At 41.7% G+C, this 57,671-nt stretch carries 48 protein-coding genes and 2 tRNA genes (2 of these 50 only partly in view); 23 read left to right on the forward strand and 27 right to left on the reverse strand.

What is annotated here, in order from left to right; genetic code table 11:
• The 3 genes in view from BLS32_RS02060 to BLS32_RS02070 are tightly spaced (at most 15 nt apart) and all read right to left on the reverse strand, a layout consistent with a single transcriptional unit that may run on beyond the window.
• A protein-coding gene (locus BLS32_RS02060) for a S41 family peptidase (RefSeq protein ID WP_091391637.1) crosses the window boundary here: on the reverse strand, nucleotides 1-486 show its beginning. The gene continues 1,086 nt to the left of window position 1, outside the view; only the first 486 of its 1,572 coding nucleotides appear in the window; the start codon lies at nucleotides 484-486; its stop codon lies beyond the left edge, outside the window.
• On the reverse strand, nucleotides 487-915 hold the full coding sequence (locus BLS32_RS02065) for a deoxycytidylate deaminase (RefSeq protein WP_091391638.1): 429 nt from the start codon (nucleotides 913-915) through the stop codon (nucleotides 487-489).
• Nucleotides 916-930: 15 nt separating this feature from the next.
• Complete coding sequence (locus tag BLS32_RS02070; RefSeq protein ID WP_091391639.1) at nucleotides 931-1,506, reverse strand: HupE/UreJ family protein; 576 nt, start codon at nucleotides 1,504-1,506, stop codon at nucleotides 931-933.
• Between the two features lie 167 nt (nucleotides 1,507-1,673).
• Here BLS32_RS02070 and BLS32_RS02075 point away from each other — a divergent pair, with 167 nt between their 5' ends.
• On the forward strand, nucleotides 1,674-2,105 hold the full coding sequence (locus BLS32_RS02075) for a TerB family tellurite resistance protein (protein WP_091391640.1): 432 nt from the start codon (nucleotides 1,674-1,676) through the stop codon (nucleotides 2,103-2,105).
• Nucleotides 2,106-2,185: 80 nt separating this feature from the next.
• On the opposite strand, the gene fbp is transcribed toward BLS32_RS02075, so the two are convergent.
• On the reverse strand, nucleotides 2,186-3,196 hold the full coding sequence (fbp, locus tag BLS32_RS02080; RefSeq protein WP_091391641.1) for a class 1 fructose-bisphosphatase: 1,011 nt from the start codon (nucleotides 3,194-3,196) through the stop codon (nucleotides 2,186-2,188).
• Nucleotides 3,197-3,392: 196 nt separating this feature from the next.
• Between fbp and BLS32_RS02085 the strand changes: the two genes are divergently transcribed.
• The 6 genes from BLS32_RS02085 (at nucleotide 3,393) to BLS32_RS02110 (ending at nucleotide 10,247) form a co-directional block, all read left to right on the forward strand.
• Entirely contained in the window at nucleotides 3,393-3,869 is a 477-nt protein-coding gene (locus tag BLS32_RS02085) for a GNAT family N-acetyltransferase (protein ID WP_091391642.1), read from the forward strand.
• A gap of 41 nt (nucleotides 3,870-3,910) precedes the next feature.
• Entirely contained in the window at nucleotides 3,911-5,167 is a 1,257-nt protein-coding gene (locus tag BLS32_RS02090; RefSeq protein WP_091391643.1) for an aspartate kinase, read from the forward strand.
• A gap of 90 nt (nucleotides 5,168-5,257) precedes the next feature.
• Nucleotides 5,258-5,731: an ORF6N domain-containing protein gene (locus tag BLS32_RS02095; RefSeq protein WP_091391644.1), complete on the forward strand. Its 474-nt coding sequence runs from the start codon at nucleotides 5,258-5,260 to the stop codon at nucleotides 5,729-5,731.
• Nucleotides 5,732-5,821: 90 nt separating this feature from the next.
• A complete protein-coding gene (locus tag BLS32_RS02100; protein WP_091391645.1) occupies nucleotides 5,822-9,247 on the forward strand; it encodes a hypothetical protein in 3,426 nt (1,141 codons plus the stop codon).
• A 60-nt stretch (nucleotides 9,248-9,307) separates the two neighbouring features.
• Nucleotides 9,308-9,619 (forward strand): hypothetical protein, encoded by a 312-nt coding sequence (locus BLS32_RS02105; protein WP_139171671.1) that lies wholly within the window; start codon nucleotides 9,308-9,310, stop codon nucleotides 9,617-9,619.
• Between the two features lie 130 nt (nucleotides 9,620-9,749).
• Nucleotides 9,750-10,247 (forward strand): hypothetical protein, encoded by a 498-nt coding sequence (locus BLS32_RS02110; protein WP_091392369.1) that lies wholly within the window; start codon nucleotides 9,750-9,752, stop codon nucleotides 10,245-10,247.
• 52 nt (nucleotides 10,248-10,299) lie between these two features.
• On the opposite strand, the gene BLS32_RS02115 is transcribed toward BLS32_RS02110, so the two are convergent.
• A tRNA-Ala gene (locus BLS32_RS02115) sits at nucleotides 10,300-10,373 on the reverse strand.
• Between the two features lie 210 nt (nucleotides 10,374-10,583).
• Here BLS32_RS02115 and BLS32_RS02120 point away from each other — a divergent pair.
• Together BLS32_RS02120 and BLS32_RS02125 are read left to right on the forward strand one after the other, a co-directional pair.
• Entirely contained in the window at nucleotides 10,584-11,033 is a 450-nt protein-coding gene (locus BLS32_RS02120) for a 6-pyruvoyl trahydropterin synthase family protein (protein ID WP_091391647.1), read from the forward strand.
• An 18-nt stretch (nucleotides 11,034-11,051) separates the two neighbouring features.
• Entirely contained in the window at nucleotides 11,052-11,810 is a 759-nt protein-coding gene (locus tag BLS32_RS02125; protein WP_091391648.1) for a UDP-2,3-diacylglucosamine diphosphatase, read from the forward strand.
• 56 nt (nucleotides 11,811-11,866) lie between these two features.
• Here the strand turns inward: BLS32_RS02125 and BLS32_RS02130 are convergent, their stop codons facing one another.
• Together BLS32_RS02130 and recJ are read right to left on the reverse strand one after the other, a co-directional pair.
• Complete coding sequence (locus BLS32_RS02130; protein WP_091391649.1) at nucleotides 11,867-12,220, reverse strand: hypothetical protein; 354 nt, start codon at nucleotides 12,218-12,220, stop codon at nucleotides 11,867-11,869.
• A 326-nt stretch (nucleotides 12,221-12,546) separates the two neighbouring features.
• Nucleotides 12,547-14,241 (reverse strand): single-stranded-DNA-specific exonuclease RecJ, encoded by a 1,695-nt coding sequence (recJ, locus tag BLS32_RS02135; protein WP_091392371.1) that lies wholly within the window; start codon nucleotides 14,239-14,241, stop codon nucleotides 12,547-12,549.
• Between the two features lie 92 nt (nucleotides 14,242-14,333).
• On the opposite strand from recJ, the gene ade reads away from it, so the two are divergent.
• The gene (gene ade, locus BLS32_RS02140; RefSeq protein WP_091392373.1) at nucleotides 14,334-15,956 is read left to right on the forward strand and encodes an adenine deaminase; all 1,623 of its coding nucleotides are present in this window, start codon (nucleotides 14,334-14,336) and stop codon (nucleotides 15,954-15,956) included.
• Nucleotides 15,957-16,035: 79 nt separating this feature from the next.
• Here ade and rsmI read toward each other — a convergent pair whose 3' ends face one another.
• Together rsmI and BLS32_RS02150 are read right to left on the reverse strand one after the other, a co-directional pair.
• On the reverse strand, nucleotides 16,036-16,734 hold the full coding sequence (gene rsmI, locus BLS32_RS02145; protein WP_091391650.1) for a 16S rRNA (cytidine(1402)-2'-O)-methyltransferase: 699 nt from the start codon (nucleotides 16,732-16,734) through the stop codon (nucleotides 16,036-16,038).
• A complete protein-coding gene (locus BLS32_RS02150; RefSeq protein ID WP_091391651.1) occupies nucleotides 16,735-17,886 on the reverse strand; it encodes a hypothetical protein in 1,152 nt (383 codons plus the stop codon).
• A gap of 194 nt (nucleotides 17,887-18,080) precedes the next feature.
• Between BLS32_RS02150 and BLS32_RS02155 the strand changes: the two genes are divergently transcribed.
• The 6 genes from BLS32_RS02155 to BLS32_RS02180 all read left to right on the forward strand — a co-directional run bounded on the left by BLS32_RS02155 (nucleotide 18,081) and on the right by BLS32_RS02180 (nucleotide 25,523).
• Nucleotides 18,081-18,707, forward strand: a complete 627-nt coding sequence (locus BLS32_RS02155) for a thymidine kinase (RefSeq protein WP_091391652.1) — start codon at nucleotides 18,081-18,083, stop codon at nucleotides 18,705-18,707.
• A gap of 1 nt (nucleotide 18,708) precedes the next feature.
• On the forward strand, nucleotides 18,709-21,153 hold the full coding sequence (locus BLS32_RS02160) for a bifunctional UDP-N-acetylmuramoyl-tripeptide:D-alanyl-D-alanine ligase/alanine racemase (RefSeq protein WP_091391653.1): 2,445 nt from the start codon (nucleotides 18,709-18,711) through the stop codon (nucleotides 21,151-21,153).
• Nucleotides 21,154-21,226: 73 nt separating this feature from the next.
• On the forward strand, nucleotides 21,227-21,613 hold the full coding sequence (mscL, locus tag BLS32_RS02165; RefSeq protein ID WP_091391654.1) for a large conductance mechanosensitive channel protein MscL: 387 nt from the start codon (nucleotides 21,227-21,229) through the stop codon (nucleotides 21,611-21,613).
• Between the two features lie 139 nt (nucleotides 21,614-21,752).
• Nucleotides 21,753-22,742 (forward strand): aspartate-semialdehyde dehydrogenase, encoded by a 990-nt coding sequence (locus tag BLS32_RS02170; RefSeq protein ID WP_091391655.1) that lies wholly within the window; start codon nucleotides 21,753-21,755, stop codon nucleotides 22,740-22,742.
• Between the two features lie 158 nt (nucleotides 22,743-22,900).
• Nucleotides 22,901-23,251, forward strand: coding sequence for a hypothetical protein (locus tag BLS32_RS02175; protein ID WP_245699304.1), 351 nt, complete (start codon nucleotides 22,901-22,903; stop codon nucleotides 23,249-23,251).
• 67 nt (nucleotides 23,252-23,318) lie between these two features.
• Nucleotides 23,319-25,523 carry a TonB-dependent receptor gene (locus tag BLS32_RS02180; RefSeq protein ID WP_091391656.1) on the forward strand — a complete coding sequence of 735 codons (2,205 nt, stop codon included), beginning with the start codon at nucleotides 23,319-23,321 and terminating at the stop codon, nucleotides 25,521-25,523.
• A gap of 125 nt (nucleotides 25,524-25,648) precedes the next feature.
• Here BLS32_RS02180 and BLS32_RS02185 read toward each other — a convergent pair whose 3' ends face one another.
• Nucleotides 25,649-26,449, reverse strand: coding sequence for a TIGR00266 family protein (locus BLS32_RS02185; protein ID WP_091391657.1), 801 nt, complete (start codon nucleotides 26,447-26,449; stop codon nucleotides 25,649-25,651).
• 183 nt (nucleotides 26,450-26,632) lie between these two features.
• On the opposite strand from BLS32_RS02185, the gene BLS32_RS02190 reads away from it, so the two are divergent.
• Nucleotides 26,633-27,007, forward strand: coding sequence for a DoxX family membrane protein (locus BLS32_RS02190; RefSeq protein ID WP_091391658.1), 375 nt, complete (start codon nucleotides 26,633-26,635; stop codon nucleotides 27,005-27,007).
• Here the strand turns inward: BLS32_RS02190 and BLS32_RS02195 are convergent, their stop codons facing one another.
• Genes BLS32_RS02195 through BLS32_RS02205 form a run of 3 tightly spaced genes read right to left on the reverse strand, consistent with a single transcriptional unit; the run spans nucleotide 27,008 to nucleotide 29,789 of the window.
• Nucleotides 27,008-27,955, reverse strand: a complete 948-nt coding sequence (locus BLS32_RS02195; protein ID WP_091391659.1) for a lipid A deacylase LpxR family protein — start codon at nucleotides 27,953-27,955, stop codon at nucleotides 27,008-27,010. It abuts the gene before it with no gap.
• Between the two features lie 4 nt (nucleotides 27,956-27,959).
• Nucleotides 27,960-28,640: a monofunctional biosynthetic peptidoglycan transglycosylase gene (mtgA, locus tag BLS32_RS02200; RefSeq protein WP_091391660.1), complete on the reverse strand. Its 681-nt coding sequence runs from the start codon at nucleotides 28,638-28,640 to the stop codon at nucleotides 27,960-27,962.
• 30 nt (nucleotides 28,641-28,670) lie between these two features.
• The gene (locus tag BLS32_RS02205; protein WP_091391661.1) at nucleotides 28,671-29,789 is read right to left on the reverse strand and encodes an NAD(P)/FAD-dependent oxidoreductase; all 1,119 of its coding nucleotides are present in this window, start codon (nucleotides 29,787-29,789) and stop codon (nucleotides 28,671-28,673) included.
• Nucleotides 29,790-30,003: 214 nt separating this feature from the next.
• Between BLS32_RS02205 and BLS32_RS02210 the strand changes: the two genes are divergently transcribed.
• Both BLS32_RS02210 and BLS32_RS02215 read left to right on the forward strand, forming a co-directional pair.
• The gene (locus BLS32_RS02210) at nucleotides 30,004-34,191 is read left to right on the forward strand and encodes a fibronectin type III domain-containing protein (RefSeq protein ID WP_091391662.1); all 4,188 of its coding nucleotides are present in this window, start codon (nucleotides 30,004-30,006) and stop codon (nucleotides 34,189-34,191) included.
• A gap of 113 nt (nucleotides 34,192-34,304) precedes the next feature.
• Complete coding sequence (locus tag BLS32_RS02215; RefSeq protein WP_245699305.1) at nucleotides 34,305-36,212, forward strand: S9 family peptidase; 1,908 nt, start codon at nucleotides 34,305-34,307, stop codon at nucleotides 36,210-36,212.
• An 89-nt stretch (nucleotides 36,213-36,301) separates the two neighbouring features.
• Here the strand turns inward: BLS32_RS02215 and accC are convergent, their stop codons facing one another.
• From accC to pdxA, 6 genes are all read right to left on the reverse strand, one after another.
• Nucleotides 36,302-37,648: an acetyl-CoA carboxylase biotin carboxylase subunit gene (gene accC / locus BLS32_RS02220; RefSeq protein WP_091391663.1), complete on the reverse strand. Its 1,347-nt coding sequence runs from the start codon at nucleotides 37,646-37,648 to the stop codon at nucleotides 36,302-36,304.
• A 102-nt stretch (nucleotides 37,649-37,750) separates the two neighbouring features.
• Nucleotides 37,751-38,236, reverse strand: a complete 486-nt coding sequence (gene accB, locus BLS32_RS02225) for an acetyl-CoA carboxylase biotin carboxyl carrier protein (protein ID WP_091391664.1) — start codon at nucleotides 38,234-38,236, stop codon at nucleotides 37,751-37,753.
• 22 nt (nucleotides 38,237-38,258) lie between these two features.
• Complete coding sequence (locus BLS32_RS02230) at nucleotides 38,259-39,257, reverse strand: beta-ketoacyl-ACP synthase III (protein ID WP_091391665.1); 999 nt, start codon at nucleotides 39,255-39,257, stop codon at nucleotides 38,259-38,261.
• A 164-nt stretch (nucleotides 39,258-39,421) separates the two neighbouring features.
• Nucleotides 39,422-39,619, reverse strand: a complete 198-nt coding sequence (rpmF, locus tag BLS32_RS02235) for a 50S ribosomal protein L32 (protein ID WP_091391666.1) — start codon at nucleotides 39,617-39,619, stop codon at nucleotides 39,422-39,424.
• 9 nt (nucleotides 39,620-39,628) lie between these two features.
• Nucleotides 39,629-40,168: a YceD family protein gene (locus BLS32_RS02240; protein WP_091391667.1), complete on the reverse strand. Its 540-nt coding sequence runs from the start codon at nucleotides 40,166-40,168 to the stop codon at nucleotides 39,629-39,631.
• 89 nt (nucleotides 40,169-40,257) lie between these two features.
• Complete coding sequence (gene pdxA, locus BLS32_RS02245) at nucleotides 40,258-41,319, reverse strand: 4-hydroxythreonine-4-phosphate dehydrogenase PdxA (protein WP_091391668.1); 1,062 nt, start codon at nucleotides 41,317-41,319, stop codon at nucleotides 40,258-40,260.
• 60 nt (nucleotides 41,320-41,379) lie between these two features.
• Between pdxA and BLS32_RS02250 the strand changes: the two genes are divergently transcribed.
• Nucleotides 41,380-41,967: a riboflavin synthase gene (locus BLS32_RS02250; RefSeq protein ID WP_091391669.1), complete on the forward strand. Its 588-nt coding sequence runs from the start codon at nucleotides 41,380-41,382 to the stop codon at nucleotides 41,965-41,967.
• A gap of 32 nt (nucleotides 41,968-41,999) precedes the next feature.
• Here the strand turns inward: BLS32_RS02250 and BLS32_RS02255 are convergent, their stop codons facing one another.
• Nucleotides 42,000-42,269: a hypothetical protein gene (locus tag BLS32_RS02255; RefSeq protein ID WP_139171672.1), complete on the reverse strand. Its 270-nt coding sequence runs from the start codon at nucleotides 42,267-42,269 to the stop codon at nucleotides 42,000-42,002.
• Between the two features lie 583 nt (nucleotides 42,270-42,852).
• On the opposite strand from BLS32_RS02255, the gene BLS32_RS02260 reads away from it, so the two are divergent.
• Complete coding sequence (locus tag BLS32_RS02260; protein WP_091391671.1) at nucleotides 42,853-46,068, forward strand: fibronectin type III domain-containing protein; 3,216 nt, start codon at nucleotides 42,853-42,855, stop codon at nucleotides 46,066-46,068.
• 209 nt (nucleotides 46,069-46,277) lie between these two features.
• Here the strand turns inward: BLS32_RS02260 and BLS32_RS02265 are convergent.
• Together BLS32_RS02265 and mce are read right to left on the reverse strand one after the other, a co-directional pair.
• Nucleotides 46,278-46,351, reverse strand: a tRNA-Ile gene (locus BLS32_RS02265).
• 118 nt (nucleotides 46,352-46,469) lie between these two features.
• Complete coding sequence (gene mce, locus BLS32_RS02270) at nucleotides 46,470-46,871, reverse strand: methylmalonyl-CoA epimerase (protein ID WP_091392378.1); 402 nt, start codon at nucleotides 46,869-46,871, stop codon at nucleotides 46,470-46,472.
• Nucleotides 46,872-47,121: 250 nt separating this feature from the next.
• On the opposite strand from mce, the gene rbfA reads away from it, so the two are divergent.
• Nucleotides 47,122-47,514: a 30S ribosome-binding factor RbfA gene (gene rbfA, locus BLS32_RS02275; RefSeq protein WP_091391672.1), complete on the forward strand. Its 393-nt coding sequence runs from the start codon at nucleotides 47,122-47,124 to the stop codon at nucleotides 47,512-47,514.
• A gap of 3 nt (nucleotides 47,515-47,517) precedes the next feature.
• The gene (locus tag BLS32_RS02280; RefSeq protein ID WP_170227505.1) at nucleotides 47,518-48,717 is read left to right on the forward strand and encodes an ABC transporter permease; all 1,200 of its coding nucleotides are present in this window, start codon (nucleotides 47,518-47,520) and stop codon (nucleotides 48,715-48,717) included.
• Between the two features lie 381 nt (nucleotides 48,718-49,098).
• Here BLS32_RS02280 and dusB read toward each other — a convergent pair whose 3' ends face one another.
• The 5 genes from dusB to BLS32_RS02305 all read right to left on the reverse strand — a co-directional run.
• Nucleotides 49,099-50,091, reverse strand: coding sequence for a tRNA dihydrouridine synthase DusB (gene dusB / locus BLS32_RS02285; protein WP_091391673.1), 993 nt, complete (start codon nucleotides 50,089-50,091; stop codon nucleotides 49,099-49,101).
• A 150-nt stretch (nucleotides 50,092-50,241) separates the two neighbouring features.
• Nucleotides 50,242-51,531 (reverse strand): flexirubin biosynthesis putative acyl-CoA ligase FlxY, encoded by a 1,290-nt coding sequence (locus BLS32_RS02290; protein WP_091391674.1) that lies wholly within the window; start codon nucleotides 51,529-51,531, stop codon nucleotides 50,242-50,244.
• Entirely contained in the window at nucleotides 51,528-53,198 is a 1,671-nt protein-coding gene (locus BLS32_RS02295; protein ID WP_091391675.1) for a C45 family autoproteolytic acyltransferase/hydrolase, read from the reverse strand. The genes BLS32_RS02290 and BLS32_RS02295 overlap by 4 nt, the downstream gene beginning before the upstream one ends.
• An 11-nt stretch (nucleotides 53,199-53,209) precedes the next feature.
• Nucleotides 53,210-54,724 carry a phytoene desaturase family protein gene (locus BLS32_RS02300; protein WP_091391676.1) on the reverse strand — a complete coding sequence of 505 codons (1,515 nt, stop codon included), beginning with the start codon at nucleotides 54,722-54,724 and terminating at the stop codon, nucleotides 53,210-53,212.
• Between the two features lie 2 nt (nucleotides 54,725-54,726).
• On the reverse strand, nucleotides 54,727-57,671 hold the 3' portion of the coding sequence (locus tag BLS32_RS02305; protein ID WP_091391677.1) for a 1-acyl-sn-glycerol-3-phosphate acyltransferase. The gene runs 724 nt beyond the window's last position; only the last 2,945 of its 3,669 coding nucleotides appear in the window; the start codon falls outside the window, past its right edge; its stop codon occupies nucleotides 54,727-54,729.

Here is a 57,671-nt window from a genome sequence, read left to right on the forward strand (position 1 = left end):
TCCCGGAATGCCTTTCAATTTCGAGAACAAACTGTCCGATGGCAAATTTCTTCCGTACAATTTGGTTTTTCCGGCAAATAAAATCCGATCGCCCGCTTTGATGCCGGCTTTTTCAGATGGGCCGTTTTCCAACGGTTTAATGACTGCCAAGGAATCTTTATACATGTAAAAATTAATCCCAATGCCCACGAAATCGCCCTTCATGCTTTCGGCAACTTCCGTTTGCTCTGTTGGCGGAATGTAAACCGAATGCGGATCGAGTTTTTCCAGAATGTTGTTCACTGTCAGATCGACAATCGAATCGGTGTTGACATTATCCACATATTCATTGTCGATGAAATCGATCAGCCGGTTTAATTTTGTCTTGTAATTGTTCTTTGAAAACGACGGTTTGTCTACCGGAAAATTCAAAAAACCGCCCAGCAAAACGCCGATTGCCAAAGTGGCAAAAAAGAATATCGGAATGTAAATTTTATTGATTTTCATTTATTCAAAATCTTCTATCTGATCCACGATAACGCCCGCTTTCTCAAGAAAATCAATTCCGGAAGTGTCGCGATAGCCTTTTTGGTAAACCACTCTTTTAATGCCCGACTGATGGATTAATTTGCTGCATTCGCGGCAAGGCGAAAGCGTAATGTATAAGGTGGCACCTTCACAGGATTGGGTTGAACGTGCGACTTTTAAGATCGCATTCGCTTCAGCGTGCAGTACGTACCAATTGGTTAATCCTTCCGAATCTTCGCAGCAATTTTCAAAACCCGAAGGCGTTCCGTTATAACCATCGGAAATGATCATTCGGTCGCGAACGATAATGGCGCCGACTTGTTTTCGTTTGCAATACGACAATTGTCCCCATTCGCGGGCAATCCGAAGATAGGCTTTGTCGTATTTATTTAATTTTTTTATATCCATTTAAAATGTAAAAATTCAATTCCAAATATTGTTTTTGATAATCGACGGAAGCACAACCCCGATCACAAATGCTGAAAAAACCAATGCAAAATCGCGTCTCGAGAACTTCAGGAAATTTTGAAACACAAATGACAACAGCAATACAACAACGGCTGTGATGATTTGTGCGGCGACAATCCCGAGTTCAAATTCTAGCAGCGGCACCAATTTGCTTCCACCCAAAACCGACTTGAAATATTCTGAAAACCGCAATCCATGAATGGCTCCGAAAAACAAAGCCACAAATGCCGTAATATTATCGTTTTTTGCAGATTTTCCGGCCGTAAACAAATTGTAAACCGCTGTAATTAAAATCGTCACCGGAATCAGAAATGCAATCATGCTGGCTTTGATCGTCAAAATATGAAATATTGAAAGCAGCATTGCCAGCAAATGTCCGATCGTGAAAACCGACAGCAATAACAAAATCCGTTTCCAGTCTTTCAAAACAAACGGAACCAACAGCGCAACAAGAAAAACCACATGGCTATACCCTTTGATATCAAGCACATGGCGCAGGCCTGTTTCGGTATACATCCAGAATTCTGACATATTGATTTTATTAAGATTCAGGGTTTGTAAACTTACAATTTATTTTGATTTTAAGCCTTTGCCTTTAACATTTTGGAAACAGCCAATTGCAAAACCAAAAAGTTTGTTATAAAGGAATTTTAATAAAATGAAATTAGCTTTATATTTGCACGATAAAAACAAAAATTATGTCATTTTCAGATTTATTTGATAGCGAATTCAAAAGCAGGAACAAAGGACATTTCTCTGCAATCGTTCGTGTTGCGCTTGCCGACGGAAAAGTAGCTCCGGAAGAAAAAACATTCTTAGACAAACTTGCCGAAAAACTCGAGATTTCGCCTGAAGAATATGATGAAATCCTTGATAATCCAACAAAATATCCAATCAATCCGCCGTATTTATATTCCCAAAGGCTGGAGCGTTTGTATGATTTGGCCAGAATGGTTCACGTAGACCACCACATTGGCGACAAGCAGGATATTTTACTCAGAAGAATCGGATTGGCATTGGGATTTACGCCTGGAAACGTCAATTATATTATAGACAAAGCCATGTCATTGATCGATCAGAAAGTAGATTCTGAGACTTTTATGTACGAGATGGAACATATGAATAAATAGTGCAGCGTTGCATTTATAAATCAAAATCCGGATTTCGCAATTGAAATCCGGATTTTTTATGGAATTTGGTTTGGTTATTTTTAGCTAGTTGCCTTCATCATAAATTCTTCTGCTTTCTCGACCATATTTTTACTTCCGCAGAAAAAAGGCACGCGCTGGTGCAATTCCGTTGGCTCGATTTCCATGATTCTTCCAAAACCATCTGACGCTTTTCCGCCGGCCTGTTCTACGACAAATGCCATTGGGTTGCATTCGTATAACAATCTCAATTTTCCTTTTGCCGCTTTCGAACTTGTCGGATAAATATAAATGCCGCCTTTAATCATGTTTCGGTGGATGTCAGAAACCAAACTTCCGATATAACGTGAAGTATACGGCCGGTCGCCTTCTTCCAATTGGCAATATTTGATATAATCTTTCACGCCCTGCGGAAAATGCACATAATTGCCTTCGTTGATCGAGTAAATATTTCCGTCTTCCTTAAATTGCATGTTTGGATGCGACAGATAAAACGTTCCTATGGCTGGATTTAAGGTAAATCCGTTTACGCCGTGGCCTGTAGTGTAAACGAGCATGGTTGATGTTCCGTAAATGACATAACCTGCAGCAACTTGCGCCGTTCCGGGCTGCAGAAAATCTGCTAAAGTTACCGGCGTACCAATCGGTGTAATTCTTTTATAAACCGAAAAAATCGTCCCGACAGAAACATTCACATCAATATTTGACGAGCCATCAAGCGGATCCATCAACACGACATATTTGTTGTTGTGGCCTTCATCGAGTCCGCGAACGGTGATAAATTCGTCGTTCTCTTCAGACGCGATCCCGCATACAATTTCGCGGTTGATTAACGTTTGGATGAAAACGTCATTCGCATACACATCGAGTTTTTGCTGGTCTTCGCCCTGGATATTTTGTTCACCAGCCGCGCCGACAATGTCAACAAGCCCGGCTTTGTTTACTTTATAATTGACGACTTTTGCAGCCAATCGTATGGAGTTGATGATCTTAGATAATTCTCCCGAGGAATATTGATGGTCTTTTTGCTTTTCAATAATAAATTCCCCGAGCGTTTTGTTGCGTTCTTCCATTGCGAAATCGTTGTAGTTAGTCGTGCAAATATCGGTTACTTTTATGAAAATTGCAGGATTTTTCACAGATAGTTTTGGATTTGTATATTTGTTTTTTGAACAATGCCTAGCCCTGATAGAAGCGGCATCCTTTTATGTAACGCAGTGGAATAAAAGATAGAGCGGATAGCAGGAAACAGCTTCAAATAAAATAAAAATGATCATAAGAAAAGGCGAAAAAGCCGACATGCCCGAAGTTTTAGTGCTCATTACAGAACTCGCCGTTTTTGAAAAAGAACCCGATGCAGTCGTTGTAACAGTTGCCGATCTCGAGTGCGACGGATTTTCTGAAAACCCGTTATTCCAGACTTTCATTGCAGAAATCGACGGTAAAATTATTGGAATGGCACTGTATTATTACCGATATTCGACCTGGAAAGGCAAAACAATCCATCTTGAAGATTTGATCGTAAAGGAAGATTTTCGCGGTTCGGGCGCCGGATTTGCCTTGTATTCGGAAATCATCAAACAAGGTAAGAAAGACAACGTGCGACGGATTGAATGGAATGTGCTCGACTGGAATATTCCGGCGATCCAATTCTATGAAAAGTCAGGTGCGAAAGTCCTAAAAGACTGGCTGGTTGCACAAATGGACGAAAACGGAATCGAACAATTTATCAATAACCCGAAATGAGAGGTCGTTTGACTTTCGACGTTCGACATTAGACTTAAAAAATGAGAATATTCAAATTTGGCGGCGCTTCAATAAAGGACGCAGCCGGAATCAGGAACGTTTTTAGCGTATTGCAGCAAACGGGTTACGAAGATGTTTTATTGGTCGTTTCGGCGATGGGAAAAACGACAAACGCTCTGGAAATCGTCATTAAAGATTATTTCGACAAATCGGCAGCATTAAAATCGTCTGTCCAGGAAGTCAAAAAATACCACAACCAGATTTTGCTCGATCTATTTGACGATGACAAAAATGCCGTTTTCACGGATGTGAATAAGCTTTTCGCTGATCTCGATTATTTCCTGAGCCAGAACAAATCGCCGAATTATAACTTCGTTTACGATCAGGTCGTAAGTTTCGGAGAGTTGATCTCAACAACGATTTTGTCGCATTTCATGAATTTTTCGGGCATCAAAACCAATTGGATCGATGTGCGGAATTTCATCAAAACCGACAACAATTACCGCGATGCAAATGTCAATTGGGAACTGACGCAAAAGAATATTTCGAAAAACGTCAAGAAAAAAGTCCTCAATATTACACAGGGATTTTTAGGTTCGGATGAAAATAATTTTACGACGACTTTGGGCCGTGAAGGTTCTGATTATACAGCGGCTATTTTTGCGTATTGCTTGAATGCCGAAAGTGTCACGATCTGGAAAGATGTTCCCGGCGTGATGAATGCCGATCCGCGCTATTTTGAAAATGCGAGCTTGCTGAACCATATTTCTTATCGCGAAGCAATCGAACTGGCGTTTTACGGCGCGACTGTAATCCATCCGAAAACCTTGCAGCCATTGCAAAGAAAGGAAATTCCATTATTTGTAAAATCGTTTTTAAACCCTACTTTACCCGGAACTTCGGTTTCAAAAGGCACCGATTTAGAACCGGAATTGCCGTGTTTTATCGTGAAGAAAAACCAGCTTTTGATTTCGCTTTCATCGATCGATTTTTCTTTTATCATGGAAGAAAATATCAGCGAGATTTTTGCGCTGTTGCATCAATATAAGATGAAAGTGCATTTGATCCAGAATTCGGCGATTAGTTTTTCGGTTTGTGTTGACGACAAATTTGGGAATTTTACAGCATTAAAAACCATTCTTTCTAAAAAATTCAAAGTGTCATACAATGAAAATGTGTCACTTTATACCATTCGGCATTTTGATGAAAAAGCGTCAAAAATGGTTGAAGACGGAAAATCTGTTTTATTAAAACAGGTCAGCCGCGAAACGATGCAAATCGTGACTAAAGAAACATAATCCAGAATAATTTATAAACCATACAAAAAATGATATGTACCAAACGAAGTAAAACCCATTGTCAATGAGATAATTGTTGACAAAATTTTTATGATCAGGAATGAAAAAGTAATGCTCGATCGTGATTTAGCGCAATTGTATAATGTGGAAACTAAAAGAGTGAAAGAAGCGGTGCAAGGAAACATTTCAGGATTTCCCGAAGATTTTATGTTTGAATTGTCTAAAGCAGAATTTGACAATTGGAGGTCGCAAATTGCGACCTCCAATGCTGATAAACTCGGTTTGCGTTATGCTCCGATGGCTTTCACAGAACACGGCGTACTCATGCTTTCCGGCGTAATCAATAGCGAAAGTGCCATTCAAACGAACATCCAGATCATGCGGATCTTCTCAAAAATCAAGCAGCATTTTTCAGATGTTTCTGATATTCGGACCGACTTGGAGAAAGTGAAACGAAAACTTGAAAATCAAGGCAAAAATATCGAACTCGTTTTTCAGTATATCGATGAACTTTCGGAGAAGAAAGAACTGCCTGAAAGATCTAAAATTGGATACAAGAAATAAACTGCACCTGCCCATTTCCTAATTAACGCATTTTCTAATTGTCCAATTCCCAAAACACACTACTTTTGATGCAATTGCGTTATAGTTGCTATGTTTAAAAAATTACTTTTTTGTTTGACAATGTGCTGGTTTTCCGGAGTTCACGCTCAGGAAATCGTGACGCCTTACAAAAACAGGAAAATAGTAGCCACGCGCGACACCATCCATATCGATTCTGTGAGTGTAAATGCGGCATTTTTTAAATTGCTTGACGCCAATGCCAATCTGGTAGATTCCACTTTTTACAAAATGAATTTTGAAAAAGGAACTTTGGTTTTCAAGGAAAATTATCCTTTTACAGCTGATACGCTGACCGTTCGCTTTTTGAAATTTCCAGAATATCTAACCAAACGATACAGCATTTACGACGATAAGCGCGTGATTTCAAATGAAGGTGCGCTGACGAATTTGTATCGCGTTTCAAATGATCCGACGAAAACTTTCAAGCCTTTCGACGGATTGGACACCTCGGGAAGCATTACGCGCGGCATTACCATTGGAAACAACCAGAATGCCGTTGTCAACTCCAATCTCGATTTACAGATCACCGGAAAAATATCTGATAAAGTCAGCCTTCGCGCGTCTATCCAGGATAGCAACATTCCGCTTCAGGATGGCGGATATTCGCAGAAATTGGACGAATTCGACCAGATTTTCATCGAATTATTCAGCGACAAATGGAACATCCGCGCAGGCGATCTGTTCCTCGAAAACCGAAAATCCCGGTTCCTGAATTTCAATAAAAAAGTCCAGGGTTTGGCCACGAGTTTTAATTTCGGAAAAGAAGGCAACAAAACCAATGTCTTTGCTTCGGCGGCTTTGGTGCGCGGCCAATATGCGAAAAGCACTTTCGTTGGGCAGGAAGGAAATCAGGGTCCGTATAAATTGCGCGGTTCAAATGGCGAGCTTTTTATTCTGGTTGTTTCAGGTTCAGAACGTGTTTATGTGAATGGAATTTTACTCAAGCGCGGCGAAAACAACGATTATACTATCGATTACAACGCCGGGGAAATCATTTTCACATCGCTTTTCCCAATCACTTCTGAAATGCGAATCAACATCGAATACCAATTTTCCGATCGGAATTATACGCGTTTTGTCACTTATTTCGGAGCAACGCACGAACAGGAAAAATGGAGCATTGGCACTTATGTTTATTCAGAAAATGATGTCAAAAACCAACCGTTGCAGCAAAGTTTATCAGAAGAACAGGCAAAAATACTCGTCGAAGCAGGCGATGATCCTAACTTGATGACTGCGCCTTCCGCATACGTAGACACTTATTCGATAAACAAAACTTTGTATAAAAAAACGACAGTTGACGGTGTAGAAATTTTCCAATACTCAAACCTCGAAACCGATGTGTTGTACAATGTCAAATTTACGCTCGTTGGCAACAATCTCGGGAATTACATACTGGCAAACAATGCTGCCGTCGGGCGGATTTATGAATATCTCGCGCCGTTAAATGGCATCAAACAGGGAAATTACGATCCGATTACGCGTTTGGTGGCGCCCACAAAAATCCAGATTGCGACGGTTATGGGGAAATTCAATCCGTCGGAAAAGACCAATGTTGATTTTGAGCTCGGCATCAGCAACAACGACCTCAATTTATTTTCTTCGCTTGACGACAATGACAATCAGGGTTTGGCCGGAAAGATCAATGCAAAACAACGCTTGTTGACCGGAAAATGGGAAGTTGATGCCTTTGCGAATTACCAGTTCGTTCAGAAAGATTTTCGTACCATAGAACGTCTTTTTAATATTGAATTTGACCGCGATTGGAATTTAAACGCCGTTTCGGGAAACCAAAGTTACCTCATTTCAGGTGTGAATTTAAATCTGCCAAAAAAAGGACAATTAACGTATCAGTTTGAAAAACTTGACTTTACCGGAAGTTTTTCGGGAAACCGACATTTGATCAATGCGCTTTTCAAATTTGATGCTTGGAACATTCAGAACAACAGCAGTTTTATGCACAGCGACGGCACATTGGCCACATCCAAATTCCTTAGAAACCAAACACAAGCGCGCTACCATTTTGGGAAAAACTGGGTTGGCGGAACGGTTCGGCTCGAGGACAATCAGGAAAAAATCAAGGAAACAAATTTATTTTCAACCTTGAGCCAGCGCTTTTTTGAATACGGTGCTTTTGCAGGCCGCGGCGACAGTACGAAGGTGTTTATGGAATTGGGCTATTTAAACCGCACAAATGACAGTTTGCAAAACGGCTTGTTGCAGCGCGTGAACAATTCGCATTCGTATTATCTGAAATCAAAATTGATCCAGAATGAAAGAAGCGACCTGTCGGTTTATGTGAATTACCGCACGCTGAAATTCACCGATCCGGTACATCAAAACGAGCCTTCACTAAATTCGCGGATTTTATACAACAGCCGGTTTTTTGACCAATTGGTGCAAACGACAACGGCTTATGAAACCAGTTCGGGAACGATTGCACAACAGGAATTTACGTATCTCGAAGTCGAACCAGGACAAGGCGTTTATACCTGGAACGATTACAACGGCAACGGAATCCAGGAATTGCAGGAGTTTGAAGTCGCTCCATTTCCAGATCAGGCGAAATATGTGCGTGTGTATTTGCCGAACCAGGTTTTCATTAAAACGCATCAGAATAAATTCTCGGAATCGGTGACTTTAAACCCAAACCAATGGCAGAACAATTCCGGGTTTTTGAAAATCCTGTCCTATTTTTACAACCAGACTTCGTATTTGATCGATCGGAAAATTGAACGCAACGGCGACAATTTCGACCTGAATCCGTTTCATACTTCTGATGAAGATCTCGGTCTCAACACGGCTTTCAGGAACAGTTTTTTTTACAACCGCGGCAAGCAAAAGCATTCGGTGACGTATACTTTTTTAAACAACCGCACCAGAAACCTGCTTTCGATCGGATCGCAGGAAAACAAGAACAGCTCCCACCAATTGCAATACACGCATTTGTACCAGAAAACATGGCTGTTTGCGATGGCCGGGCAAACTTCGAAAACCAAAACAACGATTGACGATGATTTGGCTGCCGATTTCAGCTTAACGCGGAATTACCTCATCGACAGTTATAAATTATCTCCGAAGATCTCGTATTTGTTTTCACAGAATGCAAGCTGGGATGTTTTTTATGAATTTCAGAACAAAGACAATAAAATGGGCGGAATGGAAACGCTGAAACAAACGCGCGTCGGAACATCCTTTTCATACAATACCCAGAAAAAACTATCCATGAACGGCGAATTTTCGTTGTATGAGAATAAATTTACGGGAAGCGAGCTCACGCCTGCGGCTTTCCAAATGCTCGAAGGTTTGCAGCCCGGACAAAATATGACTTGGCGTTTGCTCGTTCAGAAAAACCTGACGCAATATCTCGATGTCAACGTGAATTACCAGGGCCGGAAAAGTGAAACCAGCGATACGATCCATACTGGAAGCATTCAATTGCGGGCGTATTTTTAATTTGAGACTTCGGTTTAAATCATTAACTTTAGTTACTATTAATCTTAAACCAAAAATATCATGAAATCAAAATCGTTAAGAATTGTGTTGTTGATGTGTATGCTTCTTGCTTTTTCGGCAAATTTCTATGCACAGGACACGAGAGTTGAAAAGGCAAAAAAAGAAGTCAAACAAACTTCTAAAAAAGTAGCAAATAAAACTGAAAAAGCAGCCAAAGCCACAAAAAAAGAAGTCAAAGAAACCGCTGCCGAAGTGAAAACAGCAACCAAAAAAGATGCAGCCAAAGCCGATGCAAAAGCGACAAAAGCAGCTAAAGAAGTAAAAGCAGAAACGAAAAGCGCAGCGGCAAAAGCCAAGGCAAAGCTTGAGTAAAGCAATACAGATTCATATAAAGCGCAATATTTCAAGATGTTGCGCTTTTTTAACACCTCAACATCAGATAAATCTTTGACAAAAGACTTCAAAAGGTTATATTTGAAAACCTTAATTAAAAATGTTCGAAATGAAAAAATCCCTTTTAAGCTTATTGTTTATTTCCGCTATATTGGTCTTGTCGTGTAAAAAAGAACTGGAACCACAGGAAAGCTCTGGAAATCCGGTTCCGGCCGTACCAGTAGCAGAAGCGACACCGCCAATGCAAGTTCAGGCACCGCCTGCCATGCAGCAAAATGTTCCGGTAGCAACACAAGGACAGCCACAACAGGTAAGCATGCCTGCACCACCGGTTAAAACCGCTCCTGGAATGAATCCGCCACACGGACAACCCAATCATAGATGTGATATTGCTGTTGGCGCACCGCTGAATTCGCCTGTCGCAAAAACCGCACAAACCCCGCAGGTCATTGTTCCGTCACCTAAAATGACCCCTGCCACTGGTGCCCCTGCGATTTTAAATCCAAATACCGCTACTGCCACAACTGCTCCGGGAATGAATCCGCCACACGGACAGGAAGGCCACCGTTGTGATGTTGCCGTTGGCGCTCCGTTACCAAAAGCATAATTCAAAATATACTAGAACAAAAAAGCACTTCGATCTGAAGTGCTTTTTTTTGTGGAGAATATCGGATTCGAACCGACCACCTCTTGCCTGCCAGGCAAGCGCTCTAGCCAAATGAGCTAATCCCCCAAAACGTGTCCGCAAATATACTACTTTCATTCACATACGAAAAACTTTTTCCAAAAACTGTTTGTTTTTTATCAGGAGCTATTTCCGGCTTTCCGCTTGTATCTTTTACCTGCTAAAAAGCCGGCAAAAGGATACCGCTGCAATCCGGGCTAGGGCATTTCGGTTTCACAACAATAAAATTCGTAAATTTGCGGCCAAATCCAACCTGGAATGAGCAACATCAGAATCACCAAACAATTCAGTTTCGAAACCGGCCACGCGCTTTACGGCTATGACGGCAAATGCAAAAACGTACACGGACACAGCTATAAATTGTCGGTTACTGTGATTGGAACGCCCATCACAGACCGCAACAACGTGAAATTCGGAATGGTCATCGATTTCTCCGACCTCAAGAAAATCGTCAAGGAAGAAATCGTCGATTTATTTGACCACGCGACTGTTTTTAATGAAACCACGCCGCATATCGAATTGGCTAACGAACTCAAAAACCGCGGCCATCATGTGATTTTGGTCGATTACCAGCCCACGAGCGAAAACATGGTGACCGATTTTGCCGAAAAAATCAAAAACCGCCTGCCCGACTCGATCAAACTGCACTCGCTGAAATTGCAGGAAACCGAAACGTCATTCGCAGAATGGTATGCTTGCGACAACTAATAATCCCGAATCCTAAAGATGCAATTGCCCGATAACAAAAAAGTGTATTTCGCTTCCGACCAGCATTTTGGCGCACCAACGCCTGAACTCAGTTTTCCGCGTGAACAAAAATTTGTAGCCTGGCTCGACGAAGTCAAAAAAGATGCCGCTGCGATTTTCCTTTTGGGCGATCTTTTTGATTTCTGGTTTGAATATCAAACGGTTGTTCCTAAAGGTTTTGTAAGGGTTTTGGGCAAGCTCGCCGAAATCCGCGACAGCGGCATCCCGGTTTATTTTTTTGTGGGAAACCATGATTTATGGATGTCGGATTATTTTGAGAAGGAACTCAACATTCCCGTTTATCACGACAATAAAGAATTTACTTTTGGAGACAAAACTTTCTTAATTGGCCACGGTGACGGAAAAGGTCCGGGTGACAAAGGTTACAAACGCATGAAAAAAGTGTTTACCAACCCATTTTCAAAATGGATTTTCAGGTGGCTGCATCCTGATTTTGGGGTGAAACTTGCGCAGTATTTGTCTGTAAAAAACAAACTGATTTCGGGGGATTCGGATGTGAAATTTTTGGGTGAAGACAATGAATGGCTGGTTTTGTATGCGAAACGCAAACTTGAAACCCAGCATTTCAATTACTTTATCTTTGGCCACAGGCATTTGCCGATGAAAATTGCTGTTGGGGAACATTCAGAATATGTGAATTTGGGCGACTGGATCGGATATTTTACGTACGGCGTTTTTGATGGGGAAAATTTTGAATTGAAAGAATATAAAAATTAGTTTATTATTTTTCATTTGAACCATAAGAGCATTAAAAAAAACTTCCTGATTTAAAGTCAATTCATCCCAACGCCATAAACATATTCCTGCAGGCTGACTTTAAATAAAGTGCCCTGAACCAAGTCTTTAATTCCGTCGAGTTCTTTCATGGAAACAGCGAGGTCAATTTGGGAAATGGGCGTTTTGAGCAGGAATTTCGCGCAATGGTTTTTCATTTCACAGTGTTTACACGTATTTTTCCTGCAGCTATCTTCGATTAATTTCACAAACGATTTCAGTTCATCAATCGTAAAGTAAAATCCGGTTTCCTTAAAGACCAACTGGATTTTGTCTAGCATTACTGTATTTTGTTCGAGCCAATAAAAAGCCATTCCGAAGTCGTTGAAATAGATCTGTTCAATTTGTTTCATCACCTTAGCGTTTGCAACAAATATAATGTTATTTATATTCTTTCTAAATAATTTCCTGTTAAAGATTGAAGTTTCAGTTGGGTTCGCGTGAAAATTGACCTGAGCGCAGCGAATTGACGAAGTAAATTAAAAGGAATTTGAGATTAAGAGAAGAATGTATGGTAGACATTCGGTTTTATGCTGGTGGCTGTCAGGTATTTTTTCTTGCGTGAAGGATGGTTCCGACGTTTCGGGAGGAAATCCTAAAACCAAATCAGCGCAGCGGTTTTAAAAAGATTGCAGCGTAAAGCCTGACAGCGCGCAACGCAGTGAAGCGGTGGCACGCCCTAATTTTCCTTAAGATCCTTTAACCGCAATTGCATCGAAACGTTGCCGTTCCATTCGTTTTCATCAATACAGTAAGCCGCCTGAAACGATTGCTGGTTTAGCGTAAGGCCTATTTTATTACCCAATCCGAAACCAATCGCCCCAATTCCGCCCGTATTATTTTGTTTTACGTAAAGTCTGAGATGCTCGTTGTCGCTGCCTAAAGTTTTTGCAAAACCTGTGTCCTGAAGGTTTTTTGTCACGAAAACCGGCGTCATGTTCAATGGGCCAAACGGTTCGAATTGCTTTAAGATCCGGGTCATTTTTGGGGTAATTTCATCGAAATCAATTGCGGCATCGACTGAAATTTCCGGGATGCGCATGTCGGGATGAATCGTGGCTTTGACGATTTCCTCGAATGCATTTTTGAACGCCTGGTAATTTTCTTCCTTTAATGTAAGCCCGGCTGCATACATGTGCCCACCGAATTGCTCTAAATATTCCGCACAGCTTTCAAGCGCATTATACACATCAAAACCTTTAACAGAGCGTGCCGAAGCGGCATATTTATCACCGCTTTTTGTGAAAACGAGCGTTGGGCGATAATAGGTTTCGATCAATCGCGACGCGACAATTCCGATCACGCCTTTATGCCAGGTTTCGTGAAAAACGACTGATGTAAAATTTTCGTGTTCGTTGTTATCGATGATTTGCTGAAGCGCTTCTTTGGTAATTTGCTTGTCGAGGTCTTTGCGGTCTGAATTGTATTGTTCAATTTCGGAAGCGAATTGTTGGGCCTGTTCGAAATTGAATTCAGTTAACAATTCTACTGCGTGGTTTCCGTGTTTGATGCGTCCGGCGGCGTTTATTCTGGGTGCAATGATGAAAACCACATCGGTAATATCGAGTGTTTTCTTTTTGATCTGGTGAATTAAGGCTTTGATTCCGGGGCGCGGATTGTCGTTGATGACTTCGAGCCCTAATTTTGCAAGTATGCGGTTTTCGCCTGTCATCGGAACAATATCTGCAGCAATTGCGGTCGCAACCAAATCGAGGTATTGGATTAAATCTTCAGTCGTTTCGCCGCGGTTTTTTCCTAAAGCCTGGAGCAGTTTAAAACCGATGCCGCAGCCGCAGAGCTCATCATAAGGATAAAAACAATCGCTTCTTTTAGGGTCGAGCACCGCAACCGCATCGGGTAAAAATTCACCTGGCCTGTGGTGGTCGCAAATGATGAAATCGATGTTTTTTCTATTGGCGTAAGCCACGTGATCGATCGATTTGATGCCGCAATCCAGCGCAATGATCAGGGAACAGCCGTTGTCGTCTGCGTAATCAATTCCTAAATAAGAAACGCCATAACCCTCATTGTAACGGTCGGGAATATAAGTGGCAATATTGGGATAAAAACTTCTTAAATACGAAGAAACGAGTGAAACTGCAGTTGTTCCGTCAACGTCATAATCGCCGAACACGAGAATATTTTCATTATTCTGAATGGCCTTTTCGATGCGGACAACGGCTTTGTCCATATCTTTCATCAGATACGGATCGTGTAAATCCTGCAATTCAGGGCGGAAAAATTTTCGGGCTTGTTCGAAGGTTTCGATGCCGCGTTGGACTAAAAGTGTAGCAGTAATGTTGTCGATACTTAAAACATGCATCAGATTTTTTACAGTGTCTTGATCGGGTAATGATTTGATTGTCCAGCGCATAATGAAGATTTTGTATGGTGTATAAAGTTTTCCAAATTTAGTAATTTTTGCGATAAAATTTTTTGTTTCTTGCTGCATTAAAATTTCAATTTATGCAAATTTCAGGACAGGTTGTCGACATCACAAAAAAGCGCATTTATTCAGGCGAGATCACGGTTGAAAATGGTAAGATCATTTCCATTACAGAAAAAGAACATTCCGTTAAAAACTATATTCTTCCCGGATTTATTGACGCGCACATCCACATTGAAAGTTCGATGCTCGTTCCTTCCGAATTTGCAAAAATTGCCGTTTTGCACGGAACAGTCGCAACGATTTCCGATCCGCATGAAATTGCAAATGTTTTGGGTGCCGAAGGCGTTTTTTACATGATCGAAAACGGAAAGCAAGTGCCATTAAAATTCCATTTCGGAGCGCCGTCTTGTGTTCCTGCGACTTCCTTTGAAACCGCTGGCGCCGAGATCAATGCTAACGGAATTAAAGATTTGCTCGAATCTCCCGACATTTATTACCTCGCCGAAATGATGAATTACCCCGGTGTTTTATTTGGTGATCCCGAAGTCCTGAAGAAAATCGAATGGGCCAAACATTTCAATAAACCGGTTGACGGACATGCGCCGGGTTTGCGTGGCGCCGATTTAAAAAAATACATTTCAGCCGGAATTACAACCGATCACGAATGCTTTTCGTTTGAAGAAGCTCAGGAAAAATTATCGCTCGGCATGAAAGTCCTGATCCGCGAAGGCAGCGCTGCTAAAAACTTTGAAGCTTTAATCGATTTGCTTCCGGAGCATTATGAAAATATGATGTTTTGTTCGGATGACAAACATCCAGATGATCTGGTTCTTGGCCACATCAATTCGCTTTGCGCGCGCGCCGTGGCAAAAGGAATCGATGTGTTTAAAGTGTTGCAATCGGCTTGCATCAATCCGGTAAATCATTATAAAATGAATGTGGGTTTGCTCAAAGAAAATGATGCCGCCGATTTTATTGTCGTGAAAGATTTAACCAATTTTAAAGTCATCCAAACGTACATCAACGGCGAATTGGTCGCTGAAAATGGACAATCATTCGTTAAACACGTTCCGTTTGAAACGCCGAACAATTTCAACATTTCGAAAAAAGAAGTTTCCGATTTTGCAATTTCAGGTTTACCTGATAAAATACGCGTCATTGAAGCTTTGGAAGGCCAATTGATTACAAACGAGATTCATTTTAAGCCCAAAATCCAAGACGGAAAAATCATTTCAGATCCCGAAAATGACATCTTGAAAATGGCAGTTGTCAACCGATATCAAAACGCTAAACCAGCCATTGCTTTCATCAAAAATTTCGGATTGAAAAAAGGTGCAATTGCGAGTTCTGTCGCTCACGATTGCCATAATATTGTGGTTGTGGGCACTTCTGACGAAGAAATCTGCAAAGCGGTAAATTTAATTATTGAAAATACTGGCGGTATTTGTGCTGTAAACGGCTCCGAAACCAAAATCCTCGGACTTCCCGTTGCCGGAATCATCAGCGACAAAGACGGTTGGGAAACCGGAAAACTATACCAGGAAATCGACGCGATGGCGAAAGGTTTTGGAAGCAATTTAAAAGCGCCGTTCATGACTTTGTCGTTTATGGCTTTGCTTGTGATTCCCGATTTAAAATTGTCTGATAAAGGCTTGTTTAGCGGAAAAGCGTTTCAGTTTGTGGATTTGGAAGTGAAGTAATTTACGATTTCGATATTTGATTTACGTTAGAATTGAGCCATTAAGGCATTAAGATTCATTGAGGCAAAACTTAATTATCTTAATCCCTTAATGGTTTTTCTTTCAGCGTAATTTTCCCACCAACAACAACCACAATTTCCCCTTTCGGAGGTTTGGCTTCAAAATGCGCAAGCACTTCTTTTGCCGTTCCGCGCACGTTTTCTTCGTGCAGTTTCGACAATTCTCGTGACACGCAAATTTGACGGTCTTCGCCGAAATACGTCACAAATTCGGCTAAAGTTTTCACGAGTTTATGCGGAGAAACATACAAGATCATCGTTCTGGTTTCTTCGGCTAAAGCCAGATATCGGGTTTGCCTTCCTTTTTTTTCGGGTAGAAATCCTTCAAAAATAAATTTATCATTCGGCAACCCGCTGTTGACCAATGCAGGAACAAAAGCCGTTGCGCCGGGCAAACATTCAACTTCAATTTTATGCTCCACACAAGCGCGCGTCAGTAAAAATCCAGGATCGGAAATCGCCGGTGTGCCCGCATCAGAAATTAATGCGATCGTTTCCCCGGCTTTGATCCGCGAAATAATATTCTCAACGGTTTTGTGCTCATTATGCATGTGATGGCTGTGCATGTGTGTCGAAATCTCGAAATGTTTCAGCAGTTTTCCGCTTGTACGCGTGTCTTCGGCCAAAATTAAATCGGCTTCTTTTAATACGCGGATCGCACGAAAAGTCATGTCTTCAAGATTTCCTATTGGCGTTGGAACAATAAAAAGCTTGCCCATTTATGAGAATTTTTTCTCGACGATTTCCATAAAGCGCTGCTCGTATTCTTCTTTTCCGGCCCAATTGTTATAATCGGGTTTAACCATCGTATCGATAAAGTTTTTAGCTTCGCGGAAGTTATCAATCGTCATCAATTGCGACAGCACACGGTTGTAATCTTCGCTGCTGTTGTTGAACAAATGGTTCATGAAAGCGATGCGGTCGTTGAGCCCGATAATGATTCCTTTTGCCATGCGGTCGTTCAGCGATTTCGCCGGCGTTTCAGCTGAAGATTGATACGACGTGTAACTTTGCGCCGCCTTTTCTTTCTCTTTTTCTTCTTTCTCTTTCTGCAAATCTTCCGGCGTTACAAAAACCGGATCTACATAATTGTCATGTAAGAAGTCTTCAAGTGACGTTTGCGCAGGCGAATTGAATTTGTCTGTATCCGGGTCTTCTTTTGGGTCGAAAGCGAGTTCGAATGAAGGTTTGAATGACGAATTATCGGATTTTTGAGATTCTCCGGTTTGTTCTTCTTTCGACGTTTCGATTACAGGTTCGGCTGCAGCCAATGTTTCTTCGGCGACTTCTTCCTGTGTGAGGTGTGCGAAAGGTTCAGGCGTTTGTTCCGGTTGTGGTTTTTCTTCGGTTTGCGCTTCTTCAGATGGAGATTCCGAAGTTTCTGAATTTTCAGTTTCAGCTACATTTTCTTCCGAAGATTCAGATGCTGCCGGAATTGCTTCGGCTTGCTCTTCAGATTCAGCTTCTAAAATTTCTGTTCCTTCAGTAGCTTCAAGCGTTTCTTCTTTTTCTGTTTCAGATGCCGTTTCTTCCGGAGTTTCGGTTTCAGTCAGCGCATCTTCATTATTTTCCACTTCAGATTCCGATGCTTGTTCTTCAACCACTTCAACTTTTTCAGTTTCGGATTTAGGATTTTCTTCAGCAGCAGCGCTATTTTCCGAATCAAAAACAGCATCCAGCTTGTCTTCAATCTCTTTGTATCCGATCGTTGGCTTTGCATCTGCAAAATTTTCTTCGACAAATTTCAACACAGAAAGTTTTTCATACAATTTTTGCGCTTCCTGATGCAACTGAATCAAATCAGATTTGTTCTTCAACTTTAAAATCCTGTGCGCAATGCTGATCAATTCGGCTTCCAGCTTCTTTTTCATAAACTTTTAAATTTTTTGAGTCCGTATTCTTGGGAATTGCTTCGTTAAATTGTCAACAATTAAAGTGCGGCGAAATCTTGGTTTGATAAAAATTCTATACTTTTGAAACGATGCAAAAGCAGTTTATCTCCAGATCGCCTGTTTTCATTACAAAGTAAAAAAAACCAATCCTTTTTAAGGCTGAAAATTACAAAATGTTTCTCGAAAATACCGTAAATCATAAAGAACAATTTGGCTGGATCGAAGTAATCTGCGGATCGATGTTTTCGGGAAAGACCGAAGAACTGATTCGCCGGCTCAAACGCGCGCAGTTTGCCAAACAGAAAGTCGAGATTTTCAAGCCTGCGATCGATACGCGCTACCATGATGAAATGGTGGTTTCGCACGATTCGAATGAAATCCGCTCTACGCCTGTTCCCGCTGCTGCCAATATTGCGATCCTGGCTCAGGGCTGCGATGTTGTCGGGATTGATGAAGCGCAGTTTTTTGATGACGAGATCGTGAAAATCTGTAACGATCTGGCCAATTCGGGAATCCGCGTGATTGTCGCCGGACTCGACATGGATTTTAAAGGAAACCCTTTCGGGCCGATGCCTGCGCTGATGGCGACTGCTGAATATGTGACAAAAGTCCATGCCGTGTGCACGCGTACCGGAAATTTAGCCAATTACAGTTTCCGAAAAGCAGACAACGACAATCTGGTCATGTTAGGCGAAACCGAAGAATACGAACCGCTTAGCCGCGCCGCTTATTTCAACGCCATTTGGACACAATCGGCAGAAGAAATCGAAGTCAGGAAAAACCAAAAAAACCAGGACTAAATTGACTTTATCCTTAAAAAATATCATTCCGGTGATTCACGCCAAATGGTTTGGAGAATCCGATGCGATGCCTATTGACCACATTTCAATCGACAGCCGATCGTTGCAAAATGGGCAAAACACCCTATTTTTTGCGCTTTCCGGCCCAAATAATGACGCGCACAATTATATCGAGGAACTCATCGATGCAGGCGTTTTAAATTTTGTCGTGACGCATGTTCCTGATGAAGTACGTGGCCAGGCCAATTTTTTAATCGTAGAAAACACGCTTGAGGCTTTGCAGCAATTTGCCGCTTATTATCGGAATTTATACCATTTTCCGGTTATCGGAATTACAGGCAGCAACGGAAAAACGATTGTAAAAGAATGGCTCAATTTCTTATTGGGTCCGGATTACAACATTATCAGAAGCCCGAAAAGCTACAATTCTCAGGTTGGCGTACCATTATCGGTGATTTCGATCAATGAAAAACACAACCTCGGGATTTTTGAAGCCGGGATTTCTAAGGTCAATGAAATGGAAAAACTCGAAAAAATCATCAAGCCAACCATTGGTTTATTGACGAATATCGGGTCGGCACATGATGAAGGTTTTGCAAACATCGGCGAAAAAATGAAGCAGAAATTAAAGCTTTTTTCTGACGTTGAAGTGCTCATTTTACACAAAAGCAAAACCGTTGAAACCTTTTTAAATCCAAAAATCAAAACCTTTTCATGGAGCTGTAAATATGAAAATGCCGACGTTTTCATTGTAAAGAAAATCATCGTCGACAAAACGGCTTTAAAAGTAAAATACAACAGCGACGATTTTGAAATTAAAATTCCGTTTCTCGATGACGCTTCAGTAGAAAATGCGATTCAGTGCATGATGGTGCTATTGCATTTTGGCTACGATCCGAAAGTGATTGAAAACAGGATGTCGTTGCTTTTTCCGGTCGAAATGCGCCTGAAAGTCAAAAATGGGATCAACAATACAACGCTCATCGACGACAGTTACAGTTCAGATTTTCAGTCGTTAAAGATCGCACTTGATTTCCTCGAAAGCCAGAAACTGTACAAGAAAAAAACACTCATTTTATCGGATATTTTCCAAAGCGGCTTGTCGAATGAAGAATTGTATTCGAATGTTTCGCAGCTCATTATTGCGAATAAAATCAACCGCATTATCGGAATTGGTGAAACCATTTCCCAGTTTAAAAATAAATTCCTGAACTGCGTCACATTTGCTACAACGAACGATTTTATTGCTGCTTTCGACACGTTGTCTTTCGGAAATGAAACCATTTTGATCAAAGGCGCGCGGCATTTTCGTTTTGAGGAAATCGTTGCCTTATTGGAAGAAAAAACACATGAAACCGTTCTTGAAATCAACCTGAACGCGATCAGCCACAATTTGAATTTTTACAAATCCAAACTCAAACCTGAAACCAAATTAATGGTGATGGTGAAAGCGTTCGGTTACGGAAACGGCGGATTTGAAATCGCAAAATTGCTCGAACACCATAAAACCGATTACCTTGGCGTCGCTTTCGCAGATGAGGGAATTGCGCTTAAAAATGCGGGCATTACGCTTCCGATTATGGTTTTGAATCCGGAGAACACGAGTTTTTCGGCAATCATCCAACACGGATTGGAACCTGAAATTTACAGCATCAAAGGACTCAATGCTTTTTTAAAAATTGCCGCGCAGAAAAAACTGGAGCATTATCCGATCCATATCAAACTCGACACCGGAATGCACCGTTTGGGGTTTGAACAAAACAACATCGATGAACTGATCTTTACCTTAAAAGAAAATAAATCGGTCATAGTGCAGAGCATTTTATCGCACATGGCAACCAGCGACGAGCTGACACATAAGGATTTTGCGCTTTCGCAGATTGAATTGTTTGAAAAATTGTCATCCAAATTAATGTCGGAACTTAAGATCAAACCGATCAGACATATTTTAAACACATCGGGTATTTCTAATTTTCCTCAGGCACAATACGACATGGTTCGGCTTGGCATCGGACTTTACGGCGTTTCAAACGATCCGGACGAACAAAAATTCCTTGAAAATGTAGGCACTTTAAAGTCGATCATTTCCCAACTTCGGATGATTCCCATTGGCGACAGCGTGGGTTATGGAAGACGATTCATTGCTGAAAGGCCAACGAAAATCGCAACGATCCCAATTGGTTACGCCGACGGTATTTCACGCCATTGGGGCAACGGCGTCGGTTTTGTCATGATCAACAACAAAAAAGCAAGGATCGTGGGCAGCATTTGCATGGACATGCTGATGGTTGATGTGACTGAAATCAAATGTAAAGAAGGCGATTCTGTGGTAATTTTCGGCGAAAGCCCAACGGTAATTTACATTGCAGAACAGCTCAAAACGATTCCGTATGAAATCCTGACAAGCATTTCGCAAAGGGTCAAACGTGTTTTTTACCGCGAGTAATTTGGCTTTGTTTTAAATTTTTAACTAATTTAGATTTCACAAAAAAATTAATTCTAACTAAAACAAATTCATTATGGGAATGATCTCAGAATTTAAGGCATTTGCCATGAAAGGCAACGTAGTCGATTTGGCCATCGGGGTCATTATTGGTGCGGCTTTTGGAAAAATCGTCACGTCGCTGATTGAAGACGTCATCACACCATTGGTATTAAAACCGGCGCTTGAAGCAGCACATTTGTCAAAAATTGAGGAACTAACTGTTTTCGGATCGGTCAAATACGGCGTTTTCCTGGCTGCGGTCATCAATTTCCTGATCGTTGCTTTTGTATTGTTCCTGATCATCAAAGGAATCAACGCATCCCGCAAAAAAGAAGCCGACGTTCCTGCCGCTCCGCCAGCGCCAACAAACGAGGAAAAATTGCTGATGGAAATCCGCGATGCATTGAAAAGCAGGTCTTAAGAAATTTCCGCTACATTATATATTCTAATTTTAACCGTCCAGACCAGGACGGTTTTTCTTTTTACAGAATTGCCGAAACAACCAAAATTCTGTATACTTTTGCAGCACCAAATGAATTAAGAATCTAAAAAATAAATATATGAAAGTTGCTGTTGTTGGCGCAACCGGAATGGTTGGCGAAGTCATGTTACAGGTTTTGGCTGAAAGGAATTTCCCGTTTACGGAGTTGATTCTCGTTGCCTCTGAAAAATCAGTTGGAAAAGAAATTGAATTTAAAGGAAAAACATATAAGGTCGTTGGTTTACAAACTGCGGTTGATTTAAAACCTGAAATCGCCATTTTTTCTGCCGGAGGCGCAACTTCTTTAGAATGGGCTCCGAAATTCGCAGCAGCAGGAACAACCGTAATCGACAATTCATCGGCCTGGAGAATGGATCCTACTAAAAAACTAGTTGTTCCTGAAATCAATGCTTCTGAACTGACTGCAGCGGACAAAATCATCGCAAACCCAAACTGCTCCACCATACAAATGGTCCTGGCATTGGCACCTTTGCACAAAAAATACAACATCAAAAGAATTGTCGTTTCGACATATCAATCGGTTACCGGCAGCGGACTCAAAGCAGTGCAGCAACTTGAAAATGAATACAATGGCATAAAAGGCGAAATGGCTTATAAATATCCGATTCATCGCAATGCCATTCCGCAAATCGATGTATTTGAAGAAAACGGCTACACCAAAGAAGAAATGAAAATGGTGCGTGAAACACAGAAAATTCTTGGAGATAAAACCATTGCGGTGACTTCTACCACAGTAAGAATTCCGGTGGTTGGCGGACATAGCGAATCAGTAAATGTAGAGTTTTCGAATGATTTTGACGTGAATGACATCCGCAAGATCTTACACGAAACAGATGGCGTAACGGTTCAGGACAACATTGACACGTTTACGTATCCGATGCCAATGTATGCCGAAGGAAAGGACGATGTTTTCGTGGGAAGAATACGCCGCGATGAAAGCCAGCCAAATACCGTAAACATGTGGATTGTTTCTGATAATTTACGAAAAGGCGCAGCAACGAATACAATCCAGATTGCGGAGTATTTGATCGCGAATGAATTGGTTTAAAATTTTAGTCACAAATTTCATAAATCGATTCGTTTAATTGCTTCGCCAGTTTGTTAACACTCAAGTCGTGACAAAAAAAAATAATCTGTTTGCTTTCAAATCTTAAAATTTGTTAAAGCAAACGGATTTCTTTTTTGTCTTCGTTACATTTGCCTCGGATGAAAAAGAAATTTTCCATATTTAACTTTTCCCTGATTGCTGCGGTATTGTTTGCGATATTGTTTCAATCGCTTCATTCCGTAGAACATTTTACGCATGAGCAGGCCGAAAGGAAATGCTACCACAGCCATGAAACGGGCAGCGAACAAATCACGCACCAGCACCATAATTTTGACCATTGTTTCGCATGTGATTTTACTTTCAGCAATTTTGTTACTCCTGAAATTTTTTCGTTTGACTTTGTAGCGCAACACCGCGCGATTCCTTATTTCTTAACGGTTTCCGAAACTTTAATTGCTTTTTCTGGCAGTTCGGTTTTACTTCGCGGGCCGCCGGTTTTTATTGTTTAACTGAATTCTGTTGTTCCGAAACTTTCGGGACTTTTCCTGTATTCCACCAACAATAAAATCATTTCAGATGAAAAAAACTATCATGGCCCTGATTTTGGGCTTTTCGGCAATGCTGCACGCCCAAAATAAACTTTCTGGCACCGTAACCGATACTAAAAATCTTCCGCTGGCAAGCGTTTCAGTATATGCACCCGATCTGCACAAAGGCACGATTACCGATGCCGACGGAAAATACAACCTCAACAATTTACCGGCTGGAAATATTAAAATTATCTTTTCGTATGTTGGGTTTACAACGATGAACCAAACGGTAAATGTCCAAAAAGAAACCATTTTCGATCTTATCCTGGAAGAAAACATACACCAAATGGACGAAGTCATTGTTTCAACGGCTTTCAACAGATTGCAGTCGCAAAACGTGATGAAAGTCGAACATGCAAGCGTCAAATCGCTGCAGCAACAAGGCGTTTCTACTTTAATTGAAGGTTTGTCCACAATTCCCGGCGTTTCGCAGATTTCCACCGGGACTTCAATCGGAAAACCCGTAATCCGCGGATTGAGCGCCAATCGCGTACTTGTATATTCTCAAGGTGTCAGGCTTGAAAACCAGCAGTTTGGCGATGAGCACGGATTGGGTTTAAACGATTCGGGTGTGGAAAGTGTTGAAGTTATCAAAGGCCCGGCATCGTTGCTTTACGGATCGGATGCGCTTGGCGGTGTTTTGTATTTTAATCCCGAAAAATTTGCCGATGCGAATACTTTGAAAGCCGATTTCGGACAGCGTTTGTTCTCGAATACTTTGGGAAGCAGCACGACATTGGGCTTGAAAGGTTCTACAGACAATTGGAAATTCCTCGCACGTGGCAATTATTCGACCCATTCCGATTATAAAATTTCCGATGGCGACCGCGTGACCAATACACGTTACAATGAAACCGATTTAAAGTCGGGAATCGGCTACAGCAATTCGAAATTTTCGAGTGTGCTACGGTACAATTTCAATAAACTCGACCTCGGAATTCCCGAAGACGGCATCGCTTACCAATCGGAAAGCAAGAATACACAATTTCCAAGGCAAGGCGTTTACAACCACATTTTAAGTCTGCACAACAATTTCTTTTTTGGAAATTCAACGCTTGACGCAGATATTGGTTACATCGCAAACGACCGAAGCGAATTTGAAGATAGTAATGAAGCGGCTTTGCACATGAAACTTAAAACGCTGAATTACGATTTGAAATACCATTTCCCGAAATTTGGAAAAGTTGAAATGATCGCCGGAATTCAGGGCATGCACCAAACCAATAAAAATTCAGGTGCCGAATATCTGATTCCCGATGCAACAACAAACGATTTTGGGATTTTCGGAACTGCAAATTACGAATGGAAATCAAGTGCGCTCCAAGCCGGATTGCGTTATGACAACCGAAAAGTCAGCAGCGATACACACGGAATTTTAGGCGAAGAAGGTTATTTTGAAGCGATCGACAAATCATTCGATAGCTTTAATGCTTCTTTAGGATACAAAACCAATCTCGCCCATAATTTTACGATGCGGTTGAATCTTGCGACAGGTTTCCGCGCGCCGAATCTCGCAGAACTGACTTCAAACGGCGTTCACGAAGGCACAAACCGATATGAAATTGGCAACAGCCAACTCAAGACAGAGCAAAATTTCCAAACCGATTTGAACCTCGAATACAAAAACAGTCATTTCGAGTTTTTCGTCAACGGATTTTACAACCACATCAACAATTACATTTACACCACGCCTACCGGTTTGGTTTTAGAGGAAAATGATGTGTTTCATTATGTTCAGGATGATGCGCAATTATTTGGCGGCGAGGCCGGAATTCATTATCATCCGCATCCGCTGGACTGGCTGCATCTCGAAACCAGTTTTGAAACGGTTACCGGAAAAAAGCAAAGTGGTGAGTATTTGCCGTTAATTCCTGCGAACAATTGGAACAATACAATTCGAACCGAATTCAATATCAAAAACTGGCTTTCACAAGGTTATGCAAGGCTGAATTTCTCAAGTACTTTTGCGCAGGAAAACGTCAGCGGATTTGAAACAAAATCTCTAGGCTACACTTTGGTAAATGCCGGAATTGGCGGAAAAATCAAGATCAGCAAATCGGTTTTTGAAGTCGGCCTCAACGGAAACAATTTGTTCGACAAACGGTACATCGCACACTTGTCAAGGCTTAAAACCGACGGAATTCCAAATATTGGAAGAAATGTTGTTTTGGGTATAAATTTTAATATTTAGTTGCAAAGTATCAGAATCTAAATAAAAAGCCCGGCATTGATTTGTCGGGCATTTTTATTTTTTTAAGGCATGTTAAGAAACTAGTAACTTAGCTACTTTCCTACTTTTCAACTCTGCAACTTCTCCTAAAACCGGTTATCGCCATCGAGCAAATTCCCCAATCCGCCGAGCAAGCTGCCTTCTTCGCGGCTGCTTCCGCCCGATCTTGGTGCAGAGGCAATAATCCTGTCGGCCAATCTGCTGAAAGGCAACGATTGTACATAAACCGTTCCCGGACCACGCAGGGTGGCAAAGAACAAGCCTTCGCCTCCGAAAATCGAGTTTTTGATGCCGCCCACAAATTCGATGTCGTAGTCGATATCCTGTGTGAAACCAACGATGCAGCCGGTATCGACTTTTAAAATTTGCCCGGATTGCAATTCTTTTTTGGCCAGTGTGCCGCCTGAATGCACGAACGCCATGCCGTCGCCTTCGAGTTTCTGCATGATGAAACCTTCGCCTCCGAACAATCCACGCCCGAGTTTTTTGGAGAATTCAATTCCGACTGAAACGCCTTTGGCAGCACATAAAAATGCATCTTTCTGGCAGATGAATTTTCCGTTGAATAGCGTCAGGTCTATTGGAAGGATTTTTCCGGGATAAGGCGATGCAAAACTCACGTGGCTTTTTCCGGAATTCTGGTTTTGATAGGCCGTCATGAACAAACTCTCTCCGGTTAACGCGCGTTTTCCGGCCGATAGCAATTTGCCGAAAAGGCCGTTTTGCTGTTCGGATCCATCGCCGAAAATGGTCTGCATCTGGATGCCGTTGTCCATCATCATAAAACTTCCCGGCTCGGCAACGACAATCTCCTGCGGGTCGAGTTCGATCTCGACATACTGCATTTCTTCACCGTAAATTTTGTAATCTATTTCGTGTGCTCTCATGATCTTGGTTTTTGATTATGCAAATTAGTCAATGTTTTTTTCGGTTGTTACACCCATCCGAAAAAAATTAATTGCAGAATCCTCAAAAATTATCATTGTCAGAAAATTTATACAATTGAACAACAATACTTTAAAAAATTAATTATATTTTTACGTTATTGATAACCCTTAAAACTTTCCTTTATGAATTCGAAATTTACCATGATCGTTAGAATATTGCTGGGAATTCTTCTTGTTGTATTTGGCAGTAATAAATTTTTGCATTTTATTCCGATGGAAACCCCAACAGGAACTGCAGGAGAATTTATGAATTCATTGGGCGCTACAGGTTATATTTTTCCTATCGTCGGCGTTTTGGAAGTTTTTATCGGACTGATGCTGTTGTTAAAAAAATGGGTGCCTTTCGTGATCATTTTGCTGGCTCCGATTTCTATAAACATCCTGCTTTTCCATTTATTTTTAGACATTCCGGGCGTAAGCGTGGCTTTGCTTGTAGCCATCTTTAATGGAATCCTGATTTACAAACACTGGAAATTATACCGTCCGCTTTTCAGCTGATTACAGCAAATGCGATACACCGATTGATCCGTAATAATAACTGGTAATGACATTGTTGTAGAGCTCTTTTCCACGGAAAACGAATGCATACGACAAGTTCCAGTTGTTTTTCCTGTATTTGATTCCCGATTCAAAATTAAACCGCCATGGAATGATTTTAAAAGTCACCGGACTTTCGGCATCGGAGATTCCGCCTTGTATCGTGGCGTCGTAAACCTGGTAATTTATATTTGGTGAAATGTAGAGGTAAAACTCCCGCACTTCTTTGTCTTTGCTTTTACCTGAAGCAAGCGACGCATAATGCAGATTCGAATCGTAAATGGGAAGCAATTTCCTGAAACCAATCCGCGCCATCAATCCGGCAGACACTTCTGTCCAGATCGTGCCCAATTTGGCATCAGCCTGAAGGCTCAGATCGGCAAAATCCTTAAATTCTTCATCTTTGATTTTATGAGAATAAAAAGCTTCTGCCTGAATTCCGTAAGCATCTTTGATCTGGTATTGCCAGCCTTCCACTTTTGGATAACTGAATGTTTTATGGATGAATTTCTGAACGCCCTGCGCCTGCGACGACGGCCCGAGAATTCCGAGCTGGCCGGTTAACTTGAGTACCGATTCATTCTGGTAAAAAATATTGACGCCTGATTCGAAGAAAAGATAGCCTGCAAATGGCCTGTCATTTACATAATAATCGGCGGCGCGAACGGTTTGCGGATTGTAAATATACTGCCCGATCCTAAAATCCTTGATGAGCTTATTAATTTTCGGGTTGTCATTTTCCGCAAGAAAACGGTAAAAAAGTTCCATGCCGCTGGTGTAATACCGGTCATGAACCGCAGAAGTAAACAAGTCATTATCGACTACAATTCCAACTTCTGCAGGTTTATTTTGGGCAAATCCAAAAGTAAAAGAAAATATACAAATGCATCCGAAGATTCTCTTTTTCATCGGATCAATAATTTAATTTCCCGACATAGCCCATGTGCTTTACAATCCTGCTTTTGCGGTTTTCGATATAAACTGATGAGCCCGAAGCTTTAAATTTCCTTGGGTTAGGAAGAATGGCCGCAATTCCCGCTGCTTCGCGTTTGGTCAGGTATTCCGCTTTTTTGTGGTACCAATATTGGGAAGCGGCTTCGGCGCCGTAAACGCCATTACCCATTTCGATACTGTTCAGATAGACTTCCATGATGCGTTCTTTTCCCCAGAAAATTTCGATCAATACTGTGAAATAAACTTCAAGTCCTTTCCGGAGGTAGCTTCGGCCTTGCCACAGGAAAACATTTTTTGCCGTTTGCTGTGAAATGGTGCTTCCACCTTTGATCTTCTTGCCTTTTTCGTTGTTTTTCATTGCCTTTTGGATGGCATCAAAGTCGAAACCGTGGTGCGTGAGGAAGTTGGCGTCTTCACTCGCGATGACTGCTTTCTGAAGGTTTGGAGAAATTTCTTCGAGTGACACCCAATCGTGACTGCACACCATTTCGCTACCATCAGCTTTATTTTCGAGTGCGCGCGTGGCCATCAACGGCGTGTACGGAACCGGGACAAACCGAAAAATAATTGCTGATAAAATAGACAATGCAAAAAACCACAACAGGGCTTTGAAGAAGAAACGGGAAATTTTTTTAAGCATAACTGCCGGAAATTTTGTGCCGTAAAGGTATTATTTCTTTATCAAATCTGCTAATTCCTGCCCAACAAGACTTCCGATGGCAACGCCCATTCCGCCAAGGCGCACGCCGCAATACACATGATCGGACAATTGCGCTACAATGGGATTTTTGGTTGCACCAATGCCCATGATTCCGCTCCAGCGGTGTTCAATTTTAAAATCATAATCGGGCAGAATCACTTCTCTTAATAATTTTTCAAGCTGGTTTTGGATGATGGATGTTTGTCCCAATGCTGTGGTTGTTTCGCCTTCAAAATCTAAATTCCTACCGCCGCCAAATAAAATGCGGTCCCCGATATTCCTGAAATAGTAGTAGCCTCGATCCAAATGAAAAGTGCCTTTAATTTCAAGGCCGGGAATAGGTTCTGTAATCAAAACCTGGGCGCGTGCAGGAGTTACAGGCTGTGAAATTAATTTTTGAGCAAATCCGTTGGTCGCAAAAAGCAGTTTTTCTGTAGCGAACTGAAAATCGTCAAGCGCTACCTGAACGCCAATTCTTGTTTCCTGATAATCAGTGACTTCCTGCCGGTTTAAAATCAGGATATTTTCAGAAACCGCCTTTTTGAGTAAGGCCTGCATCATGTTTCCGGTATCGATCTGGCCTTCAAAAGGATTAAAAATCAAATTTTGGTTGATTTGCTGAAAACCGAAACGGTTTTTTTCTGTCGAAAAAACGGGTGATTTAAATATCGGGAAAAGCAGGTCGTTGACGTATGATAATTTTGACAGGCTTTCCTGAAAAAGGCTTTCCTGATCTGTTAAAAAGAGCTCATATCCGCCAAAAGGTTTGAAATCTAACGCCTGATCTCCAAGATTTTTCCTAATAATCTGTAAGCCGCGCCACCTTTTTTCAATGATTTTAAGCACTTCATCTTCAGAATTTTTAGTTAAATCGTCAATGATTTCAGACAGGCTTCCGAAGCATGCAAAACCCGCATTTTTAGTACTCGCTCCCTGGGGTAAAAAACCTTTTTCCAGGATCAGGATTTTACTTTGCGGAAAATTTTCCCTAAGCCTCAATCCTGCGTGCAACCCGACAATTCCGCTACCAACAATCGTATAATCGACATCGGTAAACCAATTTTTTATTTCCCACCAACTTAAGTCCATTGTCCAGAAATTTCTATAAAAATACACAATTTTAAATCAGTTCCAAGTCAAGGTTTTGTACAATTTATTAGGGATATTTCAATAATTTAAGTAAATATTCACACATATACAAATGTTAAATTATGTAGTTCATCGATATTTTTTGCACTTTGTCGTTGATTTTTAAAATTTAATTCTATATTTGTCGCAAGATTAACTAAATACCATTCCCCAAATGAAAAATAAGTTACTTACTATTGCCCTACTAGCAATATGTAGTTTTTCCTTTTCTCAAAACGGAAAAACACTATGGAAGAATGCATCGATGAAATCGGATGCAGTGGTTTTCGAGGACAAAATGAGGGTTTCAAACCCACGCGTCTTAGAACTAGATGTGACACTCTTGAAGCAAAAACTTGCAAACGCTCCTACTCGTTTCGCAAGTCAAAAAGCCGGAGTAACTGTTTCATTCCCAACCGCAGAGGGAAATCAGGAAAATTTTACTGTTCAGGAATTTTCAAATATGGATCCGGCTTTAGCCGCCAGATATCCTGAAATCAAATCTTATGTTGGGCGCAGCACAGAAAACCCTTCTGACATGGTTTATTTTAGCTTGTCTCCTTTAGGATTACAGTCAATGACGATCAGGGCTGGGCGTTCGGCAGAATTTATCGAACCTTACACAACTGATTTGACAACTTATACCGTTTACAAAAAATCGGAAACAGCTTCTAACCTGGATCATTTCGAGTGCAGCTTAGGCAACCGCACGGCTAGCGGTGGCACGCAAGATTATGGCGGAGCAGCTGCAAGGCCAAACGCCGATGATGGAAAACTCAGGAATTACAGGCTGGCCGTTTCGGTGACAGGCGAATATGCCGCCTATTTTGGCGGAACCAAAGCATTGGCCCTGGCCGCAGTAAACAATACGATAACCCGTGTGAATGCAATCTTCGAAAGGGATTTTGGCGTACACATGAATCTTGTTGCCAATACAGATGCTACGATCTATACTGCCGCCGCAACCGATCCTTATTCAATTGCTTCAGTTGGCGCCATCAGTTCTAATGTTGGAACGCTTTTAGGCTGGAACCTGCAATTGCAGAATACCATGACATCGGTGATTGGAGACGGCAATTATGACATCGGTCACTTATTTGGAGCGACCGGCGGCGGCGGAAATGCAGGCTGTATTGCTTGTGTATGCAGGACACCAACGGCAGTACTTCCAATCGGAAAAGGCAGCGGATTTACTTCTCCTGCAAACGGAATTCCGAGAGGCGATACTTTTGACATTGATTATGTAGCGCATGAAATGGGCCACCAATTCGGCGCCAGCCATACTTTTACCTACAGCACGGAAGCCAGCATTTCTCAAATGGAGCCGGGAAGCGGATCTACCATTATGGGTTATGCAGGAATCACAGGCCCGAACGATATTCAGGCGCATAGTGACGCTTATTTTCATGCGATCAGCATCCAGCAGGTGACTTATTATGTAAAATCTACGACTTGCCAGACTATGGTTGCAACCAATAATGCGACGCCAACAGCAAGTGCGGGAGCCGATTATACCATTCCGAAAGGAACGCCTTTCATGCTTACCGGAACCGGAACAGATACCAACAACGATGCACTAACGTATACTTGGGAAGAATTGGACAGGGGAAATTCTACTTCTTCCAAACCATTGGCCACTGCATTGACCGGGCCATTGTTCCGATCTTTTGGACCAACAACCAACAAGACAAGATATTTTCCAAGACTGGAAACCATCAAAACCGGCGCTACTTCATGGACATGGGAAGCTTTGCCATCTGTAGCCCGTGTCATGAATTTCAGACTGACTGTTCGCGACAACCGCGCAGGCGGATCTGCAAATAATAGCGACGACATGGTTTTGACCATCAATGCTGTTGCGGGGCCATTTTCTGTAACCTCACAAAATTCAGCCGTAACTTACCAGTCGGGAACCACACAAACCGTAACCTGGAATGTGGCCGGAACTACTGCAAATGGTGTGAACACTGCAAATGTTGACATCTTATTGTCAAAAGACGGCGGAAATACCTACCCGATTACTTTGGCTTCAGCCACTCCGAATGATGGTTCGCAACCAATTGTAATTCCAAATGAGCCAGGCACGCAAAACCGCATCATGGTAAAAGGAAGCGGCCATATTTTCTTTGACATTTCAAATGCCGATTTTACGATCACTACCGGTACCGTAGAAACTGTTGCCCCAACTGTTCCAACAGATTTAACTGCTTCGGGAACGACAACGACTTCTACTAATCTGGCCTGGACTGCTGCAACTGATAACGTAGCTGTAGCCGGATATGATGTATATCAGAACGGAACTTTAAAAACTACGGTTTCAGGCACAACTTTAGCCGTAACGGGATTGACTGCTGCAACTGCGAATAATTTTTACGTGAAAGCAAAAGATGCTGCAGGAAATGTTTCAAATCCGAGCAACACACTGACTGTTACAACACTTGCCGTGGCCTTGGATGCAACTGCACCAACTGCACCAACTGCTTTGGCAGCAGGAAGCACCACCAAAATCAGCACGATTCTATCATGGAGCGCTTCGACAGACAATGTTGCGGTAACGTCCTATTACATTTATAAAAACGGGGTATTTCTGACTTCATCAACTACAAGAGCTTTCAGCGTAACCGGATTGACTGCTGCAACAACTTACAGTTTCACGGTTAAGGCAATCGATGCGGCAGGGAATTTATCTGTTGCAAGCAATACGGTATCGGTAACAACGCTTGCAAATGCAACCGGGGACACAACAATCCCAACTACGCCAACAAATTTAGCGGCTTCGGGAACCACGCAAACCTCAACGGTGCTGACCTGGACTTCTTCTACTGATAACATAGGTGTGGCTTCATACAGCGTGTTCCAAAACGGAACCAGCATTGCATCTGCAACGACAACAACTTTTACCGTCACTGGCCTGACCGCAAGTACGCCATATAGTTTTACCATTAAAGCAAAAGATGCTGCAGGAAATTTATCAATTGTCAGCAATACTGCAACCATTACAACTTTAGCCGTAGGCGTTGATACAACGGCACCAACAGCACCAACAAATTTAGCAGCTTCAGCTATCACGCAAACCTCTGCAAAATTAACATGGACCGCTTCTACGGATAATGTTGGCGTGGCTACTTACAGTGTTTATAAAAACGGAACTTACATTACAGGAGTTACGTCTCCAACTTACACCGTTACTGGCTTAGTCGCAGGAACGACTTATGCATTTACTGTGAAAGGAAAGGATGCTGCACAGAATTTATCTGCTGTAAGCAACACGGTAAGCGTGACAACATTGGCAGGAGACACGACAGCGCCAACTGCACCTACTAATTTAGTTGCCACAGCCATTACACAAACTTCGGTAAAACTAGACTGGACTGCATCTACAGATAATATTGGCGTTGCGACTTACAGTGTGTATAAAAACGGAACCTACATTACCGGAGTAACCTCGCCTACTTATACTGTTACCGGATTAACAGCCGGAACGTCTTATGCTTTTACCGTTAAAGGAAAAGATGCTGCACAGAATTTGTCTGCAGTAAGCAATGTTGTAAATACAACTACACTTGCATCAGCTTCCTCAATCGCATCAGCCGTGAGAGCTGTCACTACGAATATCATACCTATGGAGCAACCAACGGCAACATCAATATATTGCACTGAATTGGGGAACAGCGCCATCGAAGAAAAAATTGGAAAAGTAGAATTTGCTTCAATATGGAATGAATCAAAAGGAAATGTTGCTTATGAAGATTTTTCTTCAATTTCAACTGAGGTGCTCAGAGGTGCTAATTATTCGATCTCAATTACGCCTTCATGGACATCAACGCCATACGATGAAGGTTATGCGGTATTCATTGACTATAATAACGACGGCGATTTTGATGATGCCGGTGAAAAAGTACTTTCGAAAGCAGCTTCAACGGCTTCGCCACAAACTGCCACTTTTACCATTTCTTCAGCGGTTGTTCTTGGCCCGACAAAAATGCGCATCATAATGAAAAGGGACGGCATTCCAGAAACCGCCTGCGATACTTTTGAATACGGACAGGTTGAAGATTACACTGTCACCATAGTCTCTACTTTCAGAGGAATCGAAACAACAGCGACTGTTGTTCAAACGGAAACTGCTGCGGTTGAAAAACTTGATTTTAAATTGTATCCAAACCCGGTTTCAGGAAGCGAGCTTAATATTTCGAATGCATCAAATGCTTCATTCAGGATCATCAACTTGCTTGGACAGGAAATTCAGAAAGGAACTGTTGAAAATGAAAGAATCCCGGTGGCGAACATCAGCGAAGGCACTTATTTATTAGAAGTGACTTCAAATGGACAAACTGCCGTAAAACGCTTTATCAAAAAATAATTTAATACCAAAACCATTTCTAAAAAGCTACCTCACACGGGTAGCTTTTTTATTTTAAAAATGATTACTTTTAGGCCTTTCAAAAACTTTCTCTATCTGAAAATTATTCAAAAATGACAAAAAAATTATTGTTCTTAACCCTTACGATGATGAGTATGACTGCTGTTGAAGCACAAAATCTAATGACGCCGGAATTGCTTTGGAAACTCGCACGCGTTTCTGCAATGGGCATTTCAAAAGACGGCAAAAACCTGGTGTATAAAGTTTCGACGCCATCGGTGGAAGAAAATAAATCAGATTCAAAATATTATTCCGTTCCGGTAAATGGCGGAAATGCTATTGAAGTTGCCGATTACAAAGTATTGGTCAAAGACAAAAATGTTTCTTCGGACGGAAAATTTCTCGTTTATGATGAAGAAGTAAAAATTGACAAAGTCCTCGGAAAAGATTTTTATCCGGAGCTCGAAAAATCAAATGTGCAGATTTACAATGGCTTGGATTACCGCCATTGGGATACCTGGAACACCGGAAAATTCAACCATGTTTTTTTCAAGGAAAATAAAGAAGGTGCGGTTGGAACCGATCTTTTAAAAGGCGAAATGTTTGATTCCCCACAAAAGCCTTTCGGCGGAGATGAAGATTATGCGTGGGCACCTGACGGAAAAAGTATCGTTTATGTCGCGAAGAAAAAATCAGGAACTGACTATGCGATCAGCACCAATACCGATATTTATCAATACGATATTGCAACCGGAAAAACGATCAACCGCACCGAAGGCAATCTGGGTTATGATACGAATCCGGCCTTTTCACCAAGCGGAGATTTAACGTGGCTGCAAATGAAGCGCGACGGTTATGAAGCCGATAAAAACGATTTAGTCGTAAGTTTTAAAGGCATGAACATCAATTTGACTTCAGGTTGGGATGGTTCCGTGGATCATTTTAAATGGAGTGCCGATGGCAAAAAAGTCTGTTTTATCGCAGCCGTTGATGGAACGAAACAATTGTTTGAAGTCAATTTTCCGGGTCTGACAAAAATTGCTGTTACGGTAAAACAAATCACAAACGGCGATTTTGATGTGGCTGACATTGTAGATTTTTCAGGCTCAAATATCATTGTGACGCGTACAGATATGAACCACGCGGCAGAATTATTTGCCTACGATTTAAAGAAAAATATCTGGAAACAACTGACGAATGTCAACAAAAACACCTACGATTCATTGGCGTTAAGCAAAACCGAAAGGCGTTATGTAACGACTAGCGATGGTAAGAAAATGCTCGTTTGGGTGATTCTTCCGCCAAATTTCGATCCGAATAAAAAATATCCTACACTATTATATTGTCAGGGCGGGCCGCAATCGCCGTTGACACAATTTTATTCTTTCCGTTGGAATTTCCAATTGATGGCTGCCAACGGATATATTGTTGTTGCACCAAACCGCCGCGGCATGAACGGACATGGTGTCGAATGGAATGAAGAAATCAGCAAAGACTGGGGCGGACAAGTGATCAAAGATTACCTTTCTGCAATTGACGACGTTTCGAAAGAAAAATATGTCGACAAATCGAGATTAGGTTGTGTGGGCGCGAGTTTCGGCGGATATTCTGTATTTTACCTGGCCGGAATGCACAACAACAGGTTCAAGACTTTTATCTCGCATGACGGTGTGTACAACCTGCAAAGTATGTACGGAACGACGGAAGAGGTTTTCTTCAACAACTGGGAACACGGCGGGCCATATTGGGATAAATCCAATGTTGCGGCGCAAAAAGCCTATAACGAATTCAATCCGATCAATATGGTTGACAAATGGAATACGCCGATTTTGATCGTTCAGGGCGGAAATGATTTTCGTGTTCCGATCGGGCAAGGACAGGAAGCTTTTCAGGCGGCGCAATTGCGTGGCATCAAAAGCCGATTGCTGTATTTCCCTGAAGAAAACCACTGGGTAACGAAACCGCAGAACGCCATTGTCTGGCAGCGTGAATTCTTTAAATGGCTTAAAGAAACTTTATAATCCGATTCAAATAAAAAATCCGCTGACTGAATTTCAATTAGCGGATTCTGAAAAAACAAAATCCCGGCTTTTCAACCGGGATTCTTTATTTATTGCGGATCGTTCATTTTAAAACTTTCCATGAATTTTGTAGTGTAATTTCCGGCGACATAATCCGGTTCGTCCATCAATTGCCTGTGAAAAGGAATCGTGGTTTTGATGCCTTCGATCACGAATTCGTCCAGTGCGCGCTTCATTTTATTGATCGCTTCCTCACGTGTTTGCGCGGTGGTGATCAATTTAGCAATCATCGAATCGTAATTTGGCGGAATCGTATACCCTGCGTAAACGTGCGTATCGAGGCGTACTCCGTGTCCGCCCGGCGCATGAAGCGTCGTGATTTTTCCCGGTGAAGGGCGGAAATCATTGTATGGATCTTCGGCATTGATACGGCATTCGATTGCATGAAGGTTCGGGAAGTAATTTTTTCCTGAAATCGGGATTCCGGCAGCCACCATAATCTGTTCTCGGATCAGATCGTAATCGATGACCTGCTCTGTGATCGGGTGTTCTACCTGAATACGCGTGTTCATTTCCATAAAATAGAAATTGCGGTGTTTGTCAACCAAAAATTCTACCGTTCCGGCACCTTCATATCTGATATATTCCGCAGCTTTAACTGCAGCTTCGCCCATTTTGTTGCGCAATTCATCAGTCATGAAAGGCGAAGGCGTTTCTTCTGTTAATTTCTGGTGGCGTCTTTGCACCGAACAATCACGTTCAGACAAGTGACAGGCTTTTCCGTATGAATCCCCAACCACCTGAATTTCGATGTGGCGTGGCTCTTCGATTAATTTTTCAAGGTACATCCCATCATTTCCGAATGCTGCAGCTGATTCCTGGCGTGCGCCTTCCCAGGCTTTTAGCAAATCTTCCTGTTTCCACACGGCACGCATTCCTTTTCCTCCGCCTCCGGCAGTTGCTTTTAGCATTACAGGATATCCGAATTCGGCAGCCAGTCTTTCGGCATGTTCATATGATTCTAAGATTCCGACAGAACCTGGAACGCAAGGCACGCCAGCTTCGATCATCGTAGATTTGGCCGAAGCCTTATCGCCCATTCTGTCGATCATTTCCGGTGAAGCGCCGATAAATTTGATTCCGTGCTCTTGGCAGATTTTAGAAAATTTAGCATTTTCAGAAAGAAATCCGTAACCCGGATGAATCGCATCTGCATTCGTAATTTCGGCAGCAGCGATGATATTTGACATCTTTAAATAAGACAGGTTGCTTGGCGGTGGCCCGATGCAAACTGCTTCATCAGCGAATTTCACGTGAAGGCTTTCCGCATCGGCAGTAGAATAAACCGCAACGGTCTTGATTCCCATTTCCCTGCAGGTTCTGATGATGCGCAGTGCGATCTCGCCCCTGTTAGCAATTAATATTTTTTTGAACATCTTTTTTAATTTAGAAAATTAGACAATTAGGCAATTAGACAATTGGATTTTGCGCGTAAAACTGCAAGCAAAATCCAAAATCTAAAATCTAAAATCTAAAAATTATGACGGATCTACTAAGAATAAAGGTTGGTCGAATTCTACCGGAGAAGAATCATCAACTAAAATCTTTACGATTTTACCAGAAACTTCCGATTCGATTTCGTTGAACAATTTCATCGCTTCGATCACACACAACACGTCGCCTTTGCTGATTGAAGTTCCCACTTCAACAAACATTGGTTTGTCTGGAGATGGTTTTCTGTAGAACGTTCCGATAATCGGTGATTTTATGGTGATGTATTTAGAATTCTCGTCTGCTGCGGGTGCTGCCGGTGTATTTGCTGCCGGAGCGAATTGCTGCTGCGCCGGAGCTGCCTGTGGCAACGCCTGCTGCATTGGCGCCTGCTGAACATACGTAATGTCCGGTGCATTGCCTTCTAAAGTTGTGCGGATGGTGATTTTGATATCATCCATTTCAAGCTTCACTTCTGCAACGCCCGAATTTGACACAAATTTGATTAGGTTCTGAATTTCTTTTAAATCCATAATTATTTGTTTTTAGTTTAGTTTATTGTTTGTTGTAAGCCCATTTCAGGTAAATCGCGCCCCAGGTAAATCCGCCGCCAAAAGCAGCAAAGATCAGGTTGTCGCCCTTTTTGAACTTATCCTCAAAGTCACTCAGCAACAAAGGCAAAGTTCCCGAAGTGGTATTTCCGTATTTTTCGATATTGATAAGCACTTTCGATTCGTCAAGTTCCATTCGGTTTGCCGTAGCATCAATGATCCTGCGGTTTGCCTGGTGTGCAACCAGCCAATCGACATCGTCATTTGAAAGGTTGTTGCGCTCCATGATTTTTGCGCTTACATCGGCCATTCCGGTCACGGCATATTTAAAAACCGTTTTCCCGTCCTGGAACACATAGTGCTGACGGTTTGCTACTGTTTCCGCAGATGCCGGAAGGATAGATCCGCCTGCGTCGATCTTTAGAAATTCGCGCCCGATTCCGTCGCTTCTCAAAAATTCATCCTGCACGCCAAGGCCTTCTTCATTTGGTTCGAACAAAACTGCACCTCCGCCATCTCCGAAGATGATACAGGTGGCACGATCGGTATAATCAATGATGGACGACATTTTATCGGCTCCGATCAACAAGACTTTTTTGTATCTGCCGGATTGAATGTAGGCTGCAGCGGTTGACATTCCGAATAAAAAACCAGAACAGGCCGCCTGTAAATCATACGCGAAAGCATTCACGGCACCAATTTCAGTGGCAACATAAACGGCAGTAGCGGCAACAGGCAAATCGGGAGTTGTGGTAGCGACAATGACCATATCGATTTCGGCAGGATTGATATTGCCTCTTTTGAGCAGGTCTTCAGCAGCTTTTATGGCTATAAAGGAAGTTCCGAGATGGTCTCCTTTTAAAATTCTTCTTTCTTTGATGCCGGTACGGGAAGTAATCCATTCATCATTGGTATCAACCATCGTCTCAAGCAATTTATTAGAAAGCACAAAATCAGGAACATACCCACCAACAGCGGTAATTGCGGCCGTAATTGTATTCATAAGTTTTAATTAATTTCTTACCAATCGTTAAGATTTGATAAAGAGGTGGAAATTACAAAAAAATTCCAAACCAAATTTGTTTTGGAACTCCTTATTTCGTTAAAATTATAAACAACAAAAAACTCCCACAGAGTGAGAGTTTCAGTTTTTTTTATTGTAAAATGTTAGGCAAGAGCAACTGGTGCTTTGTCAATAACTACTTGTCCTCTGTAGTACATTTTACCTTCGTGCCAGTAAGCCCTGTGGTATAAATGTGCTTCTCCAGTGATTGGACATGTTGCGATTTGAGCAACTGTAGCTTTATAATGTGTTCTTCTTTTGTCTCTTCTCGTTTTGGAGATCTTTCTCTTAGGATGTGCCATTTTATGATATTATTTATCCGTTAATAGATTCTTTAATTTGTCCCAGCGCGGGTCTGTATCTTCTTTTGTTTCTTCTTTTTTCTTTTCTTTGACTGTCAGTTCCTTTAGTTTATCAAGTGCCGGCGTTTGCAAGGTGCCGTCTTTGATGCCCGGATGGACGCGTTTTAGCGGAATCGAAAGCACGATCATTTCATAAACATACTGTGAAATGTCAATCTGATGCTCGCCGTGCGGCAAAATCAGCAATTCGTCGTTGTCGTTGTTGAATTCATCGCCAAACTGGACAACCAATCTCAGTTTTCCTTTGATTGGCAGATCAAACATTTCGCCCGTGAGGTCGCAAGGCACGTAAACCGTACCTTTATGTTTGAAATTGAGCTCCATCATGGTGCTTTTTTTCTCTAAAACCAGATTTACTTTAATGTCGCAACTTTCAAAGTCATCGTAATTAAAGTAGTCAAAGAACTTCTTACTTATTTGATATTCAAACTGGTGTTTTCCTAATTTTAATCCGACAAACGGAATTAAAAACTCATTTAGCTGTTTCATCTCACCAAAATTTGTCCCATTTTGAAACTCTCAATGGGAGCGCAAAGATATAAAAATATCAGACAAACAAAACTGTTACCGATATTTTTTTATCGAATATTTCTTTCTTCCTGTTTTTCCTTGATTTTCATCGGGTCTTTGCTGATTTCCTTATACTGGATTCTTGAATGAAAAATGTCAATCGCCAGATAGACAGCTTCTTTGAAGGAATTGAAATCGGCCAGATTTTTCCCCGCAATTTCGTATGCTGTTCCGTGATCGGGCGACGTTCTGATCTTGTTTAAACCCGCAGTATAATTGACGCCTTTGCCAAATGACAGCGTTTTAAACGGAATCAATCCTTGGTCATGATAAGCGGCAATGACCGCGTCAAATTTTTCGTATTGGCTGTTGCCGAAAAAACCGTCTGCCGGATAAGGCCCGAAAACCAAAGTCCCTTTATCAAATAATTTTTTTATTGCCGGGCGGATGATCGCATCGTCTTCTTTTCCGATGACACCGCCGTCGCCAGCATGTGGATTCAATCCGAGCACGGCAATTTTCGGCTTGTTGATGCTAAAATCCTGGATCAGCGATTTTTTTATGGTTTCGATCTTTCGGATGATCAACGCTTCGGTCAAATGGCTTGCCACTTCGTTTACCGGAATATGGTCTGTCAACAATCCCACGCGCAAATTGTCCTGAACCATAAACATCAAAGCATCACCTTCTAGTTCTTTATCCAGATAATCGGTATGGCCCGGAAATTTAAATTCTTCCGACTGGATGTTGTATTTGTTGATTGGCGCGGTCACCAGAACATCAATTTGCCCTGCTTTCAAAGCATCGGTTGCCGCAATAAATGATTTGATTGCATATTTCCCGATGTTTTCATCATTGACGCCAAAATTAATATCAACACCTTCTTTCCAGACATTCAACACATTGATTTTTCCGAGAACCAATTGGTCAATGGTATCAATTCCGTGCAGCATCGAAGTCGATTCGAATGTTTTCTTTACGAAAGACAGGATTTTGACATTGGCAAAAATAACCGGCGTACACATTTCGAGAATTCGCGAATCTTCAAAAGTTTTCAAAACAACCTCGCTTCCGATGCCGTTTAAATCCCCGATTGAAATCCCAACGATGATATTTTCTGCTTTATTCATTCTTACGACTGGTTATTTATTGCTAATTTTGAAGTGCAAATTTAGTAAAATAAAACAAGAATGTTTACAGGAATCATTGAAACCCTCGGCACGATTGAAGAACTGCGAAAAGAGGGCGATAATCTTCATATTACACTTCATTCGTCAATTACAAATGAACTCAAAATTGACCAAAGTGTGTCACATAATGGTGTTTGTTTAACTGTTGTTGGCATCAATAATGACAGTTACATTGTGACTGCGATCAGGGAAACACTGGACAAAACCAATTTAAGCGACTGGAAAGAAGGCGATAGTTTAAACCTTGAACGCGGCATGAAGCTTGGCGACCGGCTTGATGGCCATATTGTTCAGGGCCATGTAGACCAGATCGGCGTTTGCAAAAGTATCGAAAACGCGAATGGAAGCTGGTATTACACTTTTGAATATGATGCCGATTTGAACAACATCACGATTGAAAAAGGCTCGATTACCGTAAACGGCGTGAGTTTAACCGTTGTAAATTCTAAGAAAAACGAATTCAGTGTGGCGATTATTCCTTATACGTATGAACACACCAACTTTAAAAGCTTTGCTGTTGGCACAAAAATCAACCTGGAATTTGACGTAATCGGGAAATATGTGTCGCGCCTACACAACCTGAGATAAAATTTCTTTGATTGCATAAAAAAAGCTCCGGTTTATATCGAAGCTTTTTTATTTATTTTCATTTGGTATATTTTGTAGAAGCTGTATAAAATTGCAGCCGCAAAGAGAAACACCAATCCAGAATCGATCGGAATGGGATCCGGACCCGGAGGGATGTGGCCTGGTGGTGGCGGGCCGCTGGCACTGACAACACTGGTAATCGTTATGGCTAAAAAGCAAAAAACTTTCTTTGGGACAATTTTCATAGGGTGTAAAAGTAAATAAAATTTCTTTTTAACAAAATTTTTTACATTAAATTTCAAAGTAATCAATTTAAATCGCTTGCAAAAATACAATTTGAATCCACATAATGGCACTTCAGAGATTATATTAACGTAAAATTCAGAACTTTAGTTTTATAATCGGATTTCACAGCGTTTAAAACCGCTTGTTTACAAACAAATCAAGGCTTCATTTTTTGCGGTTATATCCAATTCAAAACAGGGCAAATATATAAGTTAAATATAAAGCTTCCAAATAATAAGCGGTCTATACACCCGATTTGTATGCCTTTTACGGATAATTTATAAGTTCGGGTGCAATCCTAAAAATATTTCATTTTAAAACGTTTGTTTTCAATGAAATTTGTAAAGCCTGTTGAAATAAAAGCAGGCATCGTTGCAATCACTACCTGATTTTCATGCCTCTAAAAACGAATGTGTAGCATATCCTTACGAATTTCATCTACACAACAACGTTTATACATCTGCGAAAATTTTCATTTTCTTTTAATCTAATTTTGAGTAGAAGAGGTCAATTATATTATTTTTACAACTTTTAAAATCTTTAACCAACCATGATTTCCATATCGATTTACGAAACTGGAAAAAAAAACAAAAACTATTTATGAAGACAAAAATTACTTTGCTCTGCCTTCTGGCATTTTTATTTTTCATTCCCAATTTGGAGGCGCAATGCACCAGCGGCGGTTGGTACCCTCCCCGCGTCATTGAACCAGACCCATCTTTGTTTTTGCAAACCATTAATGACGACACTTATGGAGATGACTTTGCTGAAATATGGGCGTATACGAATCATGTATACACTTTCAGCACTTCGATTGCGACGGATTACATTACCATTACCAATGAAAACAAAACTGTAGTGTATGCTTCCGGCTATGCGGGCATTACCTGGCAGCCGGCGAGCAATCAGATCATGCGTTATTACATCCATTCAAATTCCAACTGTGATGACAATCCCATTCTTACCCGCAGGACACGTTATCTGGAAACCAATTATTCCGATTTCAATCCGGCGTGTGCTGCTCCAACGGCCTCTTCAGTTGCCACCATCACTTCAAGCTCAGCCAATTTAAGCTGGACTGCGCCTGCTGCCATTCCGCAATCGGGTTACGACCTTTACATTAGTTCTTCAAATACGACGCCGACGATACGTACGACTCCATCGTTTCAACTCAATAATGCCACTACTACACAATTCTTAAATGGATTAAACGCAGCAACTACCTATTATTATTGGTTGCGTTCTAAATGTACCATCGGAATCGGAGATTGGGTTTACCGCGGCAGTTTTACAACGACAGGTTCGGTGGCAGCAGGATGCAATAGCGCGACCAACGGATTATTTCCACCTTATAATATTACACCAAATTGTACTGACGGCTATCAAACCATTACAGATCAGAGTTGGGCAGGCGAATATTCTAATGTGAATGTTGTTGCCAACAGGCAATATTCTTTCTCCAGCTCGGTAACCACCGATTACATCACGATCACCAATGCAGCAGGAACGGTTTCTTATGCCAACGGTCCACAGCCGGTAATCTGGAATTCCGGAAGCACAGTTGGCGTGATCCGCTATTTCCTCCATTCCAATGCCAATTGCAGCAGCGAGAATGTAAACAGGTCACGCTACATTAGATGTGCAGATGCTGTAAGTTGCACACCGCCATCAAACCTGGCCGTTTCGAATATTACATCCAATTCCTGTAAAATGTCTTGGACCGCAGCGGCAACATTGCCATCTTCTGGGTATGACCTTTATATCGTTACAACAAACACCGCACCTGATGCAAATACTGTTGCTACAGTAACAAGTACAAATCCTACAGTTTCTTTAAACGTAGCAGCAGGCACAACCTATTATTACTGGATACGCTCAAATTGCGGCGCTACGACAGGAACATGGATTTCGGGTGGGAATTTCACCACTCCGGCCGCATTGACTTGTAACGGTGCAGTCAACGGATTGTATCCCAATGCGACTTTTACGCCAGCATGTTCGGGAAATGCCGAGCAAATCGTTGCTGACGCCTGGGCAGGCGAATATTCAAATGTAAATGTGTTGGCAAACAAGCAATATACATTTACAAGTTCGGTTGCTACCGATTATCTGACAATTACCAATACCGCCGGAACAGCCGTTTTGGCAAGCGGAGTAACCCCTTTAATCTGGGCTTCGGGTACTACATCAGGGGTTGTACGTTACCATTTAAATACGAATGCAAACTGTGGAACGCAGAATACATCAAGAACACGCTCGATCAGATGTTCCGATGCTGTTGTTGCAAACTGCGGTGTACCGACTGCTTTGACAGTTTCCAACATTACTTCAAATTCAAGCCGACTGACCTGGACTGCGCCTGCAACTGCGCCTGCTTCCTACGACCTTTATATCATCACGACAAATACAACTCCTACTGCCAATACGACTGCTACGTTAACAAACACGAGCACAAGCATAGGTGTGCTACAAGGACTGGCTGCCGGCACTACCTATTATTACTGGATCCGCTCCAACTGCGGGACTTCAAAAAGCGCATGGGTTTCGGGCGGGAATTTTACGACTGTAGCTGCATTGATCTGCAACGGTGCGATCAACGGATTGTATCCTAATGCGACTTTTACACCAGCTTGTTCAGGAAATGCAGAGCAAATCGCTGCTGATGCCTGGGCGGGTGAATATTCAAATGTGAATGTATTGGCAAATAAGCAATATACGTTTACAAGTTCAGTTGCTACCGATTATCTGACGATTACGAATGCTGCCGGAACAATAGTTTTTGCAAATGGGCCAACGCCTTTAAACTGGGCTTCAGGCAATACATCAGGAGTGATTCGTTACCATTTGAATACCGATGGAAACTGTGGAACCCAGAATACATCAAGAATACGTTCCATTAAATGTGTGGATGCAACACCTGGATGCGGAGATCCAACCAACCTGGTAGTCTCAAACGTGACATCTAATTCATTCCGCATTACCTGGATCGCGCCGGATACGGCACCAAGTTTAGGATATGAATTGTACGTCGTATCGAACGGCATCGCGCCAACTGCAAACACCATTCCTACCCACGTAAGTCTTAACGATAGCGTATGGGTACTGAGCGGTTTCAGTCCGGCAACAAATTACAATTACTGGGTACGCTCGAATTGCGGTTCGTTAAAAGGAAGCTGGGTTTATGGTGGAAGTTTCGATACCATTCCTTCATTTAGCTGCAATGGCGCATCATACGGGCTTTTCCCGGAAGATTCCATCCAAACAGCTTGCAACGGAGGCAATGAAGTGATTTCTGAAGTAAGCCGTGCCGGAGAATATTCAAACGTTTACATCAATTTTGGTTTGCATTATGTATTTACAAGTTCCATCGCAACGGATTACATCACGATCACAAACGCTTCAGGAACCGAACTTTATGCAAGCGGACTTACGCCATTGACTTGGTCATCCGGCAATAATGTAGGGGTCATTCGCTATTATATTCACAGCAATTCCGCTTGTGGCGAGGAGGCCCAGATGATTCGCGCAAAATCGATAAAGTGCGATACTACACTGGCTGTTAACAGTCCATTTTCTGAAAACGAAATGAAAATGTATCCAAATCCAAGTGCGGGGCAATTCACTGTTGATACAGCAAACATCACCGCCGATACCATTGTGCTTACCGACAATTTGGGCAGGGTCATCAACATGCGCAAACCCAATTCGGCTATGACGACGTTAACGGTCGATGGCCTTTCTGATGGGATTTATTATGTGAAAATCAACTATCAGGACAAGCATGTTATTAAAAAGTTAGTTCTTAAAAAGAATTAATATTTTCATATAGAGTTTATTCATAAAAGCCCCGCGTTCAGCGGGGCTTTTTCATTTGAACAGGCTTGATTTTTTTGTCTGGCAGTAGTTACATATATGGTATGAAAACGAGGCAGCTTTGTTAGAGCCATTGGAAAATGAATATCAAATGCAACAGCCACAAAAAAAGCACTTACAAATTGCTTTATAAGTGCTTGATTGTTAAGAAGTGGTCCCACCTGGGCTCGAACCAGGGACCACCTGATTATGAGTCAGGTGCTCTAACCAGCTGAGCTATAGGACCGGTTAGGAGGTGCAATATTACTACTATTTTCGGTTCGTTCCAAATGTTTGCAGGGGATTTTTGAAATTTTGCCGTACCAAAATATATCCAAGATCCTGCAACAATCTGATCCACCGGTTTATGAAATTTCCTGGCACAACTCAATCAACACGCCATTTGTGGATTTTGGATGCAGGAATGCGACCAATTTATTGTCGGCGCCTTTCTTTGGAATTTCGTTTAATATGACAAAGCCTTCCGATTTTAATCGCGCGATCTCGGCAATAATATCTTCCACATCAAACGCAACATGATGAATGCCTTCGCCTTTTTTCTCGATAAATTTTGCGATCGGACTTTCCGGGTTTGTGGCTTCGAGCAGTTCGATCTTGTTTGGGCCATTCCTGAAAAACGATGTGTTTACGCCTTCTGAGGCCACTTCTTCCGATTTATAGGGCGCCGCACCGAAGAGTTTTTCAAAGACAAGATTCGAAACTTCAAGGTTTTTTACGGCAATTCCGATGTGTTCTATTTTTCTCATGATGTAAGTCATTGCTTGATTCTAAATCCAAAAGTACTCATTTATGGTAGATTTTGCGTTAGGGATAGCAGTGGAAATCCTTTAAAGATTTCCTGTAGTACAATGGAAGGAAATCTTTAAAGATTGAAACGGATAGCCCGGCCGCAGGCAACGCCCATATTGCCACATTTGCGTTCGCAATGACAATAATGTTTACTCAGTACCTTAGCCACTCGCCTGCTTTCTAACTAAAAAATCGTATTTTTGCCCCATGGAAACGAACAGACAAAAAAAAATAGGCGGTGTCATCCAGAAAGATCTGGTGGATATTTTACAGGGCGAAATCAGGAAAAACGGCATTTCTAACCTCGTAATTTCCGTATCAAAAGTACTCGTGACTTCCGATTTGGGCGTCGCAACCGTGCATTTAAGCATTTTCCCACAGGAAAAAGCAGCCGAAACATTGGCCGCGATCAAATCGAACACACCACTCATCAAGCACGATCTTGCCCAACGCGTAAAAATGCAATTGCGCAAGGTGCCGAACCTTACTTTTTATATTGACGACTCTTTGGATTATATCGAAAAGATCGACAAAGCGCTGAGCCAGAAAGAAAATCCGATCGAAAACCGCGACCTGCTCGAACGCCGCAGGAAATCTTAAACCTTGAATTTTCCGTTTTACATAGCCAGACGTTACCTTAAAAGCGCCAGTAAAAATAATGCGATCAACATTATTAACGGCATCGCTTCTGTGGGAATTATTGTTGGCGCGATGGCACTTTTCGTAGTGTTGTCGGTGTTTAGCGGACTCAAGCATTTCAGCCTGTCATTCAGCAACGACTTCGATCCCGATCTAAAAGTCAGCAGCACACTCGGGAAATCATTCTTCATTTCTCCCGACCAGGAATCCAAAATCAAAAAAATTACCGGAATTTCTGCCTCATCAAAAATCATTGAAGAGCGCGTGCTTTTTGTGTTTAACGGAAAAGAGCAGGTTACGTATTTAAAAGGTGTCGATTCTTTATTTTCAAAAGTCAACGACGTCAAAAAAATTATGTTCCAGGGCGAATGGCTTGATCCGAATTCCTCGCAGGTTGTTGTCGGAAACGGTGTTTCACAAAAGTTATCGATGGGTTTGTTTGATTTCAACAATCCGTTTGAAGTCTTTGTGCCAAAACCCGGACGAGGCACGATCGAATCTGCCGAACAGGCTTTCAATAAGTTCACACTCGCACCTGTTGGCATTTATGCCATCAGCGAAGACCTGGACGACAAATTCGTTTTCGCCGATCTCGGTTTAACCCAGGCTTTGCTCGAATACAAACCCAGCCAGGTTTCAGCAATTGAAATCAAACTGGCACCTAAAGCGAGTGAAAGCAACATTAAAAGCCAACTCGAGGTTATTTTCAACCAAAAAATCACCGTTAAAAACCGCGCACAACTCAACGCCAGCCTTTACAAAATGCTGAATACCGAGAATATTGCCGTGTATTTAATTTTTACTTTGGTGATTATCGTTGCGCTTTTTAACTTGGTTGGCGCTCTGATCATGATGATTTTAGACAAGAAAGGCAACTTAAAAACACTGTATAATTTAGGCACCGAAGTTTCGGCCCTAAGGAAAATATTTTTACTTCAAGGCACTTTATTAAGCATACTTGGCGGTGCATTCGGTTTGTTCCTCGGAATTATCATCGTCTTGATCCAGCAAAAATTCCAACTCGTCAAAATCACAGAAAACCTGGCTTATCCGGTTGTTTTCTCGATGCAAAATGTGGTTGTCGTTTTGGGGACGATCATCTTACTCGGTTTTATCGCGTCGGTCATTGCGTCAAGCCGCGTTACGAGAAAGTTGCTGGAATAAATCTGGGCGTTGCCTGTGGCCGGGCTATCCGCTGCAATCTTTTAAAGCTTTTCCTTTCGTTGCACTACAGGTCAATCTTTAAAAGGATTTTCACTTCTATCCCTAACGCAAACGCATAATCATCAAAAATTACCTAAAAACCTGTAGCCATAGGCTATACTGACAGGTCGCTTTGCAGCAATGAATGGTGCCTAAAAAATAAAACCATTAAGGGATTAAGAAAATTAAGAGAAACGCAACGCTTCATTTTCTTAATCCCTTAATGGTAAAACTTAATAAAATTTACGGTCGGAATTCAATTCACATACTGTCATTCCCAAAAAAAATTGCCCCATTTCGGAGCAAAATCTTTTAATATTTAAATTTTCAAATCTTTCAATCCTAAATAAACACATAATCCGAAAACGCTTCCCGGATTTCCTCAAAAACGCGGTATAAACCTTCAGCATTGTCTGTAGTTACGAGTTTTTGCCTGTATTCTTTAAAATTCGCGATTCCTTTAAAATAATTTGTATAATGGCGGCGCGTTTCTACAATGCCAACCCACTCGCCTTTCCATTCCATCGCCCAGGTCAGGTGGTTTTCTGCAGCTTCAATCCTGTCGGCCATTGTTGGCAAAGCTAGTTTTTCACCGGTTTTAAAGTAATGTTTGATTTCGTTAAAAATCCATGGATAACCAATGGCAGCGCGGCCAATCATGATTCCGTCAACACCGTATTTGTTTTTATATTCTAAAGCTTTTTCTGGGGAATCTATATCGCCGTTTCCAAAAATCGGCATCGTAATCCTCGGATTGTTTTTTACACGGGCAATATGCGACCAGTCGGCTTCGCCTTTGTACAATTGTGCCCGCGTTCTTCCGTGAATCGACAGCGCCTGAACGCCTATATCCTGCAACCTTTCGGCTACTTCATCAATATTGATCGAATTTTCATCCCAGCCCAAACGCGTTTTTACCGTTACGGGCAAATTCGTACTTTTAATTACGGCTTTTGTCAAACGCACCATCAAATCAACGTCTTTCAGCACTGCGGCACCTGCGCCTTTACACACGACTTTCTTCACCGGACAGCCAAAATTAATATCGATCAGATCCGGATTTACTGTAGAAACAATTTTTGACGACAAGGCCATCGCTTCTTCATCACCACCAAAAATCTGGATTCCCACCGGGCGTTCATAATCAAAAATATCAAGCTTTGCGCGGCTTTTGATCGCATCGCGGATCAATCCTTCAGACGAAATGAATTCGCTGAACATCAAATCGGCGCCATGCGTTTTGCACAAACGACGGAATGGCGGATCGCTGACGTCTTCCATCGGCGCCAAAAGCAGCGGAAATTCGGGTAATTCTATGTTGCCAATTTTAATCATGGCGCAAAATTACGGAATTCTGTCGAATGTCAAACGAACGAACGACGAACGAATAAAAATCGTGAAAAGAATGGAGTGCCGATAAATTACTCAATCTTACGAAATGAAACCGTTCAGCGGTCGTTTGTCATTAAACATTCGACTTTTCAACTACTTCCTATGGTCAAAAAAATGAATCGGCTTCCGGCTCATCGGATTAAAAATAAGTTGGTTTAAAATGGTTGTCGAAGTGAAAATAATTTTTGGCGTCACGCGCAGTTTCGCCCGGAAATGGTCCTTGATCTCATGTAAAAACGCTTCCGATTCCTGCTTCACAGCAAGTTTGATCACAATTTCATCCGTTCCCAGATCATTCGTATAAATTTCGATAATATGGCTTTCAATGTTGCCAAAACCCGTCAAAACATCAGTCATTGCCGGCGGATATAAAGTAGTCCCTTTGTATTTGATCATTTGCTGTTTTCGGCCAACAACCGGCCCAACACGCAAGGTATTTCTGCCACAGGCGCATGGTTCGTGGTGCAATCTTACAATGTCTCCGGTCTTAAAACGCACGAGCGGCATGGCTTCAATGCCCAAAGTGGTAAAAGTCAGTTCGCCGGGTTCTCCATTTTTTACCGGTTGGTTGTGGTCATCCAATGTTTCAACGATGATCAATTCCGGGTGGTGATGTCCGCCATTTGCGTGTTCGCATTCGGTAAAAGCAGTGCTCATTTCTGTCGAAGCATACGTGGAATACAATTTAACATTCCATTTATCGGTGATTTTTTTTGCCAATGCATTATCGGTAAAATCCTGTTTTCGAAGTGATTCCCCAATACAAACAGCACCTTTGACACTAGAATTGTTGTAGTCAATATTGTGCGCTTCGGCATATTCGATCAATTTTAATAAAAAAGACGGAACCGTAATTAAATATGTCGGTTTGTACTTTTTGATCGAATCCCATTGCAGTTCCGGAATTCCGGCGCCCACACGAATCACGCCAACTTTCATCTTCCGCAAGCCTAAAAAATAAGCCAGTCCGGCCATAAACCGTCTGTCGATCGTAGTCATCAATTGCACAACATCGCCTTCCTTGATTCCGGCGCAATCGAACGAAATTGCTTCATTATAAGCCAATCGTTCCAAATCGTCGTCGGTCATACCAAACGTCACCGGATCGCCCAAAGTGCCTGAAGTCGTCGCGTAATCAATGATTTTATTTTGGGGCACACATAAAAAATCATCGTTAAAGTGCTGCAGGTCGGCTTTTGTCGTCACCGGAAGCTTTTGCAAATCTTCTAACGTTTTTATATCAGAAACCGAAATATTTTGTGCTTCAAAAAGCCTTTTGTAATACGGTGAATTTTTGCTCACATACCCAAGCGCATCAACAAGTTTTTGTTCTTGAAACGCTTTGATTGCTGCCGGATCTGCCAATTCTATTTTCGGGATCATTGTAGTTTGCTGTTGGTTTTTTTGAGCTTTTTTTCAATTTCTTTACGTGCTGGAAGCGTCGTAATTTCTTTGGTCAGCGCTTTTTCAAAATTGGGTTTTGCCAAAGCATATTCTTTTCTGTCGTAAAAATACTGCCCGATTTTGTAATAAACGACCCAATAATCGGGATTCAAAGATTGGTAATTTTCGGCAAAATTTGAGGGCAAATCGGTTTTATTTTTGAGAAATGAATCCATTTTCCGGTCTTCAACACGGAATTGCTCGTAGTTTTTATAAGCCTGCGTTTGCAAAAACGGATCGGCCGGAATGTTCAGCTGTGTTTTTGCCAATGAAACGATCGAATCTGAATCTTTTCTGCCAAAAACTTTATTCAGATCATAACAAACAAATTCGCCCATCTGATACGGATTTGCCGAAACCCAGACCAATTTTTGCTCGGGTTTAAAGATAATTCCGTGATGCGCCAGCATTTGGTTCAGCGCTTTTTCATTGCCATAACCAATCGGCACATCGTTTAAACCTTCGCGATCACGCAGGATTTCAGCGGCAATTACTGGATTGATTTTTGGATGTTTGCTAAAATCCTCTACCAGTTTTTCATAACGGTATTTCGAATGGCTGTTTTCAATCTGGTATAGATTGCGTTTGTCGTTTTTGAGTTCAACACTTTGAAAATGATTCGAACACAACAGTTGATCGTTGCTGTTCGGCACTTCATAAACTCCGAAATTATTCGGGGAAACTTCGATCAGAACTGCTTTTTTATCATGTGCGCTTCCAACCATAATTGATTCGGAAACAAAAACTTTCTGCTTTTTCGCAATGGCAATCGCTTCATTAATGTTCTTCGCATATTGAAGGATTTCTCTTGTCACAATTGAGATCGGCGTTTTCGCAATCAGCGGAATTTTCGATTTTCCGGCGTTGATCGTCACTGTCAAACCTTCATTGTTCATCCCTGAAACCGCACCGATCATTCCGGCCCAGGTCAGCATCATAAACGGATAGCCTTTGTCTGGTTTGATAAACGCTACGACTTTGTCTTTTGCAAAATCATCTCCGGCATAAAAGTCGAAATTTCTCCCTAATATCAAACTTCCGTCTTCCGATTTTTCGCCCCATGCGGCAAATGACGAACAGCCTACAAGTGCTAAATCCTGCATCGCGTGTCCAATGTCGTGTGCGCCGTGCAAATACAATGTCCGCAAATATTGCGGTGCGATGTTATCGAAATCATGCGACGTGTAACGCGAAATCCCATAGATTTCGGCTTGGTATTCATTGGTTACATTCAGGTACAATTTGCGGTTGTACCAGGCGAGGAATTTCTTTAGTAATTTTTGTTTTGATTTGGATGGAACGAGGTCATTGATTCTAGAAAAGAACACGCGCTCTTGTTTTTTTAACAGCGAATCGGTCAGCGCGCCTTCAGCCAAACCCCGTTGCAGCGGATCGCCTTCGACATACAATTCCCATAAATTTTGCTTGTTTTTGAGCAGAAAATTCGGACCTGAAGTATAAACCTGGTTTGGATGCTTCTGAACTGTTGGAACCGAATTATTGTACAACCCCAAATCCGGCAAATGATGCAAAGATTTCGCTGTGCCGCACGAAATAAAAAGCAGTATAACTAGAAAAAAAACCGAAAAAGAAAGCTGCTTTTTCATGTTTTTATTTTTTAATCGTTGGCTTGATTGATTTTTTGCACGAGATAATCTTTCCCTATAATTTCCGAGCAGGTCACGACAGCACCAATCGTAACGCCCAAAACACCGTGCATATTGATGCTTTGGCCCGTTAAATACAAATTGTTGAGTTTCGTTTTTGGAGAAATAAACGTTTTCATCGGATTGTTAGAATCTTTCACATAACCATACATGTTTCCGTTGTGCCCGCCAATGTAATCGCGATATGACAATGGTGTCGATGTATGCACCGATTGGATTTTCTCACGGATTCCGGGAAATTTGAGTTCGATTTCCTGCAAGAAACGTTCGGCTTTACGCGCTTTGAATTCTTCGTATGATTCGCCCCGGTCATTTTTTTCAGCAGTCGTATTAAATGTGTTTTCCCAGGCTTTCATTTCGTCATATTTCATGTACGTAATAAACGTCATTCCGTCAGCAAAATCGTCTTGCTTTGACGCATTCATCGATGCCATGTAGGCTTTCGGCCAGGATTTTTCATCATATTCATGCGCCGTCCAAACGCCGTTGCTGTCTTTAAAATGATAGTAATTGTGGTTGATATACGGAAAGGTTTCGGGCTTGAAAACGATGTACAAGCTGAACGCAGAAATCACGCCTTCGAGGCTCTGGATGCGGCTGTAAAACGATTTTCGGAATTTCTCCTCGCCGATCATTTCCAGGGTTGTTTTCGGTTCGATATTCGAGATGAAAATCTTTCCCGAAACTTCAGAACCGTCTTTCATCACTGCTGAAGCCACATCGTTCCCTTCGGTGTTGAATTTGACTACTTCCTTATATTTAAACACTTCGCCGCCGTTTGCTTTGAGCTGTTTGATCAATTGTTTGGTGATTTGGCTGCCGCCGTTGATGCAGCGCCACGAGCTTTGGATGTAGGAATTTACCGAAAGTGCATGCACGTAAAAAGGTGATTTGTCTTCAATTCCGGCATACAGGAAATTCGATCCGGCCAAAACCGCGCGCAATTTTTTATTTTCGGTGACCTGGTCGATGTAATCTTTGGCATTTATAGCCAGGATTTCGCTGTCGTATTTGCCTTCGGCCTGTAAATTATACAGTGGAAATGAATCGCAGGTTTCGACGATTTTTTCACAATAATTTTGGATGTTGGCTTTTTCTTCAGGGAAAAATTCGGCCAAATGATTGACGAAATTGTCATAACCCTGCGCATGCGGAAATTCGGTATTGTCATCTTCAAACGAAATGATATCAAAACCGTCTTCGTCCATTTTCTTGAGGTTCAGACCGTCCATAATGCCCAAATATTTGAAATATTTGTACAGGTTCTGGCCTTTGCTGAGTCCGCCGATATAATGGATTCCGGTGTCGAAAATCGTTTTGTCGCGCACGAAAGTCTGCAAATTCCCGCCGAACTGGTTGTTTTTTTCGAGCACACAAACGCTGTAGCCTTCTTTAGCTAAAATGATCGACGACACGAGGCCGCCAAGGCCGCTTCCGATAATGACTACGTCGTATGCTTTTTTCAATATTATTTTTTTAAGACGATCAAACCCTGCTCTTCATTCGTTACAGCAAAACCAAAACTTTCAATTGTCGTTTTGAATGCTGTGTTGTTAACCAGAATGATCGTATCGGATACATTTACCGTTTCAAAAGTAAGGTTTATATTTTGATCCGAAATCAGTAAAACGTCGTATTTGGTTTCCGATGGCATGCTTTCAAAATAAAGGATGTTTCGTTTTTTGAGTACGTAACTCGTTTCGGCGACGTTGCGTTTTTCTTCATCGGCAACGACCGAAATGATTTTTCTTTGCGGTTGCTGAAGCGTCAATAATACATCGAGTTGGCCGTAATCATTGGTAATATGTACTATTTTTGCTTTTGCATCAATTAGTTTATTTAGGCGATAATACACTTCTGAATGCTGCTTGAAATCTTTTTTAACCGCTTGGCCAATTTCAATTTCCTTATAGTCGTAACTGTTGATCAGCGTTTTTTTCCAATAATCCGCATCTTCGATTTCGTCGCGCATGTGGTTGAATTCCGATTTAAAGAAAGCTGAAATTTTCTTGGTGCGTTCAGTATAATTGTCACCGAACCTTTTGTCATCCCAAGCAATTCTCTGCAAGATATTGACTGTAATCGAGCCATCATAAATAATGAAATCGCCTTTCGGCAAAGCTTCCGAATTTCCATGGATGACAATTGGGATGATATCGAGTTGGAAATGTTCCGCGAGGAAAAACGCGCCTTTTTTAAACCGCTGCATCTGGTTGCTTTCCGATCTTGTGCCTTCAGGATAAACAATTAAGGAATAACCTTGATTGATTTTTTCGTGCAGGTGTTCCAAACCGCCTTCAAGCCCTTCAGAAACCGGATAAAATCCTGCTGCGCGAACCGCTCCGCCGAAAACAGGCGAATTGTAAACCCAGTCGCTCACGAGGTAAATGGTTTTCGGATTTAACATTCCAACAGCAAGAATATCGAGAAACGACGTATGATTTGCAATCATGATCGCCGGTTTTTCGAAGGTTTCCTTGTAATTATTGAGCACTTTTTTATCAACGAAGAAATTTGTGTACAACACCGAACGCATCAGTTTCGACATGTAATATCGCAGCCAATACGTCTTTTTTTCTTTTTTGAATGGCAGGATCGGCAAAATCACGACGCTGACCAAGGAGAAAAATAAACCGCCAAAACCAAAATACATAAACGATAATATACTGTGGATCAATGTCAGGATCTGGAATGGCGCTTTTCCTTTTTTGGCGCGGTTAGAGATGAACATTTTGAATAAAATCGGATAGAAAATAAACGTAATAATTAACGCTGCAAAAACCCCGATCAACGAAACAGACGAAATCGAACGCAGTGCCGGATGCTTTGCGAAAATCATCGCGCCAATCCCGAGAATCGTCGTAATAACAGCCAAAATAATTGAGGTTCTGTAAATCGCGATTTCATTTTTCCCATTCGTATATTCTTTCTGCAGTGCGCTCGTCATGAAAATACTAAAATCAACGCCATGACCGAAAATCAAAGTGCAGACAATGGTGCTAAAAATATTAAGCTCGATGCCAAAAATCCCCATGATACCGGCAGTAACCACTCCCGTCAGCGCAATCGGAATGCAGCTGATGATGACGAGTTCGATGCGTCTGAAAAAGAAAAACAGGATCAAAACTACGGCGATAAACGAGTAATTTACCAGATTGTTGAAGTCATTTTTGAGTTCGCCCAAAAAGGTTTCATTCATCTGCTGGCGGTCGATCGCGATAATATCTTTTTGGCTTGAAGCCGATTTGACAAAGGCATCGCGTTGTTTCTGTGTCACTTTCACCAAAGTAGAAACCGTGAAAAATCCGTTCTTTTGGGAAACGAATTCAGCCAATTGCAGCGTTTTGACTTTCGAATATTCGGCAAAAGAAACCGGCTTGAAATCGTGGTCCAGATGATCGAAAAACGTTTGGTACGTCGTTGGCTTAAAGCCGATTTTTGCACCTTCGGAAATTAATTGCGATTGCAGGAATTGTTTTTTATCCGTATCCCAGAACGCATGCCATTTTTGGATTTTTTTCGATTGCTCGCTTTCGGGAATGACGATGCCGCCAATGGAGCTGAAATTCAGGATCTTTTGTGCAAATTTTTCTTTCCCGAGGTTGCTGAACAAACGCGAATTGTTCTCCAACGCTTCATCCATACTGTTGCCATACGCCGCGACGTAGATCGTTTTAGAAGTTAAGCTCGTACTTTCCTCGAGTTCTTTTTCGGCTGCCTTGATGGCTGTAGGGATAAAATTGAGCTGTGACAAATCGTTGTTAAACCCGACTTTATTGTACGTAAAAAAGCAAACAACCGTAATCAAAACGCAGCCCCAAATGAGGAATTTGCTGTTGTGGAACGACACATGTGCGAGTTTGTCGATCGCATTTTTCTTGTGCGCGCCATCTTCTACTTTGGGTTTGTACAGGTGCGGAACAATCAAAAGCGAGAAAAACATCGACGCCATAACGATCACGGCTGCGAAAATCCCGAGATCTTTCAACGCTTCCGATTTAACAAAAAGCAAGCACAAAAATGCCACCGCTGTTGTAGAACTGCTCATGATCAGCGGCATCGTAATGTCTTTATACAACGTTTTAACGTCGCTGTTGTGCTTGTAATGCGTTAAAATATGAATTGAATAATCGATCGTAATTCCGATTAAAATCGAACCGATTCCGAGAGAAATGGCCGAAATACGTTCTTTTACAAAATACAAAAAGGCTACGGCAAACAAGGCCCCGAAAACCGACGGCAGGAAAATGATTAGCGGAATAAATATTTTTCTGTAAAATAAAATCAGGATTAGCATCAGCGTAACCATTGCTATCGTTGTCGATAAAATAATGTCGCTTTTGATCTGATTTGCATTCGCCACAGCAATAAGGGCCGAACCAAAATAACTGATTGAAGTTTTTCCTTTAAATT

The organism is Flavobacterium noncentrifugens, from assembly GCF_900100375.1.
Classification (GTDB): Bacteria; Bacteroidota; Bacteroidia; order Flavobacteriales; family Flavobacteriaceae; genus Flavobacterium; species Flavobacterium noncentrifugens.

Bases quoted from the DNA above. Each gene is read 5' to 3' on its own strand.
- BLS32_RS02065 (WP_091391638.1), bottom strand. From the start codon at position 915: ATGGATATAAAAAAATTAAATAAATACGACAAAGCCTATCTTCGGATT.
- BLS32_RS02070 (WP_091391639.1), bottom strand. From the start codon at position 1,506: ATGTCAGAATTCTGGATGTATACCGAAACAGGCCTGCGCCATGTGCTT.
- BLS32_RS02075 (WP_091391640.1), top strand. From the start codon at position 1,674: ATGTCATTTTCAGATTTATTTGATAGCGAATTCAAAAGCAGGAACAAA.
- fbp (WP_091391641.1), bottom strand. From the start codon at position 3,196: ATGGAAGAACGCAACAAAACGCTCGGGGAATTTATTATTGAAAAGCAA.
- BLS32_RS02085 (WP_091391642.1), top strand. From the start codon at position 3,393: ATGATCATAAGAAAAGGCGAAAAAGCCGACATGCCCGAAGTTTTAGTG.
- BLS32_RS02090 (WP_091391643.1), top strand. From the start codon at position 3,911: ATGAGAATATTCAAATTTGGCGGCGCTTCAATAAAGGACGCAGCCGGA.
- BLS32_RS02095 (WP_091391644.1), top strand. From the start codon at position 5,258: ATGATCAGGAATGAAAAAGTAATGCTCGATCGTGATTTAGCGCAATTG.
- BLS32_RS02100 (WP_091391645.1), top strand. From the start codon at position 5,822: ATGTTTAAAAAATTACTTTTTTGTTTGACAATGTGCTGGTTTTCCGGA.
- BLS32_RS02105 (WP_139171671.1), top strand. From the start codon at position 9,308: ATGAAATCAAAATCGTTAAGAATTGTGTTGTTGATGTGTATGCTTCTT.
- BLS32_RS02110 (WP_091392369.1), top strand. From the start codon at position 9,750: ATGAAAAAATCCCTTTTAAGCTTATTGTTTATTTCCGCTATATTGGTC.
- BLS32_RS02120 (WP_091391647.1), top strand. From the start codon at position 10,584: ATGAGCAACATCAGAATCACCAAACAATTCAGTTTCGAAACCGGCCAC.
- BLS32_RS02125 (WP_091391648.1), top strand. From the start codon at position 11,052: ATGCAATTGCCCGATAACAAAAAAGTGTATTTCGCTTCCGACCAGCAT.
- BLS32_RS02130 (WP_091391649.1), bottom strand. From the start codon at position 12,220: ATGAAACAAATTGAACAGATCTATTTCAACGACTTCGGAATGGCTTTT.
- recJ (WP_091392371.1), bottom strand. From the start codon at position 14,241: ATGCGCTGGACAATCAAATCATTACCCGATCAAGACACTGTAAAAAAT.
- ade (WP_091392373.1), top strand. From the start codon at position 14,334: ATGCAAATTTCAGGACAGGTTGTCGACATCACAAAAAAGCGCATTTAT.
- rsmI (WP_091391650.1), bottom strand. From the start codon at position 16,734: ATGGGCAAGCTTTTTATTGTTCCAACGCCAATAGGAAATCTTGAAGAC.
- BLS32_RS02150 (WP_091391651.1), bottom strand. From the start codon at position 17,886: ATGAAAAAGAAGCTGGAAGCCGAATTGATCAGCATTGCGCACAGGATT.
- BLS32_RS02155 (WP_091391652.1), top strand. From the start codon at position 18,081: ATGTTTCTCGAAAATACCGTAAATCATAAAGAACAATTTGGCTGGATC.
- mscL (WP_091391654.1), top strand. From the start codon at position 21,227: ATGGGAATGATCTCAGAATTTAAGGCATTTGCCATGAAAGGCAACGTA.
- BLS32_RS02170 (WP_091391655.1), top strand. From the start codon at position 21,753: ATGAAAGTTGCTGTTGTTGGCGCAACCGGAATGGTTGGCGAAGTCATG.
- BLS32_RS02175 (WP_245699304.1), top strand. From the start codon at position 22,901: ATGAAAAAGAAATTTTCCATATTTAACTTTTCCCTGATTGCTGCGGTA.
- BLS32_RS02180 (WP_091391656.1), top strand. From the start codon at position 23,319: ATGAAAAAAACTATCATGGCCCTGATTTTGGGCTTTTCGGCAATGCTG.
- BLS32_RS02185 (WP_091391657.1), bottom strand. From the start codon at position 26,449: ATGAGAGCACACGAAATAGATTACAAAATTTACGGTGAAGAAATGCAG.
- BLS32_RS02190 (WP_091391658.1), top strand. From the start codon at position 26,633: ATGAATTCGAAATTTACCATGATCGTTAGAATATTGCTGGGAATTCTT.
- BLS32_RS02195 (WP_091391659.1), bottom strand. From the start codon at position 27,955: ATGAAAAAGAGAATCTTCGGATGCATTTGTATATTTTCTTTTACTTTT.
- mtgA (WP_091391660.1), bottom strand. From the start codon at position 28,640: ATGCTTAAAAAAATTTCCCGTTTCTTCTTCAAAGCCCTGTTGTGGTTT.
- BLS32_RS02205 (WP_091391661.1), bottom strand. From the start codon at position 29,789: ATGGACTTAAGTTGGTGGGAAATAAAAAATTGGTTTACCGATGTCGAT.
- BLS32_RS02210 (WP_091391662.1), top strand. From the start codon at position 30,004: ATGAAAAATAAGTTACTTACTATTGCCCTACTAGCAATATGTAGTTTT.
- BLS32_RS02215 (WP_245699305.1), top strand. From the start codon at position 34,305: ATGACAAAAAAATTATTGTTCTTAACCCTTACGATGATGAGTATGACT.
- accC (WP_091391663.1), bottom strand. From the start codon at position 37,648: ATGTTCAAAAAAATATTAATTGCTAACAGGGGCGAGATCGCACTGCGC.
- accB (WP_091391664.1), bottom strand. From the start codon at position 38,236: ATGGATTTAAAAGAAATTCAGAACCTAATCAAATTTGTGTCAAATTCG.
- BLS32_RS02230 (WP_091391665.1), bottom strand. From the start codon at position 39,257: ATGAATACAATTACGGCCGCAATTACCGCTGTTGGTGGGTATGTTCCT.
- rpmF (WP_091391666.1), bottom strand. From the start codon at position 39,619: ATGGCACATCCTAAGAGAAAGATCTCCAAAACGAGAAGAGACAAAAGA.
- BLS32_RS02240 (WP_091391667.1), bottom strand. From the start codon at position 40,168: ATGAAACAGCTAAATGAGTTTTTAATTCCGTTTGTCGGATTAAAATTA.
- pdxA (WP_091391668.1), bottom strand. From the start codon at position 41,319: ATGAATAAAGCAGAAAATATCATCGTTGGGATTTCAATCGGGGATTTA.
- BLS32_RS02250 (WP_091391669.1), top strand. From the start codon at position 41,380: ATGTTTACAGGAATCATTGAAACCCTCGGCACGATTGAAGAACTGCGA.
- BLS32_RS02260 (WP_091391671.1), top strand. From the start codon at position 42,853: ATGAAGACAAAAATTACTTTGCTCTGCCTTCTGGCATTTTTATTTTTC.
- mce (WP_091392378.1), bottom strand. From the start codon at position 46,871: ATGAGAAAAATAGAACACATCGGAATTGCCGTAAAAAACCTTGAAGTT.
- rbfA (WP_091391672.1), top strand. From the start codon at position 47,122: ATGGAAACGAACAGACAAAAAAAAATAGGCGGTGTCATCCAGAAAGAT.
- dusB (WP_091391673.1), bottom strand. From the start codon at position 50,091: ATGATTAAAATTGGCAACATAGAATTACCCGAATTTCCGCTGCTTTTG.
- BLS32_RS02290 (WP_091391674.1), bottom strand. From the start codon at position 51,531: ATGATCCCGAAAATAGAATTGGCAGATCCGGCAGCAATCAAAGCGTTT.
- BLS32_RS02295 (WP_091391675.1), bottom strand. From the start codon at position 53,198: ATGAAAAAGCAGCTTTCTTTTTCGGTTTTTTTTCTAGTTATACTGCTT.